Annotated in this window: 63 protein-coding genes and 1 pseudogene (1 of these 64 only partly in view); 31 read left to right on the top strand and 33 right to left on the bottom strand. The window is 63.9% G+C overall.

What is annotated here, in order from left to right; all coding sequences use genetic code 11:
• Positions 1-61, bottom strand: partial view of an Hsp70 family protein gene (locus tag K414_RS0108840; RefSeq protein WP_051365017.1) — the 5' portion only. 1,334 nt of this gene lie to the left of the window's left edge; the window shows 61 of its 1,395 coding nt (coding positions 1-61); its start codon is at positions 59-61; the stop codon falls past the left edge of the window.
• 164 nt (positions 62-225) lie between these two features.
• Here K414_RS0108840 and K414_RS0108835 point away from each other — a divergent pair, with 164 nt between their 5' ends.
• Complete coding sequence (locus tag K414_RS0108835; protein WP_027495619.1) at positions 226-735, top strand: protein-tyrosine-phosphatase; 510 nt, start codon at positions 226-228, stop codon at positions 733-735.
• Positions 736-825: 90 nt separating this feature from the next.
• Positions 826-1,212: a hypothetical protein gene (locus K414_RS0108830; protein ID WP_027495618.1), complete on the top strand. Its 387-nt coding sequence runs from the start codon at positions 826-828 to the stop codon at positions 1,210-1,212.
• Between the two features lie 3 nt (positions 1,213-1,215).
• Here the strand turns inward: K414_RS0108830 and K414_RS0108825 are convergent, their stop codons facing one another.
• Genes K414_RS0108825 through K414_RS0108815 form a run of 3 tightly spaced genes read right to left on the bottom strand, consistent with a single transcriptional unit; the run spans position 1,216 to position 3,855 of the window.
• A complete protein-coding gene (locus tag K414_RS0108825) occupies positions 1,216-3,012 on the bottom strand; it encodes an ABC transporter ATP-binding protein (RefSeq protein WP_027495617.1) in 1,797 nt (598 codons plus the stop codon).
• Between the two features lie 21 nt (positions 3,013-3,033).
• The gene (locus K414_RS0108820; RefSeq protein WP_027495616.1) at positions 3,034-3,498 is read right to left on the bottom strand and encodes an ATP-binding protein; all 465 of its coding nucleotides are present in this window, start codon (positions 3,496-3,498) and stop codon (positions 3,034-3,036) included.
• A 21-nt stretch (positions 3,499-3,519) separates the two neighbouring features.
• Positions 3,520-3,855, bottom strand: coding sequence for an STAS domain-containing protein (locus K414_RS0108815; RefSeq protein WP_027495615.1), 336 nt, complete (start codon positions 3,853-3,855; stop codon positions 3,520-3,522).
• Between the two features lie 287 nt (positions 3,856-4,142).
• Between K414_RS0108815 and K414_RS0108810 the strand changes: the two genes are divergently transcribed.
• Together K414_RS0108810 and K414_RS0108805 are read left to right on the top strand one after the other, a co-directional pair.
• Entirely contained in the window at positions 4,143-4,562 is a 420-nt protein-coding gene (locus K414_RS0108810; protein ID WP_027495614.1) for a CrcB family protein, read from the top strand.
• A complete protein-coding gene (locus K414_RS0108805; RefSeq protein ID WP_027495613.1) occupies positions 4,559-4,924 on the top strand; it encodes a hypothetical protein in 366 nt (121 codons plus the stop codon). The genes K414_RS0108810 and K414_RS0108805 overlap by 4 nt, the downstream gene beginning before the upstream one ends.
• A gap of 10 nt (positions 4,925-4,934) precedes the next feature.
• Here K414_RS0108805 and K414_RS0108800 read toward each other — a convergent pair whose 3' ends face one another.
• The 7 genes from K414_RS0108800 to K414_RS0108770 form a co-directional block, all read right to left on the bottom strand.
• A complete protein-coding gene (locus K414_RS0108800; protein ID WP_027495612.1) occupies positions 4,935-5,510 on the bottom strand; it encodes a YdcF family protein in 576 nt (191 codons plus the stop codon).
• A gap of 50 nt (positions 5,511-5,560) precedes the next feature.
• The gene (locus K414_RS0108795) at positions 5,561-5,767 is read right to left on the bottom strand and encodes a hypothetical protein (RefSeq protein ID WP_027495611.1); all 207 of its coding nucleotides are present in this window, start codon (positions 5,765-5,767) and stop codon (positions 5,561-5,563) included.
• A gap of 79 nt (positions 5,768-5,846) precedes the next feature.
• On the bottom strand, positions 5,847-6,578 hold the full coding sequence (locus K414_RS0108790) for a MerR family transcriptional regulator (protein ID WP_027495610.1): 732 nt from the start codon (positions 6,576-6,578) through the stop codon (positions 5,847-5,849).
• A 113-nt stretch (positions 6,579-6,691) separates the two neighbouring features.
• Positions 6,692-8,215, bottom strand: coding sequence for an NAD(P)/FAD-dependent oxidoreductase (locus tag K414_RS0108785; protein WP_027495609.1), 1,524 nt, complete (start codon positions 8,213-8,215; stop codon positions 6,692-6,694).
• Positions 8,212-9,132 carry a hypothetical protein gene (locus K414_RS0108780; RefSeq protein WP_027495608.1) on the bottom strand — a complete coding sequence of 307 codons (921 nt, stop codon included), beginning with the start codon at positions 9,130-9,132 and terminating at the stop codon, positions 8,212-8,214. Before K414_RS0108780 ends, K414_RS0108785 begins: the two co-directional genes overlap by 4 nt.
• Position 9,133: 1 nt before the next feature.
• Positions 9,134-10,012, bottom strand: coding sequence for an SDR family NAD(P)-dependent oxidoreductase (locus K414_RS0108775; protein WP_027495607.1), 879 nt, complete (start codon positions 10,010-10,012; stop codon positions 9,134-9,136).
• Positions 10,012-10,911 (bottom strand): alpha/beta hydrolase, encoded by a 900-nt coding sequence (locus tag K414_RS0108770; RefSeq protein ID WP_237606158.1) that lies wholly within the window; start codon positions 10,909-10,911, stop codon positions 10,012-10,014. The genes K414_RS0108775 and K414_RS0108770 overlap by 1 nt, the downstream gene beginning before the upstream one ends.
• Positions 10,912-11,122: 211 nt before the next feature.
• Between K414_RS0108770 and K414_RS0108765 the strand changes: the two genes are divergently transcribed.
• Entirely contained in the window at positions 11,123-12,217 is a 1,095-nt protein-coding gene (locus tag K414_RS0108765; protein ID WP_306436688.1) for a ferredoxin--NADP reductase, read from the top strand.
• 15 nt (positions 12,218-12,232) lie between these two features.
• Here K414_RS0108765 and K414_RS0108760 read toward each other — a convergent pair whose 3' ends face one another.
• From K414_RS0108760 to K414_RS26460, 3 genes are read right to left on the bottom strand one after another with little or no spacing between them, the layout of a single operon-like run.
• Entirely contained in the window at positions 12,233-12,910 is a 678-nt protein-coding gene (locus K414_RS0108760) for a TetR/AcrR family transcriptional regulator (RefSeq protein ID WP_051365015.1), read from the bottom strand.
• Positions 12,907-13,707, bottom strand: coding sequence for an alpha/beta fold hydrolase (locus K414_RS0108755; protein WP_027495603.1), 801 nt, complete (start codon positions 13,705-13,707; stop codon positions 12,907-12,909). The genes K414_RS0108760 and K414_RS0108755 overlap by 4 nt, the downstream gene beginning before the upstream one ends.
• 17 nt (positions 13,708-13,724) lie before the next feature.
• Complete coding sequence (locus tag K414_RS26460; RefSeq protein WP_051365014.1) at positions 13,725-15,281, bottom strand: NAD(P)/FAD-dependent oxidoreductase; 1,557 nt, start codon at positions 15,279-15,281, stop codon at positions 13,725-13,727.
• Positions 15,282-15,477: 196 nt separating this feature from the next.
• Between K414_RS26460 and K414_RS29080 the strand changes: the two genes are divergently transcribed.
• Together K414_RS29080 and K414_RS29570 are read left to right on the top strand one after the other, a co-directional pair.
• Complete coding sequence (locus K414_RS29080; protein WP_161631787.1) at positions 15,478-15,639, top strand: hypothetical protein; 162 nt, start codon at positions 15,478-15,480, stop codon at positions 15,637-15,639.
• A 167-nt stretch (positions 15,640-15,806) separates the two neighbouring features.
• Positions 15,807-15,989 (top strand): annotated as a pseudogene (locus K414_RS29570) (CsbD family protein); the annotation flags it as partial.
• A 461-nt stretch (positions 15,990-16,450) separates the two neighbouring features.
• Here the strand turns inward: K414_RS29570 and K414_RS0108735 are convergent.
• The 3 genes from K414_RS0108735 to K414_RS0108725 all read right to left on the bottom strand — a co-directional run bounded on the left by K414_RS0108735 (position 16,451) and on the right by K414_RS0108725 (position 19,181).
• On the bottom strand, positions 16,451-16,747 hold the full coding sequence (locus tag K414_RS0108735) for a hypothetical protein (protein ID WP_027495602.1): 297 nt from the start codon (positions 16,745-16,747) through the stop codon (positions 16,451-16,453).
• A gap of 103 nt (positions 16,748-16,850) precedes the next feature.
• Complete coding sequence (locus K414_RS0108730) at positions 16,851-17,816, bottom strand: alpha/beta hydrolase family protein (protein ID WP_205914390.1); 966 nt, start codon at positions 17,814-17,816, stop codon at positions 16,851-16,853.
• A gap of 177 nt (positions 17,817-17,993) precedes the next feature.
• On the bottom strand, positions 17,994-19,181 hold the full coding sequence (locus tag K414_RS0108725) for a hypothetical protein (protein WP_027495600.1): 1,188 nt from the start codon (positions 19,179-19,181) through the stop codon (positions 17,994-17,996).
• Between the two features lie 168 nt (positions 19,182-19,349).
• Here K414_RS0108725 and K414_RS0108720 point away from each other — a divergent pair, with 168 nt between their 5' ends.
• Positions 19,350-19,748: a hypothetical protein gene (locus K414_RS0108720; RefSeq protein ID WP_037219922.1), complete on the top strand. Its 399-nt coding sequence runs from the start codon at positions 19,350-19,352 to the stop codon at positions 19,746-19,748.
• Positions 19,749-19,772: 24 nt separating this feature from the next.
• On the opposite strand, the gene K414_RS0108715 is transcribed toward K414_RS0108720, so the two are convergent.
• Positions 19,773-21,119 carry an MFS transporter gene (locus K414_RS0108715; protein ID WP_032406173.1) on the bottom strand — a complete coding sequence of 449 codons (1,347 nt, stop codon included), beginning with the start codon at positions 21,117-21,119 and terminating at the stop codon, positions 19,773-19,775.
• Between the two features lie 180 nt (positions 21,120-21,299).
• Here K414_RS0108715 and K414_RS0108710 point away from each other — a divergent pair, with 180 nt between their 5' ends.
• Positions 21,300-22,511: a helix-turn-helix domain-containing protein gene (locus K414_RS0108710; RefSeq protein WP_027495597.1), complete on the top strand. Its 1,212-nt coding sequence runs from the start codon at positions 21,300-21,302 to the stop codon at positions 22,509-22,511.
• Here K414_RS0108710 and K414_RS0108705 read toward each other — a convergent pair.
• Entirely contained in the window at positions 22,498-23,580 is a 1,083-nt protein-coding gene (locus tag K414_RS0108705) for an alcohol dehydrogenase catalytic domain-containing protein (RefSeq protein ID WP_027495596.1), read from the bottom strand. The two genes, K414_RS0108710 and K414_RS0108705, sit on opposite strands and share 14 nt — an antisense overlap.
• Before the next feature lie 245 nt (positions 23,581-23,825).
• Here K414_RS0108705 and K414_RS0108700 point away from each other — a divergent pair, with 245 nt between their 5' ends.
• The 6 genes from K414_RS0108700 to K414_RS0108675 are packed head-to-tail and all read left to right on the top strand — an operon-like array spanning position 23,826 to position 30,195.
• Positions 23,826-24,995, top strand: coding sequence for a thiolase domain-containing protein (locus tag K414_RS0108700; protein ID WP_027495595.1), 1,170 nt, complete (start codon positions 23,826-23,828; stop codon positions 24,993-24,995).
• A gap of 2 nt (positions 24,996-24,997) precedes the next feature.
• The gene (locus tag K414_RS0108695; RefSeq protein ID WP_081701569.1) at positions 24,998-26,584 is read left to right on the top strand and encodes an AMP-binding protein; all 1,587 of its coding nucleotides are present in this window, start codon (positions 24,998-25,000) and stop codon (positions 26,582-26,584) included.
• Entirely contained in the window at positions 26,581-27,465 is an 885-nt protein-coding gene (locus K414_RS0108690) for a DUF296 domain-containing protein (RefSeq protein ID WP_027495593.1), read from the top strand. The genes K414_RS0108695 and K414_RS0108690 overlap by 4 nt, the downstream gene beginning before the upstream one ends.
• Positions 27,462-28,253, top strand: coding sequence for an SDR family NAD(P)-dependent oxidoreductase (locus K414_RS0108685; RefSeq protein WP_027495592.1), 792 nt, complete (start codon positions 27,462-27,464; stop codon positions 28,251-28,253). The genes K414_RS0108690 and K414_RS0108685 overlap by 4 nt, the downstream gene beginning before the upstream one ends.
• 23 nt (positions 28,254-28,276) lie before the next feature.
• The gene (locus tag K414_RS0108680; RefSeq protein WP_027495591.1) at positions 28,277-28,792 is read left to right on the top strand and encodes a gamma carbonic anhydrase family protein; all 516 of its coding nucleotides are present in this window, start codon (positions 28,277-28,279) and stop codon (positions 28,790-28,792) included.
• Positions 28,789-30,195: an FAD-linked oxidase C-terminal domain-containing protein gene (locus K414_RS0108675; RefSeq protein ID WP_032406169.1), complete on the top strand. Its 1,407-nt coding sequence runs from the start codon at positions 28,789-28,791 to the stop codon at positions 30,193-30,195. Before K414_RS0108680 ends, K414_RS0108675 begins: the two co-directional genes overlap by 4 nt.
• 68 nt (positions 30,196-30,263) lie before the next feature.
• Here K414_RS0108675 and K414_RS0108670 read toward each other — a convergent pair whose 3' ends face one another.
• The 3 genes from K414_RS0108670 to K414_RS0108660 all read right to left on the bottom strand — a co-directional run bounded on the left by K414_RS0108670 (position 30,264) and on the right by K414_RS0108660 (position 32,826).
• Positions 30,264-31,571, bottom strand: a complete 1,308-nt coding sequence (locus K414_RS0108670; protein ID WP_027495589.1) for an NAD(P)/FAD-dependent oxidoreductase — start codon at positions 31,569-31,571, stop codon at positions 30,264-30,266.
• 141 nt (positions 31,572-31,712) lie between these two features.
• A complete protein-coding gene (locus K414_RS0108665; protein WP_027495588.1) occupies positions 31,713-32,348 on the bottom strand; it encodes a DUF305 domain-containing protein in 636 nt (211 codons plus the stop codon).
• Between the two features lie 82 nt (positions 32,349-32,430).
• A complete protein-coding gene (locus K414_RS0108660) occupies positions 32,431-32,826 on the bottom strand; it encodes a DUF6153 family protein (RefSeq protein ID WP_027495587.1) in 396 nt (131 codons plus the stop codon).
• A 150-nt stretch (positions 32,827-32,976) separates the two neighbouring features.
• On the opposite strand from K414_RS0108660, the gene K414_RS0108655 reads away from it, so the two are divergent.
• Positions 32,977-33,855, top strand: a complete 879-nt coding sequence (locus K414_RS0108655; protein WP_027495586.1) for a universal stress protein — start codon at positions 32,977-32,979, stop codon at positions 33,853-33,855.
• Positions 33,852-36,242, top strand: a complete 2,391-nt coding sequence (locus K414_RS0108650) for a phosphoketolase family protein (RefSeq protein ID WP_027495585.1) — start codon at positions 33,852-33,854, stop codon at positions 36,240-36,242. The genes K414_RS0108655 and K414_RS0108650 overlap by 4 nt, the downstream gene beginning before the upstream one ends.
• An 11-nt stretch (positions 36,243-36,253) precedes the next feature.
• On the opposite strand, the gene K414_RS0108645 is transcribed toward K414_RS0108650, so the two are convergent.
• The 4 genes from K414_RS0108645 to K414_RS0108630 form a co-directional block, all read right to left on the bottom strand.
• Positions 36,254-37,138, bottom strand: coding sequence for a universal stress protein (locus K414_RS0108645; protein WP_027495584.1), 885 nt, complete (start codon positions 37,136-37,138; stop codon positions 36,254-36,256).
• A complete protein-coding gene (locus tag K414_RS0108640; protein ID WP_143544851.1) occupies positions 37,135-37,977 on the bottom strand; it encodes a universal stress protein in 843 nt (280 codons plus the stop codon). Before K414_RS0108640 ends, K414_RS0108645 begins: the two co-directional genes overlap by 4 nt.
• A 119-nt stretch (positions 37,978-38,096) precedes the next feature.
• Positions 38,097-39,803, bottom strand: a complete 1,707-nt coding sequence (locus tag K414_RS0108635) for a GAF domain-containing protein (protein WP_027495582.1) — start codon at positions 39,801-39,803, stop codon at positions 38,097-38,099.
• Positions 39,796-40,467, bottom strand: a complete 672-nt coding sequence (locus tag K414_RS0108630; protein ID WP_027495581.1) for a response regulator transcription factor — start codon at positions 40,465-40,467, stop codon at positions 39,796-39,798. The genes K414_RS0108635 and K414_RS0108630 overlap by 8 nt, the downstream gene beginning before the upstream one ends.
• A gap of 195 nt (positions 40,468-40,662) precedes the next feature.
• Here K414_RS0108630 and K414_RS0108625 point away from each other — a divergent pair, with 195 nt between their 5' ends.
• The 6 genes from K414_RS0108625 (at position 40,663) to K414_RS0108600 (ending at position 45,138) form a co-directional block, all read left to right on the top strand.
• Positions 40,663-41,574 carry a universal stress protein gene (locus K414_RS0108625; RefSeq protein WP_027495580.1) on the top strand — a complete coding sequence of 304 codons (912 nt, stop codon included), beginning with the start codon at positions 40,663-40,665 and terminating at the stop codon, positions 41,572-41,574.
• A gap of 87 nt (positions 41,575-41,661) precedes the next feature.
• Positions 41,662-42,627 (top strand): ATP-binding cassette domain-containing protein, encoded by a 966-nt coding sequence (locus K414_RS0108620; RefSeq protein ID WP_027495579.1) that lies wholly within the window; start codon positions 41,662-41,664, stop codon positions 42,625-42,627.
• Positions 42,624-43,301: an ABC transporter permease subunit gene (locus tag K414_RS26450; protein ID WP_202595055.1), complete on the top strand. Its 678-nt coding sequence runs from the start codon at positions 42,624-42,626 to the stop codon at positions 43,299-43,301. Before K414_RS0108620 ends, K414_RS26450 begins: the two co-directional genes overlap by 4 nt.
• A 142-nt stretch (positions 43,302-43,443) precedes the next feature.
• Positions 43,444-44,094: a hypothetical protein gene (locus K414_RS0108610; protein WP_051365012.1), complete on the top strand. Its 651-nt coding sequence runs from the start codon at positions 43,444-43,446 to the stop codon at positions 44,092-44,094.
• Positions 44,095-44,365: 271 nt separating this feature from the next.
• A complete protein-coding gene (locus K414_RS0108605) occupies positions 44,366-44,638 on the top strand; it encodes a hypothetical protein (protein ID WP_141214894.1) in 273 nt (90 codons plus the stop codon).
• Positions 44,626-45,138, top strand: coding sequence for a flavodoxin domain-containing protein (locus K414_RS0108600; protein WP_027495576.1), 513 nt, complete (start codon positions 44,626-44,628; stop codon positions 45,136-45,138). Before K414_RS0108605 ends, K414_RS0108600 begins: the two co-directional genes overlap by 13 nt.
• A gap of 15 nt (positions 45,139-45,153) precedes the next feature.
• On the opposite strand, the gene K414_RS0108595 is transcribed toward K414_RS0108600, so the two are convergent.
• The 4 genes from K414_RS0108595 to K414_RS29075 form a co-directional block, all read right to left on the bottom strand.
• Complete coding sequence (locus K414_RS0108595) at positions 45,154-45,753, bottom strand: hypothetical protein (RefSeq protein ID WP_027495575.1); 600 nt, start codon at positions 45,751-45,753, stop codon at positions 45,154-45,156.
• 144 nt (positions 45,754-45,897) lie between these two features.
• Positions 45,898-46,173 (bottom strand): ANTAR domain-containing protein, encoded by a 276-nt coding sequence (locus K414_RS0108590; RefSeq protein ID WP_027495574.1) that lies wholly within the window; start codon positions 46,171-46,173, stop codon positions 45,898-45,900.
• Between the two features lie 111 nt (positions 46,174-46,284).
• A complete protein-coding gene (gene adhP / locus K414_RS0108585) occupies positions 46,285-47,295 on the bottom strand; it encodes an alcohol dehydrogenase AdhP (protein ID WP_027495573.1) in 1,011 nt (336 codons plus the stop codon).
• 18 nt (positions 47,296-47,313) lie between these two features.
• Positions 47,314-47,460 (bottom strand): hypothetical protein, encoded by a 147-nt coding sequence (locus K414_RS29075; RefSeq protein WP_155288531.1) that lies wholly within the window; start codon positions 47,458-47,460, stop codon positions 47,314-47,316.
• 90 nt (positions 47,461-47,550) lie between these two features.
• Here K414_RS29075 and K414_RS0108575 point away from each other — a divergent pair, with 90 nt between their 5' ends.
• Positions 47,551-48,003 carry a DUF1003 domain-containing protein gene (locus tag K414_RS0108575; RefSeq protein ID WP_027495572.1) on the top strand — a complete coding sequence of 151 codons (453 nt, stop codon included), beginning with the start codon at positions 47,551-47,553 and terminating at the stop codon, positions 48,001-48,003.
• Here K414_RS0108575 and K414_RS29070 read toward each other — a convergent pair.
• On the bottom strand, positions 47,978-48,478 hold the full coding sequence (locus tag K414_RS29070; RefSeq protein WP_027495571.1) for a flavodoxin domain-containing protein: 501 nt from the start codon (positions 48,476-48,478) through the stop codon (positions 47,978-47,980). The genes K414_RS0108575 and K414_RS29070 overlap by 26 nt on opposite strands.
• A complete protein-coding gene (locus K414_RS29065; protein ID WP_027495570.1) occupies positions 48,475-48,906 on the bottom strand; it encodes a hypothetical protein in 432 nt (143 codons plus the stop codon). Before K414_RS29065 ends, K414_RS29070 begins: the two co-directional genes overlap by 4 nt.
• Positions 48,907-49,100: 194 nt before the next feature.
• On the opposite strand from K414_RS29065, the gene K414_RS0108560 reads away from it, so the two are divergent.
• From K414_RS0108560 to K414_RS29560, 5 genes are all read left to right on the top strand, one after another.
• Positions 49,101-49,697, top strand: coding sequence for a hypothetical protein (locus K414_RS0108560; protein ID WP_152530389.1), 597 nt, complete (start codon positions 49,101-49,103; stop codon positions 49,695-49,697).
• Positions 49,698-49,733: 36 nt separating this feature from the next.
• Positions 49,734-49,934, top strand: coding sequence for a hypothetical protein (locus tag K414_RS0108555; protein WP_027495568.1), 201 nt, complete (start codon positions 49,734-49,736; stop codon positions 49,932-49,934).
• A 15-nt stretch (positions 49,935-49,949) separates the two neighbouring features.
• A complete protein-coding gene (locus K414_RS0108550) occupies positions 49,950-51,077 on the top strand; it encodes a cation:proton antiporter (RefSeq protein WP_027495567.1) in 1,128 nt (375 codons plus the stop codon).
• A 130-nt stretch (positions 51,078-51,207) separates the two neighbouring features.
• Positions 51,208-51,516, top strand: coding sequence for a WhiB family transcriptional regulator (locus K414_RS29565; protein WP_135043299.1), 309 nt, complete (start codon positions 51,208-51,210; stop codon positions 51,514-51,516).
• A 119-nt stretch (positions 51,517-51,635) separates the two neighbouring features.
• Positions 51,636-51,857, top strand: a complete 222-nt coding sequence (locus tag K414_RS29560) for an ANTAR domain-containing protein (protein WP_230591697.1) — start codon at positions 51,636-51,638, stop codon at positions 51,855-51,857.
• A 144-nt stretch (positions 51,858-52,001) separates the two neighbouring features.
• On the opposite strand, the gene K414_RS0108535 is transcribed toward K414_RS29560, so the two are convergent.
• Complete coding sequence (locus tag K414_RS0108535) at positions 52,002-53,231, bottom strand: EAL domain-containing protein (RefSeq protein ID WP_081701565.1); 1,230 nt, start codon at positions 53,229-53,231, stop codon at positions 52,002-52,004.
• A 423-nt stretch (positions 53,232-53,654) separates the two neighbouring features.
• On the opposite strand from K414_RS0108535, the gene praA reads away from it, so the two are divergent.
• Positions 53,655-54,164, top strand: coding sequence for an alkane oxidation protein activator PraA (gene praA, locus K414_RS0108530; protein ID WP_081701564.1), 510 nt, complete (start codon positions 53,655-53,657; stop codon positions 54,162-54,164).
• A gap of 44 nt (positions 54,165-54,208) precedes the next feature.
• Positions 54,209-54,931, top strand: coding sequence for a hypothetical protein (locus K414_RS0108525; RefSeq protein WP_027495562.1), 723 nt, complete (start codon positions 54,209-54,211; stop codon positions 54,929-54,931).
• Positions 54,932-54,963 lie beyond the last annotated feature (32 nt).

Raw genomic sequence — 54,963 nt, 5'->3', positions numbered from 1 at the left:
GGTCGGGTCGAGCCATGCGCACCGCGCTGGCCCCCACCGACACACCGAGAACTTCGGTCATTACCTGCCTCTTGTCGATTTCCCCGTCAACACACGCCGAGACTTCATGTCACGAACCAGTCTCGATCCCCCCAATTGATCACTGTAGCGCGTCGGTGCGGCTGCGCCGCAGTGGTGCGTTCAGGTGCCCCCTGGGGCACCCGGCCACACCACTACAGTTGCGGCATGCGAGTTCTGTTCGTCTGCACCGGCAACATCTGCCGATCTCCGACTGCCGAGCGCCTTGCGGTCGCCTTCGCCCGTGAGGGCGGATTCGAGCTGACCGCCGGCAGCGCCGGGACACAGGGCCTGACCGGGCACGCGATGGACCCGACGGCCGCGTTGGTGTTGTCGCAACTCGGCGGCGATCCCGAGGGCTTCGTGGCTCGACGCCTCACTCCGGCGATCACCGCCGACGCCGAACTCGTTCTGACGATGACCGCGTCGCATCGCGACGCCGTGCTCGCACTGTCGCCGAGGCACATGCGTCGCACCTTCACCTTGCTCGAGGCGTCGAGCCTGGCCGCGGCGTCGGGCGCACGATCGGTTGCCGCCCTCGCCGACGCGCGGGCCGTCCACAGCGTCGAGACGCTGGATATCGGCGACCCGTACCGCCGCGACCCGTCCGTGTACGAGGAAGCCGGCGAGCTGATCGCAGCATCGTTGCCGAATGTTCTCCGACTGGCGCAGCCGTAAACTTCGACCCACCACGAATTCGCACGCTGCGGTAACGTTCTCGCATCATTGCCGACCACCCGGGTGCGGCCACGGCGTTAGGGTCTGTTCATGCGCGACAAGGTCATCGCGTTGGCAGCAGTGGCGAGTGCCGGAGTAGCCGTCACCGTGGGTCTGGTCATCGGTGCCCTCGGCGGCGCGTTCGACGATTCGAGCCAGGATGTCAGGCCGCCTGCGCTGAAGTCGGACTCCCTCAGTTCGGTCCAGGCGTCTCCGACGTCCGCAATCGTCGTTGTTCCGCCGTCGCCCACCTGGCAGGTCGCGGTGCCCACCACCGCCAAGCCGCCGACGACGACGCCGGAGCGGCCTCAGACGACGACGCGGACGCCCCGAACAACCACCAAGCGGTCGGACCGAACTACCACGACCACCACCGACGAGGACTCGACCGACGAGCCCGCGACCGACGAGCCCACGACCACCGAGTCGGGCCGGTAGATCTCACGGACGGCCCGCTGCCAGATCGGGCGCGCTGTCTCCGATTCTCAACGCGGCCACCAGTTCTCGATACAGCTCGTCCGACGCCATGAGCTCCGCATGCGTTCCACGTGCGCGTACCACCCCATCGTCCATCACCAGGATGGTGTCGGCGTCGAGCACGGTGGACAACCGATGCGCGATGGTGACGACGGCAGCATCCTCGGCGATGGAACGGATCACCTCGTGGATCGCCGCCTCGGTGCGTCCGTCGACCTGAGCCGTCGCCTCGTCGAGCAGCAGGATCTGTGGGCGTCGAACGATGGCTCGCGCCAACGCGATTCGTTGCCGCTGCCCACCGGACACCGTCGAGCCGATCAGGTCGGTGTCCAATCCCTCGTCCAGAGCGCGGATGGTCGAATCCAGGTGCACCGACTCGAGCGCCGCCCAGATGTCACCCTCACTGGCGTCCGGGTGACTGAACAACAGGTTCTCCCGCACAGAACCGGGGATCACCGGCGTCTCCTGCTCCACGTAGGACAGTCGAGAGCGCACCTCGTCGATCGTGAGCTCGCTGTACGGCGTTCCGCCGAGCCGTATCTCGCCGCTCTCGGGCGTCAGGAACCGCAGGATCAGAGAGAACACGCTGGTCTTGCCTGCACCGGAGGGACCGACGATCGCTGTGTGGCCACGCGCGGGGACGTCCAGGTCGATTCCTCGCACGGCCGGCTCTCGTCCCGGACCGTAACGTGCAGTCACACTTCGGAATTCGAGTGCCGGAGCAGCTCCGACAACGGAACGGGTCGGCGCGGGGGTACCTCCCTCTCCCACTTCGACGACGAGGTCGTCGATCTGACGTATCCGCGCCGCCGCGGCCATACCCGCCTGCAGCGCGGTGATGTTGGTGGCGAGGGTGGAGACCGGGCTCATGACCTGAAATGCGTAGAGCAGAAACGCGATCAAGCTGGATACCGCCAGATCTCCGGTGCTGACGCGGTAGCCACCGAGGCCGAGAATGCCGATGATGGCCAATTGCACGCCGCCGCCCGCGAAGGTCCACGCCAGTGCCGAGATCTTGACGGCGTGCACGCTGTGCCGAGCGGAGGTCCGCGCCTCCGCGATGACGCGTTCGGATTCGCGAGTCTCGGCTCTGCTGGACTTCACTGTTCGGATGGCCCGCAGGGTGCCGTCGAGAATGCCGCCGAGTCGTCCGATCGCTTCCTGTGATTGCCTCTGCGCGATCGCGATCGGAGGCATCAGCCGGGCGAACAACACTGCGATCGCCACGATGGCCACCGCGATCGCGCCCAGCAACACCAGATCCAGAACCGCCATCAGGATCAACGCACCCACCAGACCCACGACGCTGTTGACTATGGCCACCAGCGCATTCGACGTCGCCTCACGCAGCAGCACGGTGTCCGAGGTGACGCGGGTGACCAACTCACCGGTGGGCCGAGTGTTCAGGCTGCCGACCGTGGCACCGAAATACTTCCGCACGATCGACTTGCGTGCGTCGAGCACGATCCGCTCGGCCAACACCCCGAGCACGATCCACTGCAGATACAGAACGGCCGAGCCGACGACCAACAGGGCCACAAGAACGACGACGGGAACGATCAGCGACGCGTCGGTGCCGAGTCCGTCGAGCACACCCTTGGCGACCATCGGCGTAGCCAACGCCGTTCCGGTACCGATCAGGCCGAGCATCATGCCCAGGATCAGGGTGCGCCGATGAGGCCGCACGAACTGCCACAACACCCGTAGGTTGGGTACCGTTATTCTCTTCTTCTCGGCTGTAGCGATCTGCACATCGACCATGTAGTCAGTGTGCAGCAACGATCAGCTGGTACCGATCGCGTCCCAGATCATGTGGACCGTGGTGCCGTTCTGGTCCGACGTCACCGCCGCAGTATCGGCCAGCGCCCGCATCAGTGGGACGCCTCGACCTCGGTTGGGATCGGAATTGCGGGTCGCCCAATCGCCGCGGTCGGTCACCTTCACATCGATCCGGCCCTGCGCACCGCACAACACTCGAATATCGAGGGTTCCTCGGTCGGTGTGATCGCGATACGCATGTTCGACACTGTTCGCTATCGCCTCGTACGTCGCCAACACGACGTCGTACGCGCGATCCGGGTCGACGCCCAACTCGTTCAACCAGTCACCGAGTTCACGCCGAAGCTCCGACGCTCGATCCGCATCGGCAGGCTCGTCGGTGAACAGCAGTTCTTCCATTCGCGCACCTGCCGTCGAGATCGAACTGTCGGTACGTGAGTCGTCACCTCCGAAGAGAGTCGCCATCATGAATCCCGTCTACCCAAAACTTCAGGATCTACCCGCATGAATCGCAACGAGCGCCTCGTCGACCGTCGCATAGATGCCGAACACCTCGTCGAGCCCGACCAAAGTCAATGGTCGCCCCGTCGCCGGACCGTCCGCCACCACGGCAAACCCGGCAGTACCGCCCAGTTGCTGATGCGTCGACGCCAACAGCGACATGCCTGCCGATGCGAGGAAACCCACATCACTGAGATCGATGACCACAGCCGACGGCGACTTCTCGAGCACCAGAGCCACGGACTCGGACAGATCAGGAGCCGTCACCAAATCCAACTCACCCGACACCGACAGAACGACATCCTGATCACGCCATTCAACAATCACATCGAAATGCTGGGGTCCGAGCCCCGATTCGTCCGCAGTCACACGAAGACTTTACCTCGCTCCCCCGCCCCGCCACCGCCGCCGAAGTCCACTCGACGTGACATCGACCCCCGAAAAGTCCACTCAACGTGACATTGACCCCCGAAAAGTGTCGATGGTCGTTCCGCAGGCTCCACTCCGGACCACCGAACGTGACATTGAGTCCCCTCGGGGTCGGCTTCGGGTTGGTTTGCCGCCGTCGGCTCACTCAGCCGAGGGGTATCGATCGCATTAGGCTCGTCCAGGTGATCGAGGGCCTGCATTCCATGGACGGTCGCGGTCTGCGTCGTCGCTTGCTCGGGGAGTATGTCGCGGTCGTTGTGGGCGGCGCGGTCGGTGCGGCGCTTCGGTACGAGGTGTGGACGTGGCGGGCGACGCCGCGGTGGCAGCTGTTGTCCACGTTCGGTGTGAATGTGTTCGGCTGTCTGCTCGTCGGCGCTGCGTTGGGGTATCTGTCCGGTCGTCGGGCTCCGGTGACTCGGGCCGGGCTGTTCGGTCTTGCGTGCGGTCTGACGACGTTCGGTCTCTATGCGTTTCAGGCGGTCACCCATCGCGGGGCGTGGAATTCGGTGATCTATCTGGTGGCGACGCCGGTGTTCGCGTTGATCGCGATGGCCGTCGGGGCAGCGATCACGAGACCGGCACGAACGAGCCCGACGCTGTGACGACGTTGATTCTGGTGGCGGCCGGCGGCGGACTCGCGGCTCTGGGCCAGTTCGTGTTCTCGTTCGCCCTGCGGTCGAGGCGACGGGCGACGGCATTGAATCTGGTGGCGTGTGCCGCGCTGGGGTTGGTGTTCGCACTCGATCCGCCGAACGCTGTTCGCTCCGTGGTGGCGGTCGGGTTTCTGGCGTCGGTGGCTCCGTTGGCGGGGACGACGCTGGCGACGACCGGGCTTGCGCGAGATCGTCGGTATCGCTCGGCAGCACTGTTCTTCGGCGCGAACGTGGTGGGTGGAATTGCCGCGGTGATGTTCGGGTTCCTGACGTGGAAGTCCGGTGTGACGCTCTATCACAAGATTCTGTGACCGGATCCGGTCAGTCGCTTCCCGAATCCTGGCAGGAGCCCTGCACTCCGGCCTTGACGAACCCTGCGATTTGGTACAGGTACGTGAACTCCCATTCGACGAGTGAGAAGTTGTACGCGCGAGGCGTCGGACGCATCGTGACGGTTCCGTCGAAGCACTGATCGAAGACGAATCGAGCCCGCGGGAGGTGGTATCGCCACGTGACGACGATGACGTGGTTCCAGCCGCGTTCGCGGGCAAGGGTTTCGGTGAACATGGCTTCGCCACGGGTGGTCGAGGGCGACGGCGGAATGCACAACACCTCGAACTGCGACGTGGACGCCGCGCAGGCTTTCTTCATCGTCGGATCGCTGGAACCGTAGGGATCGGACAGCACCACTGTCGTGGCCAGGCCTTGTTGGGCGAGCGAGATGCCGTAGGCCTCACGTCCGTCGTGTTCGCCGCCGAGCACCACGATTGCGTCGGCGGCAACGAGCGGATCCACCCGAGCTTTCGTGAACGCGAGGTAGCCGCCGACACCTACCGACGACACCAGGACAACCGGGATCGCCAGGGCGAGAAACAGCAACCAGCGTCCGCGGAACACCTCACCAGGTTAGGGAAGGCGCTCCGCGAGCGCGCGGTCAGCGACTCATATCACTCGCTGGGCTGCGGCACGGTGACATTGCAGTCCGTGACCTCGGGGTTGATTCCGAAGTAGTTGAGCGGACCTGCAACGACGGTGAGGGCGATGGTGCCCGCACCTGCACAGTTCTCGGGCGCGTTCTCGAAGTCTCCGCGCTGGTACGACGCGAATGCGCCGATGATCAGCCAAACCAGAACGATCAACGTTACGAACCTCATTGGTGCCCCCTTAGGCGGTCAGCCGCCGTTCGGCTGTCGAAGGGCAGGTATGTCCGATTGTGGCAGGCTTCAAACCACGTCACGTGCGCTTCGACAGAGTCTCCGACAGATAATCGTCGAGGGCGCGTTCCTGTACCCGGTCCAGGGCGCGCGCCAGTTCTGCCTGTGCCGATTTCATGGCAAGGCTGCGCATCTTCTCGAACATCTCGGTGGTCTCGGCTACCTCTCCGGACTTGGGCAGCCAACCTGGACCGTGTTTCGCGGCCAGATGGTCGGTCACGCTCCCGACCATCGACTCGGCGATTTCGTTCATTTTCGACGCGGTCCGCTCGTGCTGGTCGAGCAGACGTTCCAACGTGAAGCCGTACTGACTCAGGTCGACGAACACCTCGAGGAGGGTCGGATCGAGAATCTCGCACTGGTCACCGTCGATTCTGATCAGTTTCGCTTCGATGAGTCGGGCAACGATGTCGTCGTTGTCCTCACCGAGAAATTGCGCAATCAGTTCGACGGGAATGACCGTGGTCTCGGCCGACGACCACTTGCGAGTCACGATTTCCTGCAGGCCCAGGATTTCTTCGAGGTCTTTGCCCTGCTCCCAGCCCGACAGGAAATCGGCTATGTGCGCCGAGGTGAAACCCCGCTGAAGCAGCGAGTCGATCACCTTCAATCGAGTCAGGTGATCGTCGTTGTAAATACCTACTCGTCCTCGGAGCGTGGGCGGCGGCAGCAGCCCGCGTTCCTGGTACGCCCGCACGTTGCGAGTGGTCGTCTTGGCCTCTCGGGCCAAGTCGTCGATTCGATACTCCACCGAGCTCCCTACCTCCGCCGCGCGTCGACCCTCAGGATATACGTCGACCACGCGGCGGAAGGAATAGCCGAATCCGACCGTCATCGAAACGACAAGCGTGCTCTCGATGCGATTCAGGAGTGGGCGACCGCCCGTGCCGGTTCCCGCGGCAGGTCGACGCGGCGCGGGACCATGGTGAAGTCGCCCTGTTCGACACCTCTGAGTTGGTTGACGTACTGGGTGGCGAAACCCGGGAACATGGTGGCATTGAAGCCGTCCTCGGTGAGATACCAACTGCTGCAACCGGAATTCCAGGTCGTCTTCGCCAGTTTGCGCTGCATGTCCTCGTTGTAGGCATCCTGGACGTCCTGGCGCACATCGGCACTGTGCAGATCTCCGTCGAGTACCAGAGAGATCGCCTCTACGATGTAGTCGATCTGCGCCTCCATGTACACCAGCGCCGAGCTGTGTCCAGGGCCGGAGTTGGGACCGAAGGTGAAGTACATGTTCGGATAGCCCGATACCGCAATACTCTTGTACGCCTTGGCTCCCGCGCTCCATTCGTCGGCCAGCACGCGGCTGTCGCGTCCGGTGATCGGAATAGGGGTCCCGGTGTTGGACACGTCGAACCCGGTAGCGAAGACGATGGCGTCGAACTGATGCTCGATGCCTTCCACGGTTCGAATACCTTTGGGCGAGAGCGTCGCAATCGGCCAGGTCACCAACGTGCAGTTGGGCTTCTGCAGGGCCGGGTAGTAGTCGCTGGTCATCAGCAGCCGCTTGCAGCCGGCCCGGAACCGAGGTATCAGCTGTCGACGCAGCCACGGATCGCGAACCTGCTGACGCAGATGCGCGCGTCCGACCAGTTCGACGATGCGCGTCAACGGGGTCTTCCACACGACACCGAGGGCAACGGATTCGTGCCCCCAGAACCAGAGCGACCGCGCCAGGGTCTGCGTCTGCGGATACCGGGCGTATCGACGCTTGGTGCCTGCCTGCACCTTTCGATTGATTCTGGGCAGCGTCCAACCCGGGGTGCGTTGGAACACCTTGACCGTATCGGCGATCTTCACCAGTTCGGGCACGATCTGCACCGCACTCGCCCCGGTTCCCACGACCGCGACCTTCTTACCCTCGAAGTCGTAGTCGTGATCCCACCGAGCACTGTGAATCTTGTGCCCCTCGTAGGTGTCGATGCCGCGAATGTTCGGCAGGCTCGCATTGGCAAGTGGACCCGATGCCATCACCACCGTGCGCGCCCGAACATCGGCGCACCCGTCGATGCTCAAGTGCCAATGCCCGGCCGCCTCGTTCCAGATGATGTCGACTACGTTGTGTCCGAAACGAATACGCGATCCTATGTCGAACTCACCCACCATCGTGTGGATGTAGTCGAGAATTTCACCGCTACCGGAGTAGGTGTGCGACCAGTTGGGATTTGGCGCGAAACTGTACGAATACAACCGCGACGGTATGTCGCAGGCTGCGCCCGGGTATGTGTTGTCGCGCCAGGTTCCGCCGACGGCGCTGCCGCGTTCGAGGATGGCGATGTTCTCGATTCCACTGTTGCGCAGTCGAATAGCGGTACCGATTCCGGCGAATCCCGCACCGACGATCACGGCGTCGAGTACACCTTCGCGCACGTCGAACTCGCTCATGCGACGGGCTCGTAGGTCAGTTCCTTGGCCCAGGTGGGCTCGGAATTGAGAGTCTTGGTCGGGTACCGGCGAGTGAGCTTCACCAGGCCGTCCGCAAGGCGGTGGTACGGGTGCTTGCGGTTGATGACGATGCTGCTGTGCCACTGCACAAATCGATACATCGGCACGCGAAGCGCCTCGGGGCTACGCTCCCCCACACTGCGGAATCGCTTCATCGCGGTGTAGAGCCGCTCCTCGTCGACACCCATCTCGACGATGTTGTCGCGCATCTTGTTCAGCAGTGGGATGTATCGCAGCAATCCGACGATGAGGGCCGGGTTCATCCACGCCCCGATCGTCTCGACCACGAGCTTGCGCATCCGGGAATGCCCGAGCAATTCGATGACGGCGAAATCGACCGCCAGATGGCGAGATTCATCGGAGTTGATCTTCTTGAACACTGCCTGACACACCGGATCGTCGATCTCGTCCATGATGAACTTCACCAGCGCGCCGTCCAGCGCCACCTCGAGCATCGGTATGACGGTGCCCAGCACGGTCAGAGACAGCCCGTCGGAATGCTTGTCGAGCCAGTCGATGACGAGCTTGACGTTGACGTTCGGCTCGGGCATCTGGTCGCCGTCGAGCATGCCCCAACGCCGCATGAGCGCGAGCTCGGCGTTGGCGTGCTTCTGCTCTTCCGCGTGGAAGTAGCGATAGATCTCCGCGAGAGTCTCGTTCGGAGCCTTGAGCGCCATCGCCGCGAATCCGCGAGCGCCCACGTTCTCGATCCACATCAGATCGGACATGAAGGGCTTGAGTTTGGCGTGCAGTTCGGGGCTGATGGTCTCGGCTCCCGGGCCGTCCCAGTCGATGTCCGCCAATGCCCACTGACGGTCCTTGATCTTGGTCAACATGTCTTCGAAGTCCATTGCCATGTCAGGCTCCTGTGGTTGTCGAGGTGAGGGATTCGTTCTTCGCCGGCTGCTGCTCGGCGGGCAGCACACGATTGAGCAAGCCGAGAAAGCGCACGTACACGGCGGGCAGCAATCTCTTGAACCGCCAGACGGCTTTGGCGTCGAACTGGGGCACGACGTAGAGCCGGCCCCGGTCGAATGCATCGAGCGTTCTGGCAGCGATCTTGTCGGGAGACCGTCCGGTCCAGCGCATCGCGAACTCGGCCAGTCGGGACGAACTCGCGGTGATCCGGCCGTCGACGGCAACGTTGGTCTTGACGAAGGTGGGACACAGAACCGACACCCGCACACCGGTACCCGATAATTCCGCCGCCATCGTTTCCGACAGGCTCATCACTGCGGCCTTGCCGACGTTGTACGGACCCATCAGCGGCGCAGCGGCGAAGCCGGCGGCGGACGCGACGTTGATGATCCCGCCCTCACCCGCGGCCCGAAGCCCGGGCGTGAACACCTCGCAGCCGTGGATCACGCCCCAGAGGTTGATTCCCAAGGCCCAGTTCCAGTCCTCGAAACCGATGTTGCCGACGGGCTTTCCGCCGATTCCGACGCCTGCGTTGTTGATGAGCACCGTGGTGGGTCCGCCGAACTCGATGCCGGCACGCAGGGCCAGTTCCTCGACGTTCTCGCGGATCGACACATCGCACTCGACGGCGTATCCGGTGCCGCCGAGGGCGTTCACCATCGCGACGGCCTCCTGCGCTCGCGGCAACGAGATGTCGGCGCACATGACGGCTCCTCCACGTCGAGCCAGTTCCAGTGCGAACGCCCGGCCGATGCCGCTGCCTGCGCCGGTCACTACCGCTCTCGACCCGTACGAGGGTCTTCCGGCCTTGGTTCTCATCAGCTCACCTGTTCTTTCGAATCATTCTGTACAACTCGGCTTTCGAGCGCATCAGCAATGAAAGCGGCCGCATGCTCGAGCGCCTGGGCAGCCTCAGGGATCAGCCGTGGGAGAGCGTGGAACACGTGCATCTGATCGGGCCAGATTTCGAGTTCGCTCTCTCCGCCGGCCGCGTCGATCATGGAGTGCAGGTGTCGCGCATCGCCCCTGAGCATCTCGGCTCCGCCCACCTGGATCAGCGTCGGTGGCAGCTCTCGCACACGTCCGAGATCGAGCCGGAGACGCGGGAGACTCGCATCGTGGCCGTCGGTGTACAGCGAGACCAGTCCTCGCGCTGCCTTCGCCGAGATCATCGGGTCCTTGCGGGTGCGTTCCATCCGTTCCGACAGCTCGAAGTCGAGGTCGATCAACGGAGAGAACAACACCAATGCTCCCGGCTGCGGCGTCCCGGTTCGGTCGTTCTCGATGATCAGGTCAGCGGCCAGGTGTCCGCCGGCAGAGTCCCCGGCGATGACGACGTTCGCTGCGGAATAGCCCTGGCCGAGCAGCCAGCGGTACGCGGCCTCGAGGTCGTCAGCTGCGGCGGGAAACGGGTGTTCCGGGGCCAGCCGGTAGTCGACCGTGAACACCGGCAGGCCGGTCGCGGCGGACAATCGCGCGGTCAGACCACGATGTGTTCGCGCCGAGCAGATGACGTACGCACTGCCGTGGATGTAGAGGATCACGCGTGGCCCGGGCGTCAGGCCGGGTGCTCGCACCCATTCACCGCGTACCGGGCCTTCGGCCACGAGGTCCACTCCGGTGCCCTTCGGAACGGGATCGAACAGCTTCATCGAGGTGGCGACGAGGCGTCGAGAGAACTCGATGCCGCCGCGGGAGGTCGGCAGCAGGTTCGTCATCGGACGCAGAATCAGCCGAGTCATCAAGGCAGCCAGACGGGTTCGCCGAGACCCAGCCCTGAATGCGCAGCGAGGCAGGTGGTCGTCGTCGGTGGTCGGAGTCACGTCATCACCCTCACCCGCTATTCGCCATTTGTCAATGGCCTATTATTTAGTGGCGAAGTGTGCGACAGTGGCGTCCAACACTGAAAGCGCAAGGGAGCGAGCACACGTGACGATGTTCAGGAGTGATCCACCGACGGAACCGGATGCGTCTGCCATCGGTCCCGAGGACAGATTCTTCGAGTTGGAGATCGCCGAGGTGACCCGCGAGACCGAGGATGCGATCTCCCTCGGCTTTGCGGTCCCCGAACACCGGGAAGCGCACTTTCGGTACGAGCCGGGCCAATTCCTCACCCTCGAGATTCCGTGCACCGACGGCGGCACGGTGGCCCGCTGCTACTCCTTCTCCAGCTCTCCGGTACGCGACCGATACCCCACCGTGACCGTCAAGCGAATCCAGGACGGACTGGCATCACACTGGTTGCACGACAACGCTGTTCGCGGGATGCGACTCAAAGCGCTGAAACCGTCGGGCATGTTCGGACCCGAGGGCTGGGACGTGGATTTCGTCCTCATCGCCGCCGGCAGCGGCATCACCCCGATGATGTCGATCCTCAAAACTGCTCTGTTGCAGCACAAGAATCGAATCACCCTGGTCTACGCCAACCAGAACCGCGGCTCGGTGATCTTCGCAGAGCACCTGACCGAACTGCAGTCGCGCTTCCCCGAACGACTCGACGTTCACCACTGGTACACCTCGGAATCGGGGTTACCCACCGCTGCCGGACTGGCCTCGATGAACGTGACGACTCCGTCCGACTGCGAGGCCTTCCTCTGTGGACCGACGCAATACATGAACGTCGCCGAGGAGTGGCTCGCTCGCACCGGTACGACGGCGCACAGAACACACCGCGAGGTGTTCTCCTCATTCGACTCGAATCCGTTTCAGGCCAGGGGCGCGTCGATTTCCGACGAACCCGGCGCGAACTCCGTGGCCGCTCAGGTCGAGATCGACGGAATGGAGACCGAGTTCACCTGGAATGCAGACACGAAGCTGCTCGACCGACTTCTCGAGCTGGGTCTCGACCCGCCGTACGTGTGCCGCGAAGGAACATGTGGCGGTTGCGCTTACACACTCACCGAAGGCACCGTGACCATGCTCGCGAACGAAACTCTCGACGAGTACGAACTGCAGCACGGTGTCCGATTGGCCTGCCAGTCCGTACCCGATTCCACAAGCGTTCGTGCGGTGTTCGACCGCTGATGTCGAGGAGGGCGCTCAGCTATCGAGCGTCAACGTGTGCGGCTCCGAGGTGAAGATAGCGGCCGATCCCGCAGCGCGCGCTATGCCCGCGATACCGCCCCAGACCATCATGGTGAGGTAGTCGATGAGCTCGTCGACCGTCATGGTCCGGTCGAACATCCACCAGTGCGACGCCAACCGCACCGCGCCGATCATGGCAAAGGCGATGGGCATCGAACCGCCCGTGGAGAACTCCCGCTCTCGGAATCGGTCGGCGATGACGGAGGACAGTAACTCCGCGATCAGTCCCTCGGACACGGTGATGATGTCCTGGTTGCCGCTGACTGCATTGTTGGAATGGACGTAGATGTAGATTTCGGGATCTGTGGCAACCGTAGTGACGTAGGCGGAAATCACTGCGCGAGTGAGGTGATACTCATCGAGGTCCTCGGACATCGCATCCTGGATCCGCGGCACCAGTGCAGTCTCGACGTATCGAGCCATCGCAGCGTCGGCGAGACCCTTTTTGTCCGCGAAGTGTTTGTACAGAACGGTTTTCGAGACACCGTTCGCTGCGGCGATGGCATCCATACCCACGTCGTGTCCATGCTCACGAATCGCTGCCAGTGTTCGATCGAGCAGTTCACGTCGCCGGGTGATTCTGTGGTCGCGCCACCGGTCGCTTCGCCCGTCCACCTTGACCACCGCGCTCATGCCGACTGCGGTACCGCTCGTGATCCCCTCAGCAGAATCGACGCCACCAGCTCCGGATCGTCCGACATCGGAACGTGCCCGAGACCCGGGTACGTCGTCACTTCGGCCTGCGGAAAGGTTCGACGCACGAGCGGTGCCTGATAGACCGGCAGAACCAAGTCACGACGGCCCCACGCGACGGTGACGGGAACGGTCTCGTCGACCGGAATGCTGAAGCGCGGCACTGCATTTCCGGCTGCGTCGATCGCACGGTTGGTGGTGATGCTGAGTGCGTCGATCGTGGCCGTCGCTGCGGGAACTCGCCACGGCTTGGCGTAGAACACGCCGTTGGCGATCGTGCGGCCGACGACCGAACGCATGACGGTAGGTGCGATCGGGCTGATCACTCGAGACAACGCTCGCAACAGTCGGAACACGAGGAGCGCCCGGGTCTGATCCCAGTGTCCGCGAAAGAATCCGGCCGGTGACAGGGCGGTCGCCGAGGCGACCGACCCGCGGGCAGCCAGTTCGAGCGCAAAGTAACCGCCCAGCGAATTTCCGGCCACGTGCGGCTTCTCGCCGTCCACCGCCACGTGCTCGAGGAATCGCTCCAACTCGGCCACGATCCACGGCCCCAGATCGAATTCCTCGGTGGGCAAGTCCGGTGACGCGCCGTGGCCGGGCAGGTCCACCGTCACCACTCGTCGATGCCGCGCCAGTATGTCGACGACACTGTCCCACGCATGTTGTCTGTGCACGATGCCGTGAATGAGCACCAATGTAGGGCCCTCACCCCGGATGGTGTGCGCGAGGGTCAGACCGTCGATGTCGGAAGTCACTGCGTGCCGACCTTTCTCGGCCAGATGCGGTATACGGGCGCGATGTCCGCCCCCGCCACACGGGCGTTGTCCGCTCGGCCGAACGTCATCGATTCCGTCAGATCGTCGAATCGTGCGTCGATCCTGTCGAGAATGTAGTTCTGCCGCACCGACCAGGGACGTTCGGTCCCCGATTTGGGTAGCTCGTTCAAGGAACGCGTGACGTATCCGGAGGCGAGGTCGACGACCGGACGAGAGTCCACGGCCTTGCCCTGTCGATCCGGGATCGCATGGGTGTAGTCGTGAGACCGCATGTACACCAACAGTTTTGCTACTGCCTGCGCCGTCATGTCGGCCTTGAGCGTCCACGATGCATTCGTGTACCCGATGGACCATGCAACGTTGGGTACGTCCTTGAGCATGTGACCCTTGTAGACGAACTTGTCGTGCACTTCGAGTCGCTCACCGTCCAGCGAGAGTGCGATTCCGCCGAAGGCCTGGAGCTTCAACCCCGTTGCGGTGACGATGATGTCGGCGGGGATCTCGTCACCCGATTCCAACCGAATCCCGTCGGCGGTGATCTCGGCCATCCGGTCGGTCACCACGGTCGCTCGACCGGTGCGAATGGCCTTGAAGAGATCGCCGTCGGGCACGACGCACAGCCGCTGGTCCCACGGGGCATACGTCGGCTTGAAGTGCTTGTCGATGTCGTATCCACGCGGGAGCTGCGCCTTCGTCATTGCTCGGAACACCCTGCGGGCCGTCTTGGGTGCCCGTCGACACAGCTGATACGAGCCGACCATCAACAGTGCATTGCGCCACCGCAACGCACTGTGTGCCAGAGTGTCCGGCAGTACACGCCGAGTGAGCGTGGTGAACGGGTCGGTCATCGGCAGGGACGCAATGTACGTGGGAGAACGCTGCAGCATCGTGACCGACGCAGCATCGACCGCGAGCGAAGGCACCAAAGTGATTGCCGTCGCGCCACTTCCGATGACAACGACCCGCTTACCGGTGTGGTCGAGACCTTCCGGCCACTGCTGGGGATGCACCACCTGCCCGGTGAACTTCTCCATCCCGGGAAGGTCAGGGGTGTACCCACCCGAGTAGTCGAAGTATCCGGTACACAAGAACACGAATCGACTTCGATACGTTCGCGGAACGCCGTCGGACAGCGTGTCGACGGTCCATAGGTCGGTCGACGAATCCCAGTTCGCCGCAACGACGGAGGTAGAGAAGTGCGTGCGCTCGTCTATGCCGTTGGTGTGAGCGGTATCGACGATGTAGTTACGAATGTCTTCGCCATGGGCAAGCAGAGTGTTTCCCTGCCAAGGCGTGTGCGGAAACGAGAACGTGAAGATATCGCTGTCCGAACGAATTCCCGGGTACCGGAACAGGTCCCAGGTACCGCCTGCTCGCTCGCGCCCTTCGAGGATCGCGTAGCTGAGCTCCGGTGCCATCTCGTGCAAGCGATACGCGGCTCCGACTCCCGAAATACCCGCACCGACGATGAGCACATCCCTGAAGTTGTCGTGGGTCGAACCGTCGACCTCGGGCCAGGTATCTGCATTCATCGACGCGCCTCGCTGTCTCACCGAACACCATCGCCCGGACGCCGACCGAGCAGCGACACCGCGACTAACATCACATAATGTGCCATTGACTGGTGGCGGTGTCAATGGCAGCCTTCAGCACATCACAGACAGGAGCTGTCATGAACCGCACTCTCTTCGTTGGGTGCACGCCCAACGCAACCGGAACCAGTAGCCGATGACCCCCGTGGCGGTCGGGGCTGCGGGAGTCATCGCGCTGATCCTGCTCACGTCGAGAGGGTCGGGACTGGACTTCGACCGGCGCTCGTTGTCGACGGCCTACTCAGCACGTGCGACGGGCGCACGCCGTCGAACGTGGTGGCCGCGTTCGACGAAGTAGTCACAGCACGCCGAGCAGCACAAATACGGCTACTCGTCGTAGTGACCCGAAACACCCGTGGTCGGACGTATGTTTCGGACCGTCGAGTTCGACTCATACTTACCGGCGTCGTCCGCGACGTCACCGCTCCGGTTTCCGGAGACGACCTACACGAAAGAGGGATACCGATGGCCGACTTCATCGACAAGGCTCAGCACAAGGCAGAAGAACTGGCCGGGACTGCGAAGGAGAAGGCCGGTGAGGCCACCGGTGACGACAGCCTTCGCGCCGAAGGGGCCACCGACCAGGCCAAGGCCAACACTCAGCAGGCTGCCGACAAGGTTTCCGACGCCGCCGAGAGCGTTGCCGACTCCGCGGCCGGCGCTGCCAAGCAGGCCAAGCACGCAGCTGCAGACGTTGCCGACAAGGCAGCCGAGACCGCCGCAGACGTCAAGAGCGCCGTCCAGGACAAGGTCGAGAACGTCGACGTCGACGACGTGAAAGAGAAGGCCTCCCAGGTCGCCGACAAGGCAGCCGAGAAGGCCTCCGCCGTCGCCGACGACGTGAAGACCACGGTCCGCAACATCGACAGCGAGGATGTGGCCGAGGCCGCGAAGGTCGGCACTCCGATCATCGCCGCCATCGCAGCCGCCGCCGGTGCCGTCGCATTCGTGTTGATCCGTCGCCGCAACCGTCGCCGCAGCGCTGCACACCTGTTCGTTCCGTCGAAGCGCACCACCCGCAAGCTCGCCAAGAAGGCGCGTAAGCACAGCTTCTGAAGGTGATCACCCGGAAAGCCCCGCCTCGTTTTCAGGCGGGGCTTTCGCTCGTTCTACAGCGGTTTCAGCGCCCGGCTGGGCACCCAGTGCGTGACGGTTTCGCTCCGGTCTCGCGACATCAGTTCGTAGGTGACGCGACCCAACCAATCGCCGTCGACGGTGATGGACCATTCGACCAGATCCCCCGGGACCACGCGTCGAACATCGAAGCCTTCCGGATTGAACTTCGACGCGTGATGTGGCGGTAGCGGGTACAGGACGTTCAGATCGATCCACACCTTGAGTGGTGGTCTGAGCATCTTGAACGGACGCACGGCAGACGCGGGTCGAGGTTGAGCGCGTCGTGCCATCGTTCGATCATACGTTCGATTCGAACGCAGTCATACCTGTCCCCGCAACGAGAAACGGCCACCCGCACACGAGGTGCGGGTGGCCGTCTTCGATCAGGATGAATCAGATGCCGAGCGATCCTGCCAGGAACGGCCAGGACTTGTGCAGGTCGTCCTGCCAGTAGCCCCAGGAGTGGTTGCCGACCGGACGGAAGTCGACAGTTGCCGGGATTCCCAGCTGGTCGAGACGCTTGGCCAGGTTGGACGTGCAGAAGTTGGTGGCCAGCTCGATGCCGCCGCCGACGATGACCTGGTTGGCGAGCGTCGCCGGGTCGTTCTTCAGGCGCGGGTTGGCGAAGGTGTCGTTCGGGATGCCGGGCAGTCCGCTGCCGGTGCTCATGTAGATCTGGGTGCCGCGCAGCTTCTCGGCGTTGAGCAGCGGATCGTTCTCGCGCCACACCGGGCCGTCGAGCGGGCCCCACATGTTCTCGACGTTTCCGCCGCCGTACGTCTCGACGACGAGCTTGACGAACTGCTGACCGATCGGGTCCGAGGTCTGTGCGCAACCGCTGTAGGCCGCGACGCCGGTGAACTTGCCCGGGTACTTGATTGCGATGTTGAGAACCGATGTGCCCGTCATGGACAACGCTGCCAGAGACTGGCGACCGTTGGTGTCGAACTGGGCGTCGATCAGCGGAGGCAATTCTTCACCGAGGAAGGTGCTCCACTTGTTGCTGCCGAGCTTCGGATCGTCCTGCAGCCAGTCGGTGTAGTAGGACCACTTGCCCTTCTGCGGAGTCACGATGTAGGCGTTCTTGTCCGACAGGAAGGCCTCGGCGTCGGTCTGCGACTGCCACGATGCGGCATCCTCGCCGCCACCTGCACCGTTGAGCAGGTACAGCACCGGACGCGACACGCTCTCGTCGGCGGGACGCTGCACCGTGACCGGAATGGTGCGGTTCATCGACGCGGAGTACACCTGGAGCTGAACCTGGCGGCCGTCGAGGGTGTTCACCGATTCGATTCGCGAGCCGTTGCTCGACTGAGTCGTTGCCGCGGGCAGTTCGTCCGCGGACGCGACGGGCGTCATCAGCGCGGTCGGAAGAATCGCCACTGCGAGGGCGACGGCCGCAGCCGAACCGAATCGCTGGAAGCCGTGTCGTCGAGATCGTGGCACGCTGTTTCACCTTTTCGTCGAGTTACACCGGTCGAGTTTCTACATCGGCCGAAGATGAGGTGACGTTACCTCGAGCAAACGTCCCGAGCGTTATGGACCGGACGAATCCGAGACGCGATCGTGATGCTCGCGCTTGACCCTCGAACCGAGGACGAGACACACCAGGATGACGATCATCGCCACGACAACACCGACGGGAAGTGGCGAATACAGCCAGACAATGGGCGGCACATGGTCGTCGGATGTCCCATCCGTCCAACCGAACACCCGCGGCGGCACCGGTGCCGACACCGAGAACAGCGTCAGTGCGAACGGTACGAGCGGACCGATGGTCGACGCCACCGTGCGCGTCACTCGTGCCGATCCGACGAGCAATCCGACAGCGATGGGATGCAGCACGCAATAGCACACAGTCCCAACGGTATTGATCGAGTCGTCTCCGATGGGCAGTAGACCGGTGGCCGTCACAACGGTCAGCAGTGCACACGCGGCCGTGGTGAGATCGCGTCGCAGGCCCACTCCCACCGCTCCGGCGAACAACACCGCGGCCACGACGAGTACCCACCACGACGCGTCGCCCCACCCGAGCGCATTGACTCCCGACGCCGCTATCGCCAAGCCCGACATCACGTATCGGCCGTCGAGGCCACCGAGGTCGAACGCAACACCGTATGCCACCAAGACGACGATGGCGACGGCGAACATCCACGTGGCCGCCGTCGACGTCGTATTGCCCAGATAGATGTAGACCACCAGACAGACGAATCCCAGCACGAGAGCGGCTACTGCGTCGGAGGTTTCGAGTCGGCCCACGGATGCCCGCCGGACGGCCACGAGCAGCACGACAGTGGTTGCGAGAAGGAGGAGTAGCGGGACCGTGGATTCCACCAGATACGGCCCCAGCCCGTCCATCCACCGACCCTCACGCGGTCCGCGTAGCCGGGAGATCGCGCTGTAGAACAACATCGAGCCCAGCAGTCCTACTGCAAGGCCGCCCGACGGGAGCCTGCGTCCACCGGCGATGAATCCGCAGATGCCGACCAGAGCGCCGGCACCGAGCGCATTGGTCGTCACCGCTTGATTGGCCGCGATCGGCACGAAGGACGGCAGTGCCACCAGCAGGGAGCCGAGAACGGTTGCTACGGCTGCCGATATCCGGGGCCGGCGGCGATGGACCGCCACGAGCACGAGCACCGCCATCAGAACCGTGAGAGAACCAGCCCACTGCGCGGTGACGAACGCTCCGTACCACTTCCCCGTCGACTCGATGTGGAACACATCCTGGCCGAGGGATTCACGAATGAATATCCGGCGATGAATCCGCCGATGGCCGTGGCCACTACGGGCAATACGCGATCCGCTGCAATCACGCGTTCAATGTAGAGGGCTTCCCAATCGACGGCCATGTGTGGTCTATTCGACGCGAACCCAACGTCAGGAGTGCTCATGATTCGTCGTATCGCCGTCACGGTTGCTGTCGTCGCAGGTACCGCCGCACTTGGAGTCGGTACCGCCAACGCCGACGAATGGCCCGTCGCGCCGCCGTACCCGAGCCCGACTGCTCCGCAGGACGTCACCGGAGTGTTCCTGACTCCTCAGGACCCGGACTACTGGAATCCCTTCGTCAGCGAGAATCGACTGACCTCGCCCTACGGCAACAGCACTCGCATCGTGTGCACCGGATTCCATGGCGTACTGCTGGAGTGCTGGCAGGCCGACTCGAACGGCAACCCGCACAAGCTCATTCCGCTGAGTATGGACTACCCGGGTTCGACTGGCCACTTGCTCCCCGGCGGCGGTCCAGGGCACTTCGTCTATCCCGGCTACATCCCCGGCATCGGCTGACGCTGGTGCCCGACTAGGACTGCATCACACCAGTTCTCGATCGAGCTTGGCCAAGCGCGCTCGCACCACGAACAGCAGTCCCACCGCCATGGCCATGAAGGCACCCACCACCCAGAGGCCGGCTTTCGAGGTTCCGGTGGTGTCGAGCAGCCAACCCGTCATGTAGGGCGCTGCAAGTCCTGCCGATGCACCGATGGTGTTCACCAGTGCGATGCCCGCTGCGGCTCCAGCCCCGGTGAGGAAGGTAGTCGGCAAGTACCAGAAGATCGGCAGTGCGGAGAAGATACCCACTGCGGTGAGCGTGATGAACACCATCGTGAGGAACGGCGAGCTCATGTACATGGCGATCGGAACACTCACTGCAGCAAGGGCAGTCGGGGCAATGAGGTGCCACATCCGCTCTTTGCGGCGGTCGGATCGTCTGGACCACAGGATCATCGCAACCGAGGCGATGAAGAACGGCACCGCTACGATCATTCCGTTCTCGGCGATCGAGAAGGTGGTGTCGAACTGCTCGGCAAATCCGGCCACGATCGTCGGCAGGAAGAAGCTGATCGCGAACAACCCGTAGCCGATGCCGAAGTACGTCACGCCGAGTAGCCACACCGTCGGGTTACGCAGTGAATCACGAACGGACCCGTGGCCGGACTCGGCCTTCTCGGAGTGCTCGGAATTCATACGCGTGTCGAGCCAGGTGCGTTCGTCTGCGCTGAGCCACTTCGCTTCACGCGGCCGGTCGGTCAGGTAGAACCATGCTGCGATGCCGAGCAGGATCGTGGGGATGCCTTCGACGAGGAACATCACTCGCCATCCCTCCAGGCCGAACAGCCCGTGCCAGTACTGGATGATCGCCGCGGAAATCGGTGCACCGAACGCGCTGGACAGTGGTAGCGCAACCATGAACACGCCTACGAGTCGGACTCGCACTGCCCTGGGGAACCAGAACGTCAGGTAAAGCATGATGCCGGGGAAGAAGCCGGCCTCGGCGATACCGAGCGCAACGCGGGCGATGTTCAGCCAGGTCGCGTTGGGTACAAATGCCATCAGCGCCGCAATAAGTCCCCAAGACACCAGGATTCGAGCAATCCAACGACGCGCACCGAACTTGTGCAGAGCCAGGTTGCTCGGCACTTCCAACAGGATGTATCCGACGAAGAACAAGCCGCTGGCGAGTCCGTACATTGTCTCGGTCAGGCCGAGATCCTCACTCATCGTCAACTTGGCGAACGAGATGTTCGTCCGGTCGATGTAGTTCAGGAAATAGGCGAGCCCGAGAAACGGAATCAGGCGCAGTGCGACTTTGCGCATCACGCGGTTGGCCATCTCGTTGTCCGGCGTCGCAGCGCCGGGCAGGTGGGTGCGTGACGTCATCTATCGCTCCAGTCTTCGATCCGAGACCCACCACATGAGGCGGGCTCACACACTGTGCTCCCGCAGTGACCTGAGTCACGACCGTTTACTGACGAACCTCGAGCTCCTAGTTTCCTCTCTTTGTCGAACGCACCGTATAGGGCCCCTTCGAGCCGAATCCACCACGCGTACGCTCGGCCCATGTCGAGAGACAGCGTCCAAGCTGTGGTCGACCGCTTCGCCGATGAGCTCGGCAGATCGGTCGTCGTCAACGACCCCGAAGTACGAATGCTGTTCGCCAGCCGCCACTTCGGCGATGAGGACCCCGTTCGGATCAGAGCTATTCTGAACCGCGATGCAGGCAGCGAGGCCATCGGTTTTCTGCTGTCCAGCGGCATCGGTCAATGGACCAAGCCCGGCAGGATCGACGGGTCCGAAGCGCTCGGTCTTCACGCCCGTGCAGGCGTGCCCATTCGCTGGCGCGGCGAGACACTGGGCATGATCCTTGTGATCGATGCCGAGAAAACTGTCACCGATGCCGATCTGGCTCGAATCGGTGAGGTGGCGAACGAGGTCGCCCCGTTGATGGTGGCAGACCGAATGCCACTCGATTCGGGTCGTTCCGAGGCCCTGGTGACTGCGGCACTCGGGCCTGAGGAGTCCGCGCGCGAGGGTGCCCTCGCGGAACTGGCTGTCATACCCGGAGGTGTACGCGTAGTCACCCTGGCCTTGCGGCAGGGTAAGGACAACGACCTGACTGCGATTGCGCTGCGGCATGCACTGGTCGCCGCTCGTTCCCGCAGTCGCGGCGATGCGCTGCACAGTGTGGACGGTGCCGCCGGGCATCTCGTGTACCTGGCGACTGCCGCACGCGACCTGGACACCGTCGTCGCCGAGGCCCGAACGATGGTGCGCGACGCAGCAGACGTGGCGGGCCGCGGCACGAGTGTCGAAGCCGGAATCGGGGCGCTCGTACCTGCGATGAACGAGGCGTGGTTGTCCGCACGGCAGGCCGGCCTCGCAGCCACAATCGCGCGCCGATTCGGTGAGGACTCGGTCGTCAGCTGGGAACGTGCCGGGGTCCTCGGCGTGCTGGCCAGGATCCCGACACAGGAATTCGACATCACCGCGGTTCCACAGGAACTACGCCGCCTCGCCGAGGTGGACCCGTCCGGCCGATTGCTCGATACGTTGCGGGCTTTCCTCGACCACGCTGGATCGGGCCCGGGAGCCGCGGAGGCCCTCTTCATTCACCGAACCACGTTGTACTACCGACTCGACCGCATCCGCGACGCGGTCGACATCGACCTCGACGACGGCACCGTTCGTCTGCACCTGCACCTCGGATTACGCGTCGCCGACGCCATGAGAGCCGAGGGATTCGATCCGTTCCCGCCCCTCACAGGGCGTTGAGCGACACGGCCGAATCACGAAGTTCCGCCGGCACTCCCTGCGGATAGAGGACCACTTTGCATGCGTCACCGGACAGCATCCCGATGGCCGTTTCCACATCTTCGAGTTCCATGCGGTGCGAGACCAGACGGGAAAGATCAACGCTTCCCGATGCCACGAGGCCGGCAAGTTCCGTCCACGAATCCCAGATCCGACGACCGAAACTGCCGCGCAGGGTCAGTCCCCGGCTGATCAACTGCCGTGTCGCGTTCAGTTCGAGAGGTCGGTTGGTCAACCCGACACTCACAATGGTGCCCTCGCGGCGGACGACGTCGAACCCAGCCGCAAGCGCAGGGAGGGCTCCGGAACATTCGAGAACCAAGTCGACGCCTTGCGCCGCGCCGGTCCTTTCCCACACCCGCTCCACAAGGTGTTCACCCGACGCCACCAGCGATCCACCCAGTTCGACTGCCATTGCGGCGCGGTGCGAGTTCGGTTCGACCACAAGCACTTCGGCTCCCTTCGCGCGAGCAATCTGCAGCGCGGCCAGACCGACGGGCCCGGCACCACTGACCAGGACGTGCGCGCCGTCCAGGTTCAGCCCGCTCCGTTGCACAGCGTGCATCGCGCTCCCCGCAGGTTCGAGGAGAGCAGCCGTTTCGAGTGTCAGCTCGTCCGGTAGACGGAAACACGTCGACGCCGGGAGTACCACTCGCTCGGCGAATGCGCCGTCCATCGTCAGACCGAGAAGGTCCATCCGCAGGCAATTGTGGGCATTGCCGCGTGTGCACTGGTAGCAGGTCAAGCACGCGACGTGAGTCTCGACAGCAACGCGATCTCCCACGCGCAATGTGGATACATCGGCGGCAACCTCGATCACGGTGCCTGCGCATTCGTGCCCCGTGACCACCGGCAACCGCAAGCCGAGGTCGCGGACTGCCGGACCGTACTCGTACGTCTCACGGTCGGTCCCGCACACCGACACTGCACCGACTTCGATGCGGACGTGTCCACGCTCCAGGTCTCGCTCGCGGTAGTCGTTCACCAGGTCGAAGCCCGGAGCAGGTTCGGTCTTGAGCACTGCGCGCACGTCAGCCCCTCATTCTGTGTCGATGTGCACCCAGTCTGTTGCGGCAGCCATCCCCGATCATCGAGCCGAGAGAGGGGAAACGAGTCCAGCTTTCCTCCCGCTGTCGCAACAGCGGCATTCGACAACGAGAGGAATTCGCCGCAAGTCCTCTCGTCCTGCGACGGTGCACCGCAACGTGGCGTACGACGACCATGACAGGGCGTGGGGACGTGATCCGCCTCATGCGACATGACGAGAGGACAGACGTGAGCGCACCGCACATCATCGGCTGGGCACATACCCGATTCGGGAAAAGCGAGAGCCCGGACGTCGAGTCGCTGATCGCCGAGGTGTCGGTCAGCGCTCTCGCCGACGCAGGACTCGACGCCGCGGACGTCGACATCATCACCGTCGGCGTGTTCAACAACGGCTTTTCCCGGCAGGGTTTCGAGGGCGCACTCGTCGGTGCCGGTCAGCCCGATCTGGCTCTCGTTCCTGCTGTGCACGTGGAGAATGCGTGCTCCACCGGCAGCGCCGCCCTCTACACGGGGCTCGACTATCTGCAGGCAGGGCGAGGCCGAGTCGCATTGATCGTGGGTGCCGAGAAGATGACGGCCACCTCGAACGACGCCATCAACGACATTCTCCTTTCTGGTTCTCATCGGGCAACCGAGGAGCACATGGGCAGCTTTGCTGGTGTATTCGCCTCTCTCGCCGATGAATACGCCGATCGCTACGGTGATCCGCGGGAGGCGATGTCCCGCATCGCAGCCAAGAACCACCGCAACGGTGTAGACAACCCCTACGCGCATCTACGACGCGATCTCGGGTTCGATTTCTGCGCGACACCGTCGGACAAGAACCCTGCTGTCGTGGGCAGGCTACTGCGTACCGACTGTTCCCTGGTGTCCGACGGTGCCGCCGCCATGGTCGTCGCGTTGCCGGAGGTTGCCAGCACTTCGCGCCGTTCGGTCCAAATTCTCGGTCGTCATCAAGCCAACGATCACCTCGCGTTGGCCCGACGCAATGACGTGCTTGCGTTCGACGGTGGTGCCCGCGCATTCCGCGGAGCCCTCGCCGCGGCTGGGGTCACCCTCGCGGACCTGGACCTGATCGAGACGCACGACTGCTTCACCATCGCGGAGCTTCTGCAGTACGAGGCATTCGGACTTGCCGAGCCCGGTAAGGGCGGCGAGGTGCTGACCGAGGGCCGCACCGAGGCCGACGGGCTGCTGCCGGTCAATCGATCCGGCGGCCTGAAGGCGAAGGGGCATCCACTCGGGGCTACGGGCGTGTCCCAACACGTCATGGCGGCAATGCAATTGACCGGCGAGGCCGGAGACATGCAGTTGCCAAACGCGCATCGGGCCGCGGTCTTCAATATGGGCGGAGCAGCAGTCGCGAACTACGCCACCGTTCTGGAGGGAGTCCGATGAGCATGCCGAGACGTGCTGCGAATCTGGCAGAGATATTGAAGCAAACCGCTCGGCGCCTCCCCGGCAGTACCGCCGTCGTGCACGGCACCACGAGGTGGACCTGGCAGGATCTGGATCGACGTGTCGACGCATTGGCCGCAGATCTGCAGCGCCGTGACGTCCAGAAGGGCGATGTCGTCATGCTCGACAGCCCCAACCATCCCGAGTTCATCCAAGCGATGTTCGCAACGTGGCGCGTGGGTGCTGTTCTGGCACCGGTCAATTCGCGGCTGCATGATGACGACGTCGTGGTCATTGCAGGGGTGTGCAGGCCCAGTGTGATGATCGGACATGCGTCGACCGCCTCGCACGTCGATGCAGTCCAGGCCGCGCACGGTCTGCCCGCGGGAGTCCTGTGGATCGAGAGCGAGAATGCCGGCTCCGTCGCCGACATCGCGTCGTCGACGACGGTGCCCGAAACCCTGGCTACCTGGGAGGGAGATCCGGCCTGGTACTTCTTCACATCCGGCACCAGTGGCACCCCGAAGGCCGCAATTCTGACGCACGATCAGCTCGGTTTCGTCATCAACAATCACCTCGCAGATCTGATGCCGACCACCGACCGCCACGACGTATCACTCGTCGTCGCGCCGCTGTCCCACGGAGCAGGTGTGCACATGTTGCCACAGGTTGCACGCGGTGCCGCGACGGTTCTGCCTTCGTCGGCAAGCCTGGTTCCCGAAGACGTGTGGAGCCTGGTCGAATCGGAGCGAGTGACCAACATGTTCACCGTGCCGACGATTCTGAAGGTTCTCGTCGACGACGCTGCAGTGGACCGGCACGACCACTCTTCGCTCCAGCATGTGATTTACGCCGGCGCTCCGATGTACGCCCCGGATCAGCAGCGAGCGCGCGCGGTACTCGGCGAGGTCCTGGTTCAGTATTACGGCCTCGCCGAGGTGACCGGCAACATCACCGTCCTCCCCAGTGCCGAGCACGGACGGCCGATACCCGCCGGGCTCGCCACGTCCACGTGCGGTTATCCGCGTACCGGCATGCTGGTCAGTGTCCAGGACGAAACCGGTCACGAGGTTCCGCCCGGCGACATCGGTGAACTGTGTGTCGCCGGACCCGCCGTCTTCGCCGGTTACCTCGACAACGACGACGCGAACGTAAAGGCATTCAGGGACGGTTGGTTTCGTACCGGCGACCTCGGCGTCATGGATACGGACGGGTTCGTCTACGTCACCGGCCGGTCGTCGGACATGTTCATCTCGGGTGGTTCCAACATTCACCCGCGCGACATCGAGGAGAAGATCCTCACCCATGACGCGATCGACGAGGTCGCGGTGCTCGGTGTACCGGACCCGAAGTGGGGTGAAGTCGGTGTTGCAGTGTGTGTTCGGAGCACCGACCGAACAGTGACGGCCGAGGAACTCACAGCCTGGCTCGGTGAGCGAATGGCTCGCTACAAGGTTCCGCGCTACATCCTGTTCCGCGACTCGCTGCCCAAGTCCGGTTACGGCAAAATCGTCAAGCGAACGATTCGTGACGAACTTGCCGAGCAGCAGTGGGGCCCGTACGCAAAGAACCTGGAGACGGCATCATGACCGCCTCCACGGTACTGAAACCGCTTGTGCACCCGGGTGAACAAGCGGTGCAACGACTCGAGTCCGTTACCACGGGGACCGCGGTCGAACGGTTGTCGCTGACTCCCGGCCGCCGCCTTGTCGACGCGATCGACGAGGCACTGACGCGCCTGGGTGCCGATTCGGCGCAGGTGGAACTACTCGGTGGACCATTGTCCCGCGTCTCCTATTGCATCCCCGCACTGTGCACCGACGGTTCCCGCGCAGCCTGGTACAGCGAGACGTTCGAGACCGCAGCGCCTGCCACCATCGTCGCGGGGAGTGCAACGGTAGGTCGCCGGGACGGCGAACGCTTCATGCATTGCCATGCAGCTTGGTTCGACGCGGACGGTGTCCTTCGCGGCGGTCATCTCTGGCCGGACACTATCGTCGGTGCCACTCCGGTGGAGGCAATTGTGCATGCTTTCGATTCGGTTGCTCTCACCAGCGGCGCGGACGACGAGACCGCAATGCCGGTGTTCACTCCGTCGCCGACAGCTGTGTCGCTCAGCAGTTCTCACCGTGCTGTCATGACGCGCGTCCGGCCAGGCGTCGAAATACACGACGCCATCCGACGCGTCATGATCGACGCGGGAATGCAGACCGCATCGGTCCGCGGCAGCCTGGGCAGCCTTGTCGGGGCCACGCTGATTCGCGGCGACGGCACCGCTGTCGCCGACGGGCCGGCAACGGAAGTGACTATCGCCGGCCACGCGAGCGTCGACGGTGACCGGCTCTCCGAGGCGCACGTGTCGGTCTGCGCCATCGATCGCCACGGGACTGTGCACACCGGCGAACTGGCCGAGCGCGGCAATCTCGTCGCGGTGACATTCGAGCTTCTGGTTGAGGAGATCTCGGGATGACCGGCCGACTCGAAGGCAAGGTTGCGCTGGTGTTCGGTGCCGGTTCGAGCGGCGCGGCGTTGAGCAACGGCCGCGCTGCTGCGCTTGCGTTCGCCCGCGAAGGTGCAACCGTTGCCGCAATCGACCGCAACCACGCCGAAGCCCAGTTGACCGCCGCGGAGATCACCGCCGCAGGAGGCAGCGCGGTGGCTTTGGTTGCCGATGTGACCGACGAGCAGCAAGTTCGATCGGTAGTGGCAGAGGCCATCGAGGCGCTGGGCCCACCGACCGTGTTGCACAACAACGTCGGCGCAGCGGGCGTCGGAGACATCACCGAACTCGATCTTGCACAGTGGAACAGATCGGTAGCCGTCAACATGACCGGAGTCTTCCTGACCTGCAAGCACGTCCTGCCTGCGATGCTCGCGCACGGCGGCGGCTCGATCGTCAATGTCTCTTCCACCGCCAGCATTCGCTACACCGGCTTCAACTACCCGAGTTACAGCGCAACGAAGGGGGCCGTCAATCAGCTGACCGTCGCACTGGCCCTGCAATATGCGACCCAGGGCGTCAGGGTCAACGCGGTTCTCCCCGGTCTGATCGACACTCCCTTGGTGACAGGCCAATTGGTGGACCCGAACGCTGCAGCCGAGGCAATGGCGGCTCGACATGCCAGCAGTCCGACCGGCCGGATGGGCTCACCGTGGGACGTCGCGAACGCCGCAGTGTTCCTCGCTTCGGACGAATCGGCCTACATCAATGGTGTCTGCTTGCCTGTCGACGGCGGATTGGCGGTGCGGGCACTGTGACCACCCCGAAGACAGGTGTTGTTGTGCCCCTCGGATCGAAGCGACCTGTTGTCGCACAGTCGACCTGGATTGCCCCGAACGCATCCGTCGTCGGCGCGGTGACACTCGAGGAGAACACGAGTGTTTGGTATGGAGCCTCGCTGCGCGCCGACGCCGAACCCATCACCATCGGCGCAGGAACCAATATTCAGGACAACTGTGTCATCCACACGGACCCTGGAATGCCGGTTCTTGTCGGCAACAGCGTGTCCGTCGGTCACGGTGCGATCCTTCACGGTTGCACCGTCGAGGACGGCGTCCTCGTCGGAATGGGTGCAGTGATCATGAACGGAGCCGTCGTCGGTGCCGGGTCGTTGATCGCCGCAGGGGCTGTGGTCACCGAGCACACCGTGATTCCAGCCGGGTCGTTGGTTGCGGGTGTTCCCGGCAAGATCCGGCGCATGCTCGATGCGGAGACTGTTGAGGCGAACGGCACCAATGCCCACCACTACGTCGAACTTGCTCGAGAACATCGGGCAGCTATCGAGGATCTCCGATGAATGCGCCGGCGACCACCGACATCGCAGCTCTCGTCGATGCCCTGCCCGCCGACATCGTCGTCGTGGACCCAGATATCGTGGCCGGGTATGCCCGGGATCAGTCCCAGTTCACCCACAGCGAGGTTCCGGCAGCGGTGCTCATGCCCCGCACCACCGCTGATGTCGTGGCCTGCATGGCGGCGGCAAGCAAGCATTCGATCGCAGTGATACCACGCGGTGCAGGGAGTGGACTGAGCGGCGGAGCCAACGCCTCTGCCCACTCGGTTGTGCTGAGTCTGCATCGGATGACCCGAATACGTGAACTGGACAGGGTCAACCGCCTCGCCGTCGTCGAACCGGGGGTCATCACTTCCGATCTGCGCACCACGGCATCGGAGGCCGGTCTGTTCTATCCGCCGGATCCAGGCAGCGTCACCTTCAGCACCATCGGCGGTAACGTCGCGACCAATGCGGGCGGAATGTGCTGCGTCAAGTACGGCGTCACCGGCGATTTTGTCCTCGGTCTCGAAGTGGTGCTGGCCGATGGGCGGGTCCTACGAACTGGCCGGCGCACCGTGAAAGGTGTTGCGGGATATGATCTGACGCATCTACTCATCGGCTCGGAAGGCACCCTCGGCATCATCACCGAAATCACCGTTCGGTTATTGCCTGCACCGCGTGCCCCGCACACCCTTGTCGCCGCCTTTCCCACTCTCGAAGGGGCAGGTTCGGCAGTATCGAAGATTGCCTCCGCAGGAATCACCCCATCGATGCTCGAAATCCTCGATCGCACCACGGTGAAGGCAGTCGACGAGATGACGAAGATGGGAATCGGCGACACCACCGCAGCGCTACTGCTGATTCAGAGCGACGACGCTGATGCCGAATCCGTTATGACCGTTCTGGAAACCATCTGTACCGAGTTCGGGGCCGAGGATGTGGTCGTCGGCTCCGATCCCGTGGAGGCGGCGATGCTGCTCGAAGCCCGTCGACTCGCACTCCCTGCGCTCGAACGTCTCGGCGACTGGTTACTGGACGATGTCGCTGTTCCCTGCTCTGCCATCACCGATCTGATCACCTCAGTGGAAGAGATTGCTGCCGAACACGATCTGACCATCGGCGTCTTCGGGCACGCGGGCGACGGCAACCTGCATCCGACCATCATCTACGACGCCGCCGATCCGGCCAGTAGCGCCGCAGCGGTGTCCGCGTTCGATGCGATCACCCGTCGCGCCCTCGCACTCGGCGGAACCATCACCGGTGAGCACGGTGTGGGCAGGCTGAAGAGCAGGTGGCTGACTGTCGAGCACGATGAAGTGTCGATTTCGGTGCAACGGGCGTTGAAAGAGTCTCTCGACCCGGCCGGAATCCTGAACCCAGGTGCCGTACTTTCGGCGGGGCATCCCGTCGACACCGGCAACTGATCTGAGTGTCCACAATTCGCCCTCGAAAGCGGGATTCCGTACGAGGGTGAAAATAGTGGGCGCTCAGGTCAGTTGTACGGTTTGCGCGCCGTTTCCGGGTCGCCGTAGGTGATTGCCCGTTCACGTCGTGTTCCGCTGAGAAGTGTTGCTCCCCAGTTGATCAGCGTTCCAGCTCGGTTGCGCTTACCGGCCAGGAATGCGATGTGGATGACGCCCCACGACACCCAGCCCAGGAATCCCGACATCTTCAGCGGCCCGGCCTGCACCAGTGCGTGTCCGCGGGCGATGTAGGCGGCAGTGCCCAGGTCTCGATACTTGAAATCCGAACGCGAAGAACCGGATACATCTGCTGCGATTGCTGCGCCCGCTGCCCGTCCACCCTGCATCGCCACTTCGGCGACACCGGCGAGACCGTTCAATGCCATGATGTCGCCGACGACGAACACGTTGCGGTGACCCGGCACGGACAGGTCGGGCTGCACAGCGATCCGTCCGGACCTGTCCTGCTCGACGCCCAGGGCGTCGGCCAGGTGCTTCACGAACGGAACCGCTTCGACGCCTGCGGTCCACAGCACGGTGCGAGTGTCGTGGCGTGTGACGGTCTTCGGTTCGGCCTTGGCCGTCACCTCGACGTCGGTGGCCGTGACGTCGGTGACGTGAACGCCGAGATGCGTTTCGACTCCGACCGTGTCGAGGGTGCGCTGAGCCTTCTTCGTCAGGGAGTCGGGGAACGATTCGAGCACTCGGTCACCGCCGTGGAACAGCAGAACGCGCGCTTCCGACGGGTGGATCGAATCGAACTCCTTCGCCAGCGCCCGGGTGGCGAGTTCCCTTATCTGCCCGGCCAATTCGACTCCGGTGGGCCCTCCACCGGCGACGGCGAAGGTGAGCCAGGGGCGACGCTCTTCGGGGGTGGGCAGGGACTCGGCCATCTCGAATGCCGAGATCAGTTTTCGCCTGATCGCCAAGGCGTCGTCGAGGGTCTTCATGCCCGGTGCCCACTGCACGTATTCGTCGTGGCCGTGATACGCCTGCTGCATTCCGACGGCAACCACGAGATAGTCGTACGGCAACTCGAACGTCGACCCGTCGAAGCGGCTCGCCGTCACCACTCCGCCATCGCCCACGGTTGTCACCGAGGTCGCTTCACCGAGCGCCACCTTCACGTTCTTCTGCTTGCGCAACAGGTGCCGCAACGGGCTGGCGATCGAGCCCTCGGAGAGGAGGCCGGTTGCGCACTGGTAGAGCAGCGGCTGAAAGACGTGAGAGGTGCCTCGTTCGAGAACGGTGATGTCGACATCCGAACCGTGCAGCCGGCGGGTTGCATACAACCCGCCGAAGCCGCCGCCGAGGACCAGGACCCGTGGACGTGACATCGTCGATACTCTCCCTCGATCCGACCCGCAGAACACAATTCCTCGCGCGTCACAGCGTACTCGAGGGCAACGGCGTGCAGCCGTCCCCCGCCGGGCCGCGCCCCGGTCTGGGGTGCGGCCCGGCAACGTACCGACAACGGATCAGCCGAGCATCCGCTGCATCGTGTCGATTTCCTGCTGTTGCGTGGCCACGATCGTGCGGGCCATCTCCTGCGCGTCGGGGTTCGAGCCGTCCGCAATCTCGTTGTTCGCCATCTCGATCGCGCCCTCGTGATGCTCGATCATCATCGTCAGCCACTGACGGTCGAACTCCGGGCCCGACAGACCGGTCAGGGCGTCCATGTCCTGCTGGGACATCATGCCCATACCCGAGCTGTGGTCCATTCCGCTCATCTCACCCATGTCCGACGAGGGTGCGGGCTGACCCCACTCGGCGAGCCAGGCCGTCATCCGGTCCATTTCCGGTTGCTGCGCGGCTTGGATCGCCGACGCCAATGCCACGACGTCCGGATTGTCGGTGCGACCTTGGACCATGTCAGCCATGTCGACCGCCTGCGCGTGGTGCGGGTACATCATCCGCGCGAACATGACGTCGGCGTCGTTGAACTCCGCCGATGCCGATGCCGATGCCGATGCCGATGCCGATGCCGAATCCTGAACGGAAGCCGATGAGGTAGTCGACATCGACGAATCCGACGTGGTGTCACTGCTGCAGCCGGCGACGAGGAATGCGCTCACGGTGGCGGCAGCCACCGAAGCGACGAGTGTTGTACGCATGTGAAACTCCTTGAACAAGTGTGCAATACAGGGCTCTAGGTATGCCGATCCGCCGGTGGTCGTGCGTCCACCGGGCTGCCTGTCACACTCGCAAGGTCACCGATCTGTCCAACTCCCACAGAGTCCACGGCGGCGCACGCTCCGATATGGAATGGACGCGCCCACCGATCCCGTCCTCCGACATGACCGGGTGGGCGACATCGACGCTCGTCGCCGGGACCGACAGCGCAGCCCACGACACGGTGGTTCCCGCGCACGGATGCATCATCTGATGTCCCGACGGGCAGTCGTGCTCACCGACTGCCACCTGAACCGGGTCCTCGTGGTGGGTCGCCGACGCCATGGCCGCATGCTCGCTTCTTGCCGACGTGGTCGGTGTCACCGAATGCATCAGCAGTACCCCGAGGATCGTCAGCGCGATCAGCAATCCGGTCGCCGAAGCAAAGCCCGGGCGACGGCGTCGGATCACTGAATGCATGTCACCGACGATAGCAAGACATACCCCCCAGGGGTAGCAGTCAGGGCATTCCGGCTCGAGCCGAAGGACTTCCGACTCTGTCTGCGCTCCAGCGAACCGTCCATGCTCGAGGTGTACCTGAACACGACAGTCAACGAACGGGAATACAACATGAATGCATCGAGTCGGGTCGTCGTCGGAGTCGACGGATCTGCCACATCGCTCGACGCGGTCCGTTGGGCAACGCGCGAGGCGATACGACGCCACGCCCCGCTCGAGTTGGTCACGTCGTCACTGTTCGCGCCGGGAACCTACGGCGATGCCATCAGCCTCCGGATCGGCGCGTTCGCAGATCCGGACGTCGAGGCCAAGCGGGTCCTGACCGCTGCGGTCGACGTTGCGCACAAGACCGCGGCAGGCAATTCGCTGATTCTCGACACTCGTCTCGAACATGGCTCGGCTGCACGAAATCTGACGCACTTCGACGTCGCGCCTGCCTTGATCGTCGTCGGTTCGAGAGGCCTCGGTGAGTTCACCGGCGGATTGGTCGGGTCGGTCAGTACCGCCGTCGTGTCACACGCCAAGTGCCCTGTTGCAGTGATCAAGTCGAACACGGTCAGCGACGGGCCGGTGGTCGTGGGTGTGGATTGCACGTCCAACAGCCAGCCGGCCATCGGATTCGCGTTGCGCGAGGCGTCGATGCGAGGTGTCGACCTCGTTGCCGTACATGCGTGGAGCGACCTCGAGCTCGGGAGCGTGCTGACCCGCGACGAAGAAGGTCCGTGGGCCGATTCCGAACTGGCAGAGAAGACTTCGCTGGCCGAGAGCCTGGCCGGGTGGTCGGAGGACTACCCCGACGTCACCATCCGCCGGGTAGTGGTTCAGGACAGACCCGTTCGCGAACTGGTCCGCGCCTCCGAGAGCGCGCAGCTGATCGTGGTCGGTAGCCGCGGCCGGGGCGGCTTCGCCTCGATGCTGCTCGGTTCGACCTCCCGCGCAGTGCTGCATTCGGTCGATGTCCCCGTCGTTGTCGTACCCACGAACCGATGACCGCGTCCACCACCGAGACCACCTACAGCTCCGATGAACTCGACGCCGATCTGCGCTACTGGGCTGCCGCGAACTACCTGACGGTCGCCCAGATCTATCTGCAGGACAATGTATTGCTACGGCAACCGCTGACGGTGGAACACATCAAGCCCCGGCTACTCGGGCACTGGGGCACCAGTCCCGGGCTGTCGATGATCTACACACTGCTCAATCGCCTGATCTGCCGAACCAACTCGGATTGGCTGTATGTCACCGGCCCCGGTCATGGTGGCCCGGCATTGGTCGCGAACACCTATCTCGAAGGCACGTACAGCGAGATCTATCCCGACATCTCGCTCGACAGCGACGGTGTGCGTCGTCTGTGTCGCCAATTCTCCACTCCCGGCGGCATTCCGAGCCATGTGAGCGTGCAGACCCCCGGAAGTATCCACGAGGGTGGCGAGCTGGGGTATGCCCTGATCCACGCCGCGGGCGCGGCGTTCGACAACCCCGATCTGGTGGTCGCCTGTGTCGTCGGCGACGGGGAGGCCGAAACCGGTCCGCTGTCGGGTTCGTGGAAGATCCCGGCGTTCCTGAATCCGGTTCGTGACGGCGCAGTGCTGCCCATTCTGCATCTCAACGACGCCAGGATCTCCGGTCCGACAGTGCTCGGGCGCAGCACCGATCAAGCGATTGCCGACTATCTCGGCGGTCAGGGTTGGGCACCGATCTTCGTCGAGGGCGACGATCCGCGAGAGGTGTTCCCGGCCTTGCAGTTCGCTCTCACCCGCGCCCACGACGATATTCGGAGAATCCAGCGTGCGGCCCGCGGCGGCGAGTCGCACCACGGAAGTGCATGGCCTGCAATCGTCTTGCGCACCCCGAAGGGCTGGACCGGGCCACACGAGGTGGACGGCAAGCTGATCGAGGGAACGCACTGGGCCCACCAGGTCCCGCTGTCCGGCGTCCGCGAGAATCCGTCGCATCTGGCGCAGCTCGAGCAGTGGTTGCTCTCCTACGATCCCGGATTACTCTTCGACGACAACGGCGTACCGGCGGCGCACATCCGTGAACTCACTCCGACGGGAGACAAGAGGCTCGGGGCCACTCCCCACGCCAACGGCGGTGTGCTGTTGCAGCCCTTGGCCATTCGTGAGCTCGAGAACTACGCTCTGACGATCGACTCCCCGGGACGCGTCTCACACGAGACGACCACCGTACTCGGGGAGATGATGCGGGATATCTACCTCGACAACGCACGACCCGACGGCGGTGGCACGTTCCGCCTGTTCTGCCCCGACGAGACCGCCAGCAACCGTCTGCAGGCCGTGTTCGAGGCCACCGACCGATGCTGGCAGCTGCCGACCACCGAGTTCGACGACAACCTGGCCGCCGACGGCCGCGTCATGGAGGTGCTCAGTGAGCATCTGTGTGAGGGCTGGCTCGAGGCGTACCTGTTGTCGGGCCGACACGGATTGTTTGCGAGCTACGAGGCTTTCGCGATGGTGAGCGTGTCGATGCTGATTCAGCACACCAAGTGGCTGCAGCATGCGGCCACTCTGGCCTGGCGAGCACCCGTCGCCTCGTTGAACGTGCTGCTCACCAGCACGTGCTGGCGCAACGACCACAACGGGTTCAGTCATCAGGGGCCCGGACTGATCGACGCGGTGATCCCTCTGGCACCGGATGTGGTGCGCGTGTGGCTGCCACCGGACTCCAATACTCTTCTCGCCGTTGCCGACCACTGCTTTCGCAGCCGCGGACACGTCAACGTGCTGGTGGTCGACAAACAGAGCCATCCCCAATACCTGACGCTCACCGAGGCTCGCGCACATGCAGCAGCCGGTGCCTCACGGTGGGACTGGGCCGGTACCGAGAACACCGCTACTCCGCGCGATCCCGAGATCGTGCTGGCCTGCGCCGGCGACGTTCCGACCGAGGAGACTCTCGCTGCAGCGGACCTGTTGCGTAACTGGACACCCGAGCTGAAGGTGCGCGTGGTCAACGTCATCGACCTGATGGCGCTGCTACCCGTCGCCGATCATCCACACGGGTTCTCGGAGGATCAGTTCGCCGATCTGTTCACCGACTCGGTCGATGTCGTCTTCGCTTTCCACGGCTACCCCCGGGCGGTGCACCAGCTGCTGCACGGCCGTCCGAACGCGCAGAGATTCCACGTCCGCGGCTTCATCGAACAAGGCACTACCACAACACCGTTCGACATGGTGGTGCTCAACAAGATCAGTCGCTACCACCTGGCGATCGAAGCACTCGACCGAGCACACACGGCGCCGGCCGGCGCGGAGGAACTGCGGCAGCACTGCCGGGACCAACTGACCCGGCACGACGCCTACATCCGGAAACACTTCGAGGATCTACCCGAGATTCGCGAATGGCGGTGGTCGTGACGGATCGGTTGCTAACCGCGAGCGATGATCAGCGGACAGTCGACGCGGTGGGCCAGAGACCGAACGGTGGATCCGAGCAGCTGGCCACTGAAACCGGTGCGTCCGCTCGAACCGACCACCACGGCCTCTGCGCGCACCGCCGCGCCGAGGATGCGTTCGACGACGTCGCCGCGCAGCACTGTCTGCTTCACCACCACGTCGGGATACAGCTCGCTCCACCCGGACAGGTTTTCGGCCAACACGGTTCGGCCGTTGGACACAATTGCCTCGGACTTGTCCGACGTCGACGCGTCGGGTGACGAGACGAGTCGATCCGTCGACACGTGGACTGCAACAAGGCCAGTGCCCCGAAGCGAGGCCTCCTCGAAGGCCAGCCGGACGGCCTCCTGGTTGTGCGCCGAGGCGTCGACTCCGAGGACGACCGGTCCCCGTGCCGAATGCAACTCCACGCTGCGCGGCACGATGACTACCGGACAGCGAGCCTGCACAGCCACCGCCGTGCTCACCGAGCCGAGCAGCTCGGCGAAGTACTCGCCGTTGCCGCGTGAGCCGACCACCATCATCGACGCGGTGGCGGACTCGTCGATCAGCGCCTGAACAGTCGGTCCGACAATCGGTTCGATCATGATCGTCAGCGCGTCGGGTTTCTCGACCGACCGCCGCGCGACGAGGGATGCCGACGTCAGAATCGAATCCGCACGTGCATTCTCCTCGGAGCCGAGTTGCGACGGGAGTGCGACGAAACTGGTGTAGAGGGCCCTGATTTGGTACGCGGACACCAGCTTCAACGGTGCTCCGCGTAATTCGGCTTCGCGTGCGGCCCAGCCGACCGCGTCGAGTGACGAACCGGATCCGTCGACGCCGACGACGATCGCCCTCGCGTTCACGGTACTCATGCGTGCGGCACCACGAGGACGGGGCATTCGGCGTGCCGCAGGACTTTCGTCAACGTGCTTCCCGGCACGCGATCGCGCTCGTGCCCCACCACCAGCAGCTGTGCAGTGTCGGACACCGCGACGAGTTCCGATCCCGAATCGGCCTCGGCGTAGACCGACGCCACCCGCACCGAAGGATAGTCGGCACTGAAGGGTTCCAACCGGACGTCCATTGCCGACTCGGGGTGCAGATGGTCGACCGGACCGCCGATGGCGCTGGCCAGAATGGTCGAGACAGTCTGGGTGTGCACGGCCAACACGGTGGCCCCGCGCATCGACGCTTCGTGGAATGCCTGCGCCACAACGAGATCCGATGCCGAAACCTTCACGTCTCCCAGAGCGGCGACGACCGCGCCGTCGCGCTCGGAATCGAAGGTGTGCACAACGGCCACGGGGTTCGGTGAGCATTCGACCACCGTGCGCACCATGGATCCGAGAACCCGTGCAGCGATCGAATTCTCGGTCTTGGCACCCAATACGATCAGGCACGCAGACGCTGCTTCGGACAGCATCACCGTTTCCGGGACACCCTGTAGAACAACAGCTTCCACGATGACGGTCGGGTCGCTCGCCCGCGCTATGATCGCGGCCTGGTCCAAGACGGTGCGCGCATAGTCACCGTCCACGTCGGGTGCCCCGTATACCGTTTCACGCTGCATCTGGGGTTCGATCACATGTACCAGTCGCAGTGATGTTCCTCGGCCTCGCGCCTCACGCACAGCGAAGCGCACTGCATCGAGCGCGGCCGTCGATCCGTCGATTCCGACCAGAACGGGTCCGGTGGTGTGTGAGATGTTCATCGGGTTCCTCTCGGTGGTGCGACGCAGGATCGGCACCGTCACCGAAAACGCTACGAGCTCATCGCCACTCGCCGTAACGGCCGGAGGTCATCGAAAGAGGTGACCAACGACTGGAGCCGTCAGGGCAGCGGTACCGCCCACGTCACATCGGTGCCGCTGCCGGAAGCACCGGGGCAAACGGTCATGGTCCCGCCGCACTCGGCCGCACGGGCCCCCAGGTTGGACAACCCACTGGTGGTGGTGTTGTCGGGCATACCGATTCCGTTGTCGGACACCACGATTTCGAGCTCGTTCCCCACCGACAGAGTAACGGTCACAGTGTCGCCCTGGGCGTGATGAACGACGTTGCTGACAGTCTCGCGGACAACGGCAACGGCATGATCGGCGAGTTTGGTGTCGACGACCGACAGTGGTCCGAACATCCGCACGACGGCACGGATATCGACGTTCTCGGTGAGTTCGAGTACCGCGCTGTTGATACGTTGCCGCAGCCGTGTTGCGGAGTGGGATGTGCTCTGCAGGTCGAAAATGGTCGTCCTGATGTCCTGCACCGTGTCCTGCAGGTCGTCGATCGTTCTGGACAGACGCTGCCGTAGGTCCGGGGACTCGGTGCGCTGCAGGGTGCTCTGCAGCGCCAATCCTGCAGCGAAGATCCTCTGAATCACGTGATCGTGCAGGTCACGGGCAATACGATCCCGGTCGGACAACACGTCGAGTTGATGCATCCGCCGACTGGCGTCCGCGATCTGCATCACCAGCGCGGCCTGGTTGGCGAAGTTCGAGACCAGTTCGAGTTGGGTCTCGTCGAACGGTCCCCGCCCCGCGGCGCGCAGAACCACCAGGACTCCACTGACGCCCTCTGCCACGCGGAAGGGTGAAATCATTGCGGGTCCGAAAGCAGAGCCCAGTTCCTTGACCCCGTAGTCGAGTCGCTCCTTCCGCAACGCTGTTCGACGCCGAAAGGCTACTCCCGAGCTCGAGCCCTCGATCGGAACGACTGCCCCGATCATTCGATCGGCCCCGAGCCCGTCGCTGACCGTGACGACGAGTTGCGTGACATCCCCGAAGGCTTGGTCTGCGTCCTCGGGTACCGCGATGAACGCCGCATCGGACCCGGTCAGGTGCAACGACTTACGCGCCACCATCTGCAGTACTTCGTCGATGTCCGTCCCGGAAAGGAGCTCGGTGCCGATGTCCCGCGTTGCCTCCATCCACGCCTGACGCACCCGCGAGTCCTCGTACAGTCTCGAGTTGTCGATGGCGATGCCGGCGGCGGACGCCAACGCCTTGGTGACGACTTCGTCGTCCTCGGTGAACTGCTTGCCGCCCTTCTTCTCGGTGAGATAGAGATTGCCGAAGATCTCGTCGCGAACCCGAATCGGCACTCCGAGAAAGGTTTTCATCGGGGGATGGTTGGGCGGGAACCCCACCGATTCCGGGTGCGATGTCAGATCGTCCAGACGTAGCACTTTCGGTTGGTCGATCAACAGTCCGAGTACCCCGCGTCCGGTGGGGAGCGGGCCGATGGCCACCCGGGTGTCCTCGTCCATGCCGTAGTTGATGAACGCACTCAATCCGTGGCCTTCTCCGCGCACGCCGAGCGCACCGTACTGGGCGTCGACGAGCTTGACGGCCGATTCCACGATCGAACGCAGCGTCACCTCCAGATCGAGTCCCGAGGTGATGACGAGCATCGCGTCGAGCAGACCGTCGGCTTGAATCCTCGCATCGGCGATGCGACCGATACGATCCTGCACCTCGGCAAGCAGCTCCCCCAGCCGGAGTTGCGGTAGCGAAGACCGGGTTTCCCCGTGCTGGTCATCCATCCCGGGACCCCGGTTTCCGGTGGGCAGGCGGATCGCCGTCGGCGAGCTTCGACGCATACACCGCAGCTTGGGTGCGGCGTTCCATCCCGAGCTTGGCGAGCAGCCGAGACACGTAGTTCTTCACCGTCTTCTCCGCCAGGAACATCCTGGCCGCGATCTGTCTGTTGGTCAGGCCCTCTCCCAGCAGATCCAGCAGGGTGCGCTCCTGGGGCGTGAGGTGATCGATAGGGCCCGATGACGCCGTCCCGGCTCGCAATTTGTCCATCAACGCCGCGGCTGCACGGTTGTCGAGCAGCGACCGGCCGGAACCGACGTCCTTGATCGCTCGGGTCAGTTCCATGCCGGTGATGTCCTTGACGACATAGCCGCTCGCGCCCGCGAGTATCGCGTCGAGCATGGCCTGGTCCTCGGTGAACGAGGTCAGCATCATGGTCTTGAGGTTCGGCAGTCGATCGAGAAGCTCACGGCACAGTTCGATGCCGTTGCCGTCGGGTAGCCGCACGTCGAGCACCGCGACGTCGGGCTGCAGGGCCGGAATTCGGGCCAGCGCCTGCGCGCAACTGCCTGCCTCGCCGATGACCTCGAGATCGGGATCGGAGTCGATGAGGTCGATCAGACCGCGCCGCACGATTTCGTGATCGTCCACCAAGAACACCGTGACCACGTCGACACCCCTCTACCTGCGTCCATGTCGAACGCCTCGACTTCTGAGCCTACGGGGGACGGGCGGCGGTGGTCCGACCTTTCGTCACCGAAACAGAGGACCAAAGTCCTCGGTCCAGGTGTTGTTGTCCTGCCGCGCCCGAGGCTGTGCGCGGCGTCTGATGGATGTTCGACACCACGACCGAGGAGGAAATCGATGGGTCCACTTCCGACCATCGTCGGGGTCGACGGTTCGGCGGCGGCTCTGGACGCGGTGCGCTGGGCCGCTCTCGACGCACGATTGCACCTGTCCGATCTCCTTGTCGTCTCGGCGATGTCGCTGCCCAAGGTCTTGACCGGGTTGGGCGTCCTTCCCGATACCGTGGTGCACCAGGCCAGATCGGAAACCGACCGAATTCTCAACGAGGCCCGGGAGACTGCGACTCGTGGGACGGCGACGGTCACCGTCGATACCGTCTCGTCCGAGGCCTCTGCGGTGTCCACATTGCTCGAACTGTCCGAGACGGCCCGCATGGTGGTCATTGCCACGCGGGGGCTCGGTGGCACCGAGCAGCGGTCACTCGGCTCGATCGGGTTCGCCGTCACCACTCATGCTCGCTGCCCAGTCACCGTGGTGCGTGGCTGGACCGACGGCGGTCTCGACCACGCGATCCAACCGGTGGTCGTGGGCGTGGACGGCACCAAGGCGAGCGCTGCCGCAATGACGTCGGCGTTCGAGGAGGCGGATGTTCGATCGGCACCACTGACTGCGGTGCACTCCTGGTCGGACACGGATCTGTCGATCGGCTTCCCGATTCGAGGAATGGAGTGGCCGGACAACCGACGCGCGGCTGCAGATCACTTGGCGCGGCTGCTCGAGCCGCACACTCGACTCCATCCGACGGTGTCGGTGCGGTCCGTGGTGGTCAAGGACAAACCGGTGCAGGCACTTCTCGATCACGCCCAAGGTGCTCAGCTGGTGGTGATCGGTAGTCACGGACGCGGCGGCTACGCGGAGATGATGCTCGGCTCGACCAGCCGGTCGGTGCTGACGCGAGCGCACTGCCCGGTCACCGTCGTGCCGTCGCCCGGTCGCCTCGCCGCTGTCACCCACCGGCCCAGCATGTGACTGTCCCCGACCGGACAATGCCGTTCGTCGACCTACGAGGGTCCTAATGCCCTACGACGGCCGAGCCGAGCCGAGCACGCTGTGTTCATGAGCCGACCGGACACCGCCGCCTACGCGATCGAAGTACGCGCACTGAGCAAGAGCTACGGCGGGAAGCTCGTTATCGACGACCTGTCGTTCGCCGTCGAACCCGGCACCGTCACAGGCTTTCTCGGCCCCAACGGATCGGGTAAGTCCACCACGATGCGATTGATCGTCGGATTGGATCGCCCCAGCGCGGGCACCGCACTGATCGGGGGCGTCGAGTACGCGCAGCTGCACCGCCCACTACTCACGGTCGGCACCTTGCTGGATTCCGAGGCCGTCCACCCGGGCCGGACCGCTTACGACCACTTGTTGTATCTGGCTCAGACTCAACGTATCCCGGTCACACGCATCATCGACGTACTGGAGCTGGTCGGTCTACGCGACGTCAGTGGCGAACGTACCGGGTCGTTCTCGCTCGGCATGAGAAAACGACTCGGAATCGCTGCGGCCCTGCTCGGCGACCCCGCTGTGCTGATCTTGGACGAGCCGATCAACGGGTTGGATCCGGACGGCATCTACTGGATGCGCAACCTCATGAAGAACCTGGCGGGAGAAGGGCGAACGGTCTTCGTCTCCAGCCATCTGATGGGTGAGATGGCCCAGACCGCAGACCATCTCGTCGTCATCGATCACGGCAAGCTCATTGCCGAATGCACTCCCGCCGAGCTGATTGCCCGCAGTAGTCGGGCCTCGGTGCTGGTGTCGTCGTCCGATTCTGCGCGGCTGGCAACAGCGATCGAGGCAACCGGGGGTACCGCCGTTGCCCTCGACGACGATCGACTCACCGTCAGTGATCTCTCGGCGCATCGAGTGGGGGAACTCGCTCAGCAGCAGAACATCGCGATCTATCAGCTGACCCCGCAACAGGCATCGCTGGAGGAAGCGTTCATGACCCTCACCCACCTCGACGACATCGAGCACGACCGACATCTCGTCACTCACTCACGCGGACAGGCGACACCATGAGCATCACCGCACCGGTTCCCCTCGAGCGCGAGCGTCTGCGCATGGATGTTCCAGGACTGCTGGCGTCGGAGTGGACAAAGCTCAGATCACTCAGATCGACGGTCTGGTCTCTCGTGGCGCTCGTGGTCGTGACCCTCGGCTTCACCGGACTGTTCACCTGGTTCACAGTTGCGTACTGGGACAGGGTCGATCCCGTCTCGCAGTCGCAGATCGTTGCCGACCCTGCGCGTCAGATTCTCGGCGCGGGGTTTCAGCTCGGGCAGCTGGCGGTGTGCGTTCTCGGCGTTCTGGTGGTCACCAGTGAGTACGCGAGCGGCACGATCAGAGCCAGCCTGCTGGCGGTTCCCGCACGAATCCCTGTGTTGGTAGCCAAGACCGGCGTGTTCATGGCCGTAGTACTCGTGATCGGTGAGATCACAGCCTTCCCGACATTCTTCCTCGGCTCTGCCATCATGGATTCGCGTGCTTCGGTGTCGCTGACCGATCCGGGTGTGCTGCGAGCGGTGATCGGTGCCGGCTTGTACCTCGCGTTGCTCGGTGCCATGGCGGTGGCCGTCGGTGCCATCGTTCGTCACACCGCGGGTGCCATCACCGGCGTCATCGGATTCGTCCTCGTACTGGCCCCGCTGACACAGCTGATCCCCGGCACCGTCGGACGACACATTCAGGCGTAGCTACCCTCGCAGGCCGGCAGCCTGATCGCCTCACCTCGGCAAGCCCCCAGCGACTTGCTCACTCCTTGGCAGGGATTCGGAGTCGCCGCGCTGTGGACCGTCCTGCTGCTCGCACTCGCGGCCTATCTCCTGCGCCGACGCGATGCGTGAGTCCGGGGCGGAGATCGCCGAGTCTGCCGGTGGCGCAATCCTGATCGCGTTCCATGTCCTGGCCTCGGTGCCCCTGCGCAAGTGGCGCACGACGTGGGGCGCGACGCCGGCCGAGGTCGACGAAACACTGCCCGGTGACGAGAGCGTGCCGCACCCGGCCTGGGGATACACCCATGCGATCGATATCGACACGACACCGGATCATGTGTGGCCATGGCTGATTCAGCTCGGTCAGCAGCGGGCGGGCTTCTACAGCTATCGAGGCTTGGAGAACATGGTCGGCTGCAACATCACGTCGGCGACGGGAATCGACCCTGGGTTCCAGACCCTCGCGGTCGGCGACTCCGTGCTCCTGCATCCGCAGTCACCACCGCTGACGGTGACCATGGTCGACGACGGGAGGGCGTTCGTGTTGTTGGGCGCAGACCCCGACTCGGCCGACCGGGCACTGTGGTCGTTTCATCTGCGCGCCCTGCCAGGGGGAAGGGCGCGACTGATCGAACGCGGAAGATACTCGCATTCGACGTCACTGAAGAGCCGCGTCATCTTCGGTCGCTACTTCATCGAACCCATCGGGTTCGTCATGAGCAGAAAGATGTTGCGGACCATCGCGGCAAATGCGGCTGCGGCGCAACAGATCTAGCCTCGTGGCAACATCGTGTCCAGGCTCCCTGCCGTGAGTAGGAGACGACCCGCAATCCCCTTGCTCTGCGCCGAGCGGTGTTGCACGTGTCATGACGGGCCCTTCTCGGTGGGAACCGTCGGGGCAGCCGACCGTGCGTCGGGCGAGAAATGCTCGCTCGGCCGAACACCTTCGGCGATCGGTGTGGGTCATAAGTCCCTGTTGTCCGATGCTCCGGCCCGGCAGAGTCATCGTCAGTGATGTTCACGCGCAACCGACAGGATCGATCGGCATGACACTCTCCCTCTCCCTCACCCTCGCTCTGGCGGTCACGGCATTGTGTTTCGGGTTGCTGCGGTCCGGTTTTCGGACTCCAGCGTGGGCGAGGCCCCACACCGCGGCCGGGCCCGACACGTTGGAGGAGTTGTTCGCCGCGCGGTACGCACGTGGCGAGATCGACTTCGCTCAGTACCGCGCATCCGTGAATCTCTTGGCAGCTCAACTCCATTACCGGCCGAACGCCGAGCCCAGAAAGAGAAAGAAGAAGACATCATGCGCATCCTGATCGCGACGGCAAGCCGTCATGGTTCCACCCGTGAACTCGGGCAGTGGCTGGGTTCGTCGATTTCGGCGAGGCTGGCGAATTCCGCGGTACCGGCGACGGTCGATGTCCGTGATGCCGCCGATGTGGACAGCATCGCCGAGTACGACGCCGTCGTCATCGGAAGCGGCGTCTACATGGGGCGTTGGCTCCGCGATGCCCGATCACTGGTTGCCCGTGAACAATCCGAGCTCGAGACCAGGCCGGTGTGGTTGTTCTCCAGCGGGCCGATCGGGAGTGATACACCCGCAGCGACGAGATCGAAATGGAACGAGGCGTCCTGGGCGATCGAGCACAAGGTGTTCGGCGGCAAGCTGGACCGATCGGTGTTGTCGAGATTCGAGCGCGCAGTGGTGAAGATGATCAACGCCGACGACGGGGACGACAGATCACGGGCGGAGGTCGACGAGTGGGCCGGTGCCATCTGCGCAGCCGTGGTCGCCCGGACCTCGAGCCCCCGATGACGGCTACAAGGCCGATCAGGGTGCCTGCGGAGGAAACCATGCGCGGGCATCACGCAGGGTTCGCCGGGCTACTTCCGCTGTCGGCGTTCCCGATTGCGCGGCCAGCCGATGCAATTCGGCGCGACCTTCTGCTGCGCTGCGCCCGCCCGCGATGAAAACTCCGATCGCCTGATTCACCTCGCTCACCGAAGCGAGAGCATGGGTACCGGACTCGGTCGATCCCGACCCGTCGGCACCGCGCAGGTGTCTGTCCAGAACTGCGGACTCGACGCCGAGCCCTATCGACCGGCTCACGTCTGCGGCGAAGTCCGTGAGAGCGCCTGCGGTGCCGGACAGAATGAGCAGGTACTTCCGTGTACCGGTGCGGTGCGGGTCAGCGAGGGTGACTCTGAGCGACGACGCGGGCATGCGGTCGGCGCTGCCTCCCGTCGACGCCGACACCTCGAAGTATTCGCCGTCGACGATCACGGTGAGGGTTACCGAGACGACGGCCGGCACGGCCGCATCGATTTCCGACAACAGCCGGTCGACCGACTGTGCGAGGTCGACCGTGGAGCAGTCGAGTGCCGTGGTCAAGCGCGCCAGATCGGCGAGCGGACGAGTGTGTAGTTCCATAGAGGATCCCCGGGCGGCCCGACCGCCTGTTCGGTTCTTTCAGGTCCTGCCACGGTGGTACTCCACCGTCCGGTTCGAGTGTGAGGCCCGAGTCGGACTCCCAGCCTCGGATTCACCCGCAACCTCGACGCTACGCGCTTGCGCTCACCCGATCCAGGTGTGCCGGTGACGCGGCCGTGCAGCATTCCTCGACTCCGCCACCATCGCTTGTGCGACCACAGCGGTCCTCTTTTGCTCGGTCCGACCGATGGACCGCAGTGTGTCGTACCCTTCCGCGTCGCTGCACCCGGTTCTACTGATCAGTATGCCGATGGCCTGATCGATCGCAGCCCGACTACCCAACGCCTTCTCGAGCTGCTCGGTCAGCTGTACGGCATTGTCCAGCGCGCGCGCATTCTGCACCTGAATCGCTGCATTCATCACTGCTCGATTCCTTGTGAGCACACGCGCTGGTCCAGCGCGTGTCTGCCCACAAGGAACCTTACGGCGAATCGAGCCGAAGGGGAACACTCATCGAGATCGGAGAGCCCCTCAGAACTCCAAGACCTGACGAGCGGTGACGCGTCCGGCCATCAGGTCGTCGAAGCACTCGTTGACCTCGTCGAGTTTGCGCGACACCGCCGATACCGTCGTTCGTCCGGCCTCGTGCAATGCGAACACCTCACGAAGATCTTTCCTGGTGCCGACAATCGAGCCGAGGACCGAGATTCCGCCGACCACCGTCTCGAAGATCGGGATCGGGAACACGCCGTGCGCAGGCATCGACACGCACACCAGCCGTCCGCCGCGGCGCAGTGACCGGAAGGCCTGATCGAACACACTGGGGATGACGGCCAGGACGATTGCGACATCGGCTCCACCGAGCGCCTGAATTGCCTCCACCGGATCGGTCGTCGCCGAGTTGACGGTGTGGTCTGCGCCGAGTTCTCGTGCGAGGTCGAGTTTTTCGTCCTCGATATCGACCGCGGTGACGAAGCCGCCGGCGATCTTGGCGTACTGCACCGCCATATGACCGAGCCCGCCGACACCGAAGATGGCCACGCGCTGCGCCGGGGTGACGCCACCGACCTTGACAGCCTTGTACGTGGTCACGCCGGCACAGGTCAGTGGGGCAGCGTCGAACGAGGAGATCCCGTCGGGAACATGGACGACATACTTCGCATGGGCGACAGCGTATTCGGCGTACGCACCGTCGATCGAGTAGCCGCTGTTCTGTTGCGTCTCGCACAGCGTCTCCCAACCCGAGACACAGTGATCGCATTCGCCACATGCCGAACCGAGCCACGCGATGGCGACCCGTTCACCGATTCTGTCCTTCGACACCTGCGACCCGACCGCCTCGATCACTCCGATGCCCTCGTGCCCGGGGACGAAGGGCAAGGTCGGCTTGGCCGGCCAATCCCCCTGCGCAGCATGGATATCGGTGTGACACACACCGCACGTCTCCATCTTCACCAGCACCTGTTCGGGCGCGGGCTGCGGTATCGGGATTTCCTTGACTATTAGGGGCCCGCCGAACTCGGTGACAACAGCTGCTTTCATCGTGAACTTCCTCCAACATCAGAAACCGGTGCCGTTCTCGACCGTCGAGCAATGCACACCGTCGATGATCGGCGCTGCGGCGGTCGGCACGTAGGGCCGGAAGTCATCGACCGGTCGGGACGTCTCCCGAGGTGCGCGTGGGGAGGCAAAAGGCACAGCAGTCATGGACTTTCGTCCCTGGCGACTCTGGCGATCAGGGGCCACACTAGGCACCATGGACACTTCTGCACCCTCCGATTCGAAGACTTGCGAACGATGAACCTGTGGAGAAGACATCCGGGCGTTCGAACCGGTGATGCACTGACCACGGGTGAGCGTGCGGCGGATTACGTCCGAAACGGAATGGGCTCCTGGCCGTTCGTCTTCCTGTTCCTGGGCGTGATGGCGCTGTGGGCCGCGTACAACCAGAACGACGGGTTCGATCCGTACCCTTTCATCCTGCTCAACCTGTTCCTGTCGATGATCGCAGGACTGCAGGGCGCCATTCTGCTGATCTCGGCCAAGCGCGCGGACTCGGTGAGCAGTGAGGTTGCCGTACATACACTTTCGAATACCGCGCTGCTGCAGGACATGATCGAAGCGAATACCGTCTTGACCGAATCGGTGGCACAGTTGGCGGCAGAGATTCACGAGCACGTCTGCCCGTCCGCTCGGCGTGTCGGTGCAGGCACGTTCACGAAGGTTACGAGCCCGGTGTCCCAGCCGTGAGACAGGCAAGGATCTCTCGGGCCCAGTTGCACACACGAACCCAGTCTCGGAAGTCTCCGGCAACCGCGCCGGAGTTGTCGAAGATCTGACGTTCGCCCACCGAGAGCCGTTCCGCGTCGAGCCGACCGGGAAATGTTCGATGCGAGGATGCATCCAACATCGATACCGCGCGTGCGGCGTCGGCGGTGTCGTTGACCGGTCGGTCGCTCGAATGCAATGGCCCGCAGGAGAACAGCCACACGGGTGGGTGCGCAGACCTGGAGACCCGCTCGACGAGCCGCTTGGCGGTGGGGACCCACCGATCGGAATAGACGGCACTTCCGATGACCAGGGCGTCGTAGCCACTGATGTCGACGACGGAATCCGGAGCGCAGACATCGACCTCGGCTCCCCCGTGCCGGAACACGCGGGCCATCTCCTGCCCGAGCGAGTTCGTCGCTCCGTGCCGTCCGGCGGTCGAGACCAGGATTCTCATGCGGTGCGACTTGCGAGGCGGTTCGTGTACGCCGTGATCCGCCACCCACGGAGGGCGACGAGAACTCCCAGTACGCCGAACATGCCCTGCAGCCAACTCGTTTCGCCGATCACAAGCGGTTGGACCACTATCCAGGCAGCGAGCAGTACGCCCGCCGTGTGGGCGATGGGGCCGGTCTTGCCGCCACCCGCCAGAGCCGACGCCGCCACCAGTCCCATCGGCACTCCGACGACCAGAACCAACGCGAGGCCGGCGAGCGCCGTATTCGACAGCGGCAGGCGTGCGTGCGCCTCGGCGCTCAGATCGATGGCACCCGAGGCCAAACCGATCGCGCCCCCGAAAGCGTTGATGGAAATTCCGGCGCACACTGCGCCCAGCCACGGCCATCGTCGGTCTTTCGTGGTGAGCGCTCGCGTTGTCGACATCATGGATTCAGCATGGCTGCCGAACAATTCGCGAACTAGGGCACAAGGTCCGCCGCCACGAGGACTTCTCTCCACTTCGTGACTGAACCGTCCACCGCCCTTGCCGTATCGGGACCTTGTGCCCTTACATACGAGTGCACGGCGTCGGAGACTCGTAATCGACGCCGAACACACGGCGGTGAGGGGTAGGTGACCGCATGCTCGCAGAACTCGCGCACCGGTGGTGGCGTCGAACTCCTTGGTGTTCCAATCCGCTGATGCGACTGCCGGACAGGATCGAACGAACGGCCTACGTCGTCGGTGTCGCGGTCCTTCTGTTGCTGATACCCGTCGCCGCGACGATCGGTTCGGTGACCTACAGCGACCTGTCGACGCGGTCACGTCAGCAACGGGCACAATACGTTCAGGTCGACGCCCGAGTGATCGACACCGCGCAGTCCACGAGTACCGGCAGCGACAGCACCACGCTCGCCACCGGTGTCGCAACGGTGCAATGGAGTGCACCGGACGGGTCGATTCGCTCGGAATCGACCGAGGTTCCCTCGGACGTCCACATCGGTGAGACCACTCCGATTTGGTGCGACGCGAACGGAACCCTCGCGCGTGCGCCCGTCAGCGAAGTCGGTGCCGTCATCAACGGGGCCTCCACAGCCGTGTTCGTGTGGGTTCTCGGCACGGTCTTGGTCGGATTCCTGGTCTATCTCACCACCGTGGCCGGTGATCGAGTTCGCATGCGGCGTTGGGACAGCGACTGGAAAGACTTCCTGCAGGCGCGAAACCACCCCTCGCGGTAGAGCCGTCGAGCATCCACCGTTCGAGGAGACAATGACATGAGCGATCTCGACACCGAATATCGGTCCGCCCGCATCGACTACGAGCGCAAACTCATGCGCAGCCCTCTGGCGGCGCAGCTGCGTGTTGTCGAGCAGCTGATGAGACTGATGATGGCCGAGCAAGGCGTGCTGCACCCTCGTGATCTCGTTGCGTCGGCGCTGCCGCCGAACATGCACCCGACGCTGAACTCTGCCTGACGTCGGCGGGGTCGTATGACCTTCGAGACGCTCGCCCTGTGTGCCGCGGTGGGTTTGTTCGGCCCACTTCTGGCGCTTCCGCGTGGGCTTCGGATACCGGTCGTCATCGGAGAACTCGTCGCTGGAATTGTCATCGGTCACACAGGCTTCGGCGTCATCGATCCGAGTGAGCAGACACTGAGTTTTCTGGCGCAGGTCGGGTTTGCGCTCGTGATGTTCGTGGCGGGCAGTCAGGTACCGATTCGCGATCCTCGACTGCGGGTCGGCCTCCGGGTGGGCGCTGCGCGGGCTGTGGCCGTCGGGCTGCTGGCTACCGCACTCGGCTGGGCCGTCTCCACTGCGTTCGATCCACCGCACCCCGGTCTCTACGCGGTGTTGATGGCATCGTCCTCGGCCGCGGTCATCATGCCGATAGTCGAATCCAGCAAGACTGCCACATCCGGGCTGATGTCCTTCCTGCCACAAATCGCGATCGCCGACGCAGTCTGTATCGTCGCTCTACCCCTGGTGATCGATCCACCGCGCGCTGTTCCGGCCGCGTTCGGATCCATCACGGTCATCGCTGCCGCCACCGCGATCTTTTTCGTACTGCGACACTTCGACCTCACCGGACTGCGCCGTCGAATCCACCATGTGTCTGCCCAGCGTAAGTTCGCTCTCGAATTGCGACTCAACCTGGTTCTGCTGTTCGGCCTCGCGGCCCTCGCGGTCCACACTCATGCGTCGGTGATGCTGGCCGGCTTCGGCTTCGGACTGGCCATCGCTGCGATCGGAGAACCGCGACGTCTGGCGAAACAGCTGTTCGCCATCACCGAAGGTTTCCTGGGTCCGCTGTACTTCGTCTGGCTCGGCGCGTCACTCGACCTGCGTGCACTGGGTGGCCACCCGAGCATGATCGTGCTGGGGCTCGTGTTGGGTCTGGGTGCAATCGCGGTGCACGGTGCGATGCGCGCGACAGGCCAGCCCGTCGGGCTTGGGATACTCGCGGCCGCCCAACTGGGCGTTCCGGTTTCGGCCGTGACTCTCGGGGAGCAGAGCAGCGTTCTGGCACCCGGTGAAGGCCCCGCCATCGTGCTCGGCGCACTGGTGACCATCGCGGCGGCGGCCGTCATATCTCGGTCTGCTGCTCGTCGTCCTGCCTGAGCGGTGGGCCAGAACTGCTGGGCCCAACGGCGGGTGTTCGGCGCCGCAAGGCATTTGGTTGTTTCGAGTCTCCAGGGATGGGGAATAAGCGTTGTGGAACGATCGGCACGACGCGAAACGGATCACGACGATGACGGATGACCAGGTCTGGCGCCTCAAGGGTGCGTGCATCGAAGACATGGATGCATACGACTCGCAACAACTTCCTCGGCACGGACGCAAACGCGCAGAGAAGGCATGGCGGCTGTGCGCCGACTGCCCGGTGTTGCGGAACTGCGCCGAGCAGACGGCTCGCGATATCGAGTCGGGTCGAATTCCGGTCGGCGTGGTCGTCGCCGGCGCGGCGTATCACGACAATGCCAGCAACGGTCGGCGTACGGATGCCTACCGCACCCTCGAACTTCTGATCGGGAGACCTCTGGCCAACCCGGCTGCCTGATAACGAGGCGGTTACGGAACGCTACGCCACCGGTAACGGCTACGGCACGGTCTGTCGCTTTCACCGCGTGTCTTTCGGTCTCTGACCTGCATGGACGTCAGGTGCGCAACAATGACTGCATGAGCACAGCGCACGTGACGAGGATCGAGGGCCCGCTCGATCTCCAGGACGCGTTGGCGCGTCGCGCGCCTATCGAACAGGCAAAGGGAATCCTGATGGCGGTGCACCGCATCACTGCCGACGAGGCGTTCGCTTTGTTGGTCGAGAGGTCGCAACGTGCCAATCGCAAAGTGCACGACATCGCTCTGGAGTTCGTGCACGAGATGTCCGAGTTGCCCTGACCGACAAGTCGACCCCGCACGCTGTGTTTTCAACGTACGGGGTCTGAGCAATGTGGCAGTCCGGACTACTTCATCACCTGTTGTGCCGTATGCCCTGCCGTGGCTGCCCGAAACATCCAGTACGCACACCACCGGCTCGACGGTTCAGAAGCGCGCGAGAATTGCACGGGCGCAACGGACTACGGTGGCGCGGTCGTACGACATCACATAGTCGAATTCACGATCCGCGTCGGCTTCGCCCCGGTGAAGGTCGATGGCGGCGAGCACTCCGCAGAAATGCGGGCCGAGAACTACCACGTTCCACTCCTCGACGAGTGAGTCCGTCGGGTCGAGCGGGGCGTGCACGATGCCGCCTTCTTGCACGTAGCCCATCCCCACCCCGTAGACGCCGGCATACGAGATCTGCTCCGCCATCGACACCCACCGCGCACGGCTGGTCGGTGTGAAATGCTCGGCCCGCTGAAAGGTGCCGAGTACCAATGTTTCCGGGCCCGACGCCGATGCCTGCATCTCCAGGGACGTGCTCATGGCCACCAACAGACGCTTGGTGCTCCGCGTCGCGACCTTGCCTGCGGCGGCAATTGCGTACGGCGACTCGTGCGCGGTGGCGGGGGTGCTCCAAGTGGGGAACGGCGGCATGATCTCCGCGGCGTCGGCCGGCAACTCTCCGGTCGTCTGAGCAGCCGGGTACAGCTCGCCCACTCCGTAGGTGGCACCGAGACCGAGTGCCCGGCTGCGGTGCACAGCGGTGTCGACTCCGCTGGCCACGACTACGGCACCGGTTCGCTCCACCTGAGCCGACACCGCGTGCGCCGTACGGGCGGTGGCCAGATCGGGCCGGGTGGAGACCATGGAGGAAGACAGAATGATGACATCGGGTTCGATGAGCGGCAGCAGCGTCAGGGACTGCGGTCGGCGACCGACGTCGTCGACGGCAACCACTTTTCCGTCGCGACGTGCCTTGTCGATCGCGGCCAGTGTGCGCGCCGGGCTGTCCACGAGTGCCGCCTCGGTGACGACGACAATGTCGCGACGCAACTGTTCTTCGGTGGCTTCGTCGAGTGCTGCGAGCGAGTCGACATCCATCGAGACCAGCATCGGTAGCCGAACGGCGCTTTCCAGCCGGGCCACTCCCCACGCGAGAACATCGAGTTCACGCTTGGCGTCCATGGCGCGAGCAGCGCGCTTCAGTGCATCGGCGGAGGCGAGTGGACCGTCCTTCGGGCCGCGCAGTTGTACTTCGATTGCCGCCAGCGCACCGTTGTCCAGTCGACAGACCGGGGCGAAATACGGCTGCACCGTCAACTCTCCCGTGTCCGTGTCGACTGTTGAACCTACTTCGGCCAGCGCGAACGTCACACCACAGTTTGACATGGAAAAACCACCCCCGTCACCCAGGGGTTGCTATCTGTTTCAAACCTCTTCGGGTCGTCTTTTCTCGCTGACGCCAGCTTGAACGACTCAGGTGTCGCCGAAGCGATACGGCGCGTCTCGTTTCGGTAACGAACCATAACGGTTCGATAACGCCACAGATGGGTGTTCGACGCGCCCACCATGCCGACTCCCCCAGGAAAAACGGGCCGAAAACCCATGAAGCGCATACCTTCCGAGGTGCCGACCGAAATCAATACCAAGACTTACAACAAACATACCGACCGGATTGTGACTTGTCACTGTCTTGTAAAAGAACATATCCGACATCCATTTCGTCGTCCTAATGTTCGTTTCGGCTGCCGGAGAACCGGAGCCACCGGATGCCCGTCTGGGAGCCGGAAGCTGCTCGGACTTGGAGGATCGATGACGCTCAACCTGCCGTCCCGTACCCGAACGTTCACCACTGTCGCTGCTGCAGTCGTGATTGCCGGGGCCACCCTCGGTGCCGGAAGTGCCGCTGCCGCCACCATCTCACCGGCGAATACCGCCTTCACCGCACCCGGCACGATCGTCGTCACCACACCGGCCTCGTTCGGGGTACCCGTCAGCTGCTCGATCACCCTGTCCGGATCCACCAGCGCGGACGGCTCGTCGGCGTCGATCACCGACGCGAAGATAAGCGGATCGAACCGCCTCTGCGGCCTGCCGCAGCTGAAGAACCTGCCCTGGACCCTCACTCCCACCAGCTCCACCACCGGTGAGGTCTCGAACGTCGGCTTCTCGCTTCTGGGCTACAACTGCGGGCCCGCAACGCTTGCAGGTTCGTTCGACAACATGACCAACACTCTGACGTCGAGCAACCAGCCGATGTCGGGCAACTGCACGGTGAACAGCCTGTCGGTGCAGCCGAACCCGGCATTCACCTTGTCCTGATCGCCAATTCCTTTCCAGCACAACAACAATATTCAGGAGAGCACGTGAAGATCCGTAACAAAGCCGTCGTCACCGCGACGGCCTTGGCGTCGAGTGTCGCTCTGGCGACCTTGGTCGCCGGCCCGGCCAACGCTGCCGACACCCTTCCCATCACGTTCCAGGCCGACACCACGACCGTGATCGCCAAGACCGGCCAGCCGGTGGTCTTCCCGACCACCGCTCTGGCCACCGACGTCGACCTCGTCGGCGGAACGGTGACCGGCACTCTTGCCTTGCCGCAGGCATCGGCCGATCTGAAGCTGGGCCCGGCGACGCTCGCCAACTTCACCATCTCGATCGTCGACGCCACTCCGGTCTCCGGCACCATTGCAGCCGGCGGTCCCGCCGAGGCACCGCAACTGGAGCTGAATGTCGCGCAGAGCTTCAAGATTCGCATCGACTCCGTCAAGCCCCTCGGCATCGGCGGCACCGGATCGTCCGGGTCGGCGGCACTCGACCTGATTCCCCCGGGGAGCAACTGCGTCACCAGCGAGACCACCGCCAATCTGACCGGTGCCCTCGACGCGATCGATCTGATTCAGAACAACGAGGCCGACACCCATGTGAAGGGCACGTACACGATTCCGCAGTTCCAGAACTGCGGCACGTACACCTCGTTGCTCAACGGTCTCATCGCCGGCCCCAACAACACCCTCGACGTGCACCTGACCAACCCGGTCTTCGACGTCGGAACGCAGCAGGCCATCGCGGCCAAGGTTGCTCCGTAGCAACATATTTCGACTCCGTTGACGGCGTCGAC

The sequence above is a fragment of the Rhodococcus sp. JG-3 genome (assembly GCF_000482405.1).
In the GTDB taxonomy this organism is placed as follows: domain Bacteria; phylum Actinomycetota; class Actinomycetes; order Mycobacteriales; family Mycobacteriaceae; genus Rhodococcoides; species Rhodococcoides fascians.
Note: the sequence above shows the minus strand (reverse complement) of the source record. Positions and strands in the feature narration are given on the sequence as shown.

Bases quoted from the DNA above. Each gene is read 5' to 3' on its own strand.
- K414_RS0108595 (WP_027495575.1), bottom strand. From the start codon at position 45,753: ATGGAACTACACACTCGTCCGCTCGCCGATCTGGCGCGCTTGACCACG.
- K414_RS26460 (WP_051365014.1), bottom strand. From the start codon at position 15,281: ATGAATGCAGATACCTGGCCCGAGGTCGACGGTTCGACCCACGACAAC.
- K414_RS0108830 (WP_027495618.1), top strand. From the start codon at position 826: ATGCGCGACAAGGTCATCGCGTTGGCAGCAGTGGCGAGTGCCGGAGTA.
- K414_RS29065 (WP_027495570.1), bottom strand. From the start codon at position 48,906: ATGATGTCGACAACGCGAGCGCTCACCACGAAAGACCGACGATGGCCG.
- K414_RS0108780 (WP_027495608.1), bottom strand. From the start codon at position 9,132: ATGGCAATGGACTTCGAAGACATGTTGACCAAGATCAAGGACCGTCAG.
- K414_RS0108625 (WP_027495580.1), top strand. From the start codon at position 40,663: ATGGGTCCACTTCCGACCATCGTCGGGGTCGACGGTTCGGCGGCGGCT.
- K414_RS29560 (WP_230591697.1), top strand. From the start codon at position 51,636: ATGAGCACAGCGCACGTGACGAGGATCGAGGGCCCGCTCGATCTCCAG.
- K414_RS0108665 (WP_027495588.1), bottom strand. From the start codon at position 32,348: ATGCGTACAACACTCGTCGCTTCGGTGGCTGCCGCCACCGTGAGCGCA.
- K414_RS0108835 (WP_027495619.1), top strand. From the start codon at position 226: ATGCGAGTTCTGTTCGTCTGCACCGGCAACATCTGCCGATCTCCGACT.
- K414_RS0108655 (WP_027495586.1), top strand. From the start codon at position 32,977: ATGAATGCATCGAGTCGGGTCGTCGTCGGAGTCGACGGATCTGCCACA.
- K414_RS0108535 (WP_081701565.1), bottom strand. From the start codon at position 53,231: ATGTCAAACTGTGGTGTGACGTTCGCGCTGGCCGAAGTAGGTTCAACA.
- K414_RS0108795 (WP_027495611.1), bottom strand. From the start codon at position 5,767: ATGAGGTTCGTAACGTTGATCGTTCTGGTTTGGCTGATCATCGGCGCA.
- K414_RS29080 (WP_161631787.1), top strand. From the start codon at position 15,478: ATGACCCCCGTGGCGGTCGGGGCTGCGGGAGTCATCGCGCTGATCCTG.
- K414_RS26450 (WP_202595055.1), top strand. From the start codon at position 42,624: ATGAGCATCACCGCACCGGTTCCCCTCGAGCGCGAGCGTCTGCGCATG.
- K414_RS0108735 (WP_027495602.1), bottom strand. From the start codon at position 16,747: ATGGCACGACGCGCTCAACCTCGACCCGCGTCTGCCGTGCGTCCGTTC.
- K414_RS0108640 (WP_143544851.1), bottom strand. From the start codon at position 37,977: ATGAACATCTCACACACCACCGGACCCGTTCTGGTCGGAATCGACGGA.
- K414_RS0108710 (WP_027495597.1), top strand. From the start codon at position 21,300: ATGTCGAGAGACAGCGTCCAAGCTGTGGTCGACCGCTTCGCCGATGAG.
- K414_RS0108670 (WP_027495589.1), bottom strand. From the start codon at position 31,571: ATGTCACGTCCACGGGTCCTGGTCCTCGGCGGCGGCTTCGGCGGGTTG.
- K414_RS0108550 (WP_027495567.1), top strand. From the start codon at position 49,950: ATGACCTTCGAGACGCTCGCCCTGTGTGCCGCGGTGGGTTTGTTCGGC.
- adhP (WP_027495573.1), bottom strand. From the start codon at position 47,295: ATGAAAGCAGCTGTTGTCACCGAGTTCGGCGGGCCCCTAATAGTCAAG.
- K414_RS0108785 (WP_027495609.1), bottom strand. From the start codon at position 8,215: ATGAGCGAGTTCGACGTGCGCGAAGGTGTACTCGACGCCGTGATCGTC.
- K414_RS0108715 (WP_032406173.1), bottom strand. From the start codon at position 21,119: ATGACGTCACGCACCCACCTGCCCGGCGCTGCGACGCCGGACAACGAG.
- K414_RS0108730 (WP_205914390.1), bottom strand. From the start codon at position 17,816: ATGACGCCCGTCGCGTCCGCGGACGAACTGCCCGCGGCAACGACTCAG.
- K414_RS0108605 (WP_141214894.1), top strand. From the start codon at position 44,366: ATGACACTCTCCCTCTCCCTCACCCTCGCTCTGGCGGTCACGGCATTG.
- K414_RS0108720 (WP_037219922.1), top strand. From the start codon at position 19,350: ATGATTCGTCGTATCGCCGTCACGGTTGCTGTCGTCGCAGGTACCGCC.
- K414_RS29075 (WP_155288531.1), bottom strand. From the start codon at position 47,460: ATGACTGCTGTGCCTTTTGCCTCCCCACGCGCACCTCGGGAGACGTCC.
- K414_RS29565 (WP_135043299.1), top strand. From the start codon at position 51,208: ATGACGGATGACCAGGTCTGGCGCCTCAAGGGTGCGTGCATCGAAGAC.
- K414_RS0108590 (WP_027495574.1), bottom strand. From the start codon at position 46,173: ATGAATGCAGCGATTCAGGTGCAGAATGCGCGCGCGCTGGACAATGCC.
- K414_RS0108600 (WP_027495576.1), top strand. From the start codon at position 44,626: ATGCGCATCCTGATCGCGACGGCAAGCCGTCATGGTTCCACCCGTGAA.
- K414_RS0108675 (WP_032406169.1), top strand. From the start codon at position 28,789: ATGAATGCGCCGGCGACCACCGACATCGCAGCTCTCGTCGATGCCCTG.
- K414_RS0108820 (WP_027495616.1), bottom strand. From the start codon at position 3,498: ATGATGGCGACTCTCTTCGGAGGTGACGACTCACGTACCGACAGTTCG.
- K414_RS0108770 (WP_237606158.1), bottom strand. From the start codon at position 10,911: ATGACGAACCTGCTGCCGACCTCCCGCGGCGGCATCGAGTTCTCTCGA.
- K414_RS0108620 (WP_027495579.1), top strand. From the start codon at position 41,662: ATGAGCCGACCGGACACCGCCGCCTACGCGATCGAAGTACGCGCACTG.
- K414_RS0108575 (WP_027495572.1), top strand. From the start codon at position 47,551: ATGAACCTGTGGAGAAGACATCCGGGCGTTCGAACCGGTGATGCACTG.
- K414_RS0108685 (WP_027495592.1), top strand. From the start codon at position 27,462: ATGACCGGCCGACTCGAAGGCAAGGTTGCGCTGGTGTTCGGTGCCGGT.
- praA (WP_081701564.1), top strand. From the start codon at position 53,655: ATGACGCTCAACCTGCCGTCCCGTACCCGAACGTTCACCACTGTCGCT.
- K414_RS0108645 (WP_027495584.1), bottom strand. From the start codon at position 37,138: ATGAGTACCGTGAACGCGAGGGCGATCGTCGTCGGCGTCGACGGATCC.
- K414_RS0108660 (WP_027495587.1), bottom strand. From the start codon at position 32,826: ATGCATTCAGTGATCCGACGCCGTCGCCCGGGCTTTGCTTCGGCGACC.
- K414_RS0108610 (WP_051365012.1), top strand. From the start codon at position 43,444: ATGCGTGAGTCCGGGGCGGAGATCGCCGAGTCTGCCGGTGGCGCAATC.
- K414_RS0108650 (WP_027495585.1), top strand. From the start codon at position 33,852: ATGACCGCGTCCACCACCGAGACCACCTACAGCTCCGATGAACTCGAC.
- K414_RS0108760 (WP_051365015.1), bottom strand. From the start codon at position 12,910: ATGAGCGCGGTGGTCAAGGTGGACGGGCGAAGCGACCGGTGGCGCGAC.
- K414_RS0108775 (WP_027495607.1), bottom strand. From the start codon at position 10,012: ATGAGAACCAAGGCCGGAAGACCCTCGTACGGGTCGAGAGCGGTAGTG.
- K414_RS0108825 (WP_027495617.1), bottom strand. From the start codon at position 3,012: ATGGTCGATGTGCAGATCGCTACAGCCGAGAAGAAGAGAATAACGGTA.
- K414_RS0108560 (WP_152530389.1), top strand. From the start codon at position 49,101: ATGCTCGCAGAACTCGCGCACCGGTGGTGGCGTCGAACTCCTTGGTGT.
- K414_RS29070 (WP_027495571.1), bottom strand. From the start codon at position 48,478: ATGAGAATCCTGGTCTCGACCGCCGGACGGCACGGAGCGACGAACTCG.
- K414_RS0108555 (WP_027495568.1), top strand. From the start codon at position 49,734: ATGAGCGATCTCGACACCGAATATCGGTCCGCCCGCATCGACTACGAG.
- K414_RS0108635 (WP_027495582.1), bottom strand. From the start codon at position 39,803: ATGGATGACCAGCACGGGGAAACCCGGTCTTCGCTACCGCAACTCCGG.
- K414_RS0108690 (WP_027495593.1), top strand. From the start codon at position 26,581: ATGACCGCCTCCACGGTACTGAAACCGCTTGTGCACCCGGGTGAACAA.
- K414_RS0108695 (WP_081701569.1), top strand. From the start codon at position 24,998: ATGCCGAGACGTGCTGCGAATCTGGCAGAGATATTGAAGCAAACCGCT.